Genomic DNA, 57,408 nt, shown 5'->3' with positions numbered 1-57,408 from the left:
GCGAACTCGGCGACCTGCACGGTGACGTTGGCCATCTCCACGGCGTCGATGAGGCGGTCGAGCTGCGCCGCCTGGACACCCGGGCCACCGACGGGCCGACGCAGGACCGTCTCGTCCATGATCACCCACAGCTTCGGGGCGCCCGGCTGCGTGAGCAGGCTCTGGCGTTCCATGCGCAGGGCCACGTGCCGCTCGATGTCCTCGGGTCTCGTCTGACCCACGGCCCCGGTGCGCATGATCGCGCGGGCGTAGTCCTCGGTCTGCAGCAGGCCGGGGACGAAGTGCGGTTCGTACGCCCTGATCAGCGCGGCGGCGCCCTCCAGGCTGACGTACATGCTGAACCAGTCGGGCAGGATGCCGTGGAAGCGCTGCCACCAGCCCGGCCTGTTGGCCTCCTCGGCGAGCTCGACGAAGGCCTCGGCCTCGGCCTCGGAATTCCCGTACGCCTTCAACAACAGCTGGATGTAGGGAATTTTGAGAGCGACCTCGGCCGTCTCCATCCTGCGGATGGTGGCCGGGGCGACCCGGAGCACCTTGGCGGCCTCATCGCGGCCCAGGCCTGCTCTCTCACGCAGATACTGCAGGCGCTTGCCGAGAACGACCTGGCCCACAGTCGGGGCAGACCGCGGTTCGCTCACTTGGGACCTCCCCTGTGCTGTTGCCGAGCAGTGTGCCACGCACCTGCGGCTAAGGAAATGCCACTGTGGACTTTCCAGAGTGCCCCTTGCCAAGTGTCTCATTCAGAGGGAGAGTTGCCTGGTGTAACACTTCACGCGGATGCCGCGCGCTACCACGGGGGAAGCGCGATCCGGCGCTGCCCCACCGTGAGGATCGCTCGTGGCACCAGGAAACACGCTTGTACCCCGACTCATGGATCGATGTCGGGGTGCGGACATTCGGCGGTACGGGTTCGAGTTACCCGCACGGGCCGAATATGTGTCCCGCGCACGGCGTCTGACCTGTGATCAGCTGAACCACTGGGGCATCGACGAGGACACCCGCGACATCGCGGCGCTGATCGTGTCCGAACTCGTCACGAACGCGGTACTGCACACCGCGAGCGAGCATTTCGCCTGCGAGCTGCGCGACAGTGACGGCAGACTGCGCGTCGCCGTACAGGACCAGGGGCAGCGGCCGATGGGCCCCCGACTGCGCCACGGCGCCGAGGACGAGTACGGCCGAGGGCTGCAGCTCGTGGACACGCTGAGCAGTTTCTGGGGAACGCGTGACGTCGAGGACGGGCCCGGTCGCGTGGTCTGGGCGGAGCTGCCTTGCTGAGGACCGCGATGACCAGCCTGCCGGCCGGCCGCCTCTCGCGGGTACGTCGCGCCGGCCACGGCGGCCGGGTCCGGCTGCCCGTCCCGCCCGACCTGTCCACCCCGCTGGGCTGCGACGCGGTGGGGCTGCCCGCCCGGCACGGACTCAGGCTCCTGTCGCATCTGACGCGTCCCGGCTGCGTCTTCGCCGACGCCGACCTGTGGTGGTGGATCGTCCCCTCCCAGTCGAACCTCGGACTCCCCTGGCCGTCCCCGGCCCGCTATGTCACCGGGGCGTACGTACCGGCCACGCATCCCCGCCTGATCCACTCGCCCGAGGGCACCGCCCCGTACACCCCGCCGATCCCGCTCTACCTGATGGTGTGCCGGCTCGCGGGCACCGCGCCCGTCTGGTCCTCCGCGTCGTGGCGGCGCCCCTGAGGCGGACCGGCGCCGCCGGGACCTCTCGGCGCCGCCGAGACCGGCGCGACCGAAGCACGACGGCCCCGGCATCCGCCGGTTCTCGGACACGCCGTCACCCGAACGACGGCGCGCCCTGGACAGCGCGCGCCGTGGCGGGAGTGAATTCCTCCAGTGCCTTCAGCGGCACCGCCGTGCTTGCACCGTATGGGAGGAACCTCCGCGCCATGAACAGACCGAGGCCGCGCAGACCCGTCGTCCACATCCTGACCGCCGTCGCCGTCGCGGCGAGCACGGTCCTCACGGCCGCGGCGGCGTCCCACGCCGCACCGGCCGCTCCCGCCGCCACCGCCCCCGTCGTCACCTGGGCCGCCAGCACCGACCGGCTCAGCACCGCGGGCGCCGCCCCGGAGCGCACGTACCGCCTCATCGTCCACACCAGCGCCGGCGGCAGCGGGTTGCGGATCCGGCTCTCCAATACCTTCGGCGACCAGCCGGTGACCTTCGGCCGCGCTTTCGCCGGACTGCGGTCCGCCGGGGCCGCGTTGGTGCCCGGCAGCAACCGGCCACTGGCCTTCCGCGGCGCACCGGCGGTGACCGTGGCGCCCGGCGGCTCCGTGTACAGCGATCCGCTGCCCGGCACCGTGCGGGCGCAGTCCGAGCTGGCCGTCAGCCTCTACGTGCGCAGCGCCGGCGGCGCCGCGACCGGCCACAAGATGGCTCTCCAGACCTCGTACATCGCCCCTGCCGGTAACCATGCCGCGGACGTCTCCGCGACCCCGTACACCCAGCAGATCTCTTCCTGGTTCTACCTGGACGCGGTGACGGTGGGCGCCGGGCGCGGCACCGGAGCCGTGGCCACGCTCGGTGACTCGATCACCGACGGCGCCATCTCGACCGCGAACACCAACCGCCGCTGGCCGGACTTCCTCGCCCGCAGGCTGCTCGCCGAGCCGGGCTCGCGCATCAAGGGCGTCGCCAACGAGGGGATCTCCGGCAACAAGATCCTGACCGACGGCTCCGGCGAGAGCGCACTGAAGCGGCTGGACCGGGACGTCCTGTCGCAGCGGGGCGTGCGGACCATGATCCTGCTCGAAGGGGTCAATGACATCAAGGCCACCCCCGCACCGACCGCCGCCTCCCTGATCGCGGCGTACGAGCAGCTCATCGACCGGTCGCACGCGGCGGGCATCTGTGTCGTGGGCGCGACCGTCATGCCGTACGAGGGCTGGCGGGAGTGGACCGAGAGCGGCGAGGCCGTCCGGCAGGAGGTCAACGCCTTCATCCGGCACAGCGGCGCCTTCGACCACGTCGTCGACTTCGACGAGACGGTCGTGGATCCGATGGCCCCGACGCGGATGCTGCCCGCGTACGACAGCGGCGACCATCTGCATCCCAACGACGCGGGGATGCGGCTGATGAGCGACGCGGTGGACCTGGAGAGCCTGGACTGCGCGGGACGGTAGCGGACGCGGGGCCGGGACGGGTCCGCAGGGCCTTGCCCCCGCCCCCGCCCCCTCCCGTGACCGGGGGTGAGCCCTCAGACTCCCTGGGCGCCCTGCGGTCCGGCGTTTACGGACCGGCGCTTACGGACCGGCGCTTACGGACCAGGTCCGCGCCGCGCGGCGGCAGCCGCGCAATTGCCGCGCAATGGCACGACGCGAAGGGGCGGGCCGGGAAACAGCCCGCACGCGCCCCCTCAGCCCCGCACACCCAGCCCGGGAAAGACCGCCGCCTCCAGGAACCGGACCAGATAGGCCTCGTCCGCGTACGTTCCCTCCAGCATCGGCCGCGCCCGCATGACCCCCAGCAGCTGCGCCGCGACGAACTCGCAGGCCGGATTGCCCGCCGCGACCTCGCCCCGCGCCACACCGCGCCGGATCATTTCCTCGATCGCCACGACCTCCGGCTCGACCAGCGCCTCGCGCATGGCCTCCAGCAGGTCGGGGTTGTGCAGGGCCGCGTGGCTGAGCGAGTGCAGCAGCAGGGTGTCGCGGCCGGACGCCGCGCCCGCCGCACCGGCGGCGGCGCGCAGGTCACCGGCGAGGGTCCCGGTGTCGATGTCCGTGAGCTGTACGCACCGGGTACCGCGCAGCGCGGCGGCGACGAGCTGGGGCTTGGTCTTCCACTGGCGGTAGAGGGTCGACTTGCCGCATCTGATGCGCGCCGAGACGCCCTCCATGGTGAGGGCGTCGTAGCCGCTCTCCCTGAGCAGGTCGAGGACCGCCTGGAAGAACTCCTGCTCACGCTCCGGTGTGATCTTGGAACGGCGCACGGCGACCACCGGATCCTGGTCCGGCGACGGCGAGATCGGTTGCGACGGCATGACCTGTCCTCTCCATGGATCCGGGTGGATCTGAAATCCGGTTGCGGGCGCCCTATCGATACGCCAGTGTACCGATACGGCTGCGTATCGGTACACTGGCGTATCGATAGGGCGTGGTGCAGACCAGGCCGCCGCCACAGCACATCGTGTCGTGATGCAAAGGGGCCGGGTGATGGACACCCGCACTGAGCCTGCCGAACGGGAGCCGGACACTACTGCCCGACCACCCCTCGTGCGCGAGTTCCTACTCGTCGCGGGACTCTTCATCGTCTACAAGCTCGGCCGTCAGGCCGCGAACGGCCATGTCGCCGACGCGTACCGCAACGCCGACCGCGTCTGGAATCTTGAGCGGTTCCTCCACCTGCCGGGTGAGGGTTCCGTACAGGGTGTGCTGCTGCACAGTGAGTCGCTGGTCCGCTTCGCGAACACCTATTACGCGACCGTGCATTTTCCGGCGACCGTGGTCTTCCTGGTCTGGCTGTACTGGCGCCGACCGGGCCATTACACCGGTGCCCGGCAGGCCCTGGCCGTGCTGACGGGCGCCGCCCTAGCGCTGCACCTGCTCATGCCGCTCGCCCCGCCGCGCATGCTCGGCGCGGCCGGTCTGATCGACACCGGCCAGGTCTACGGGCCGAGCGTGTACGGGGCGACACCCACCACCGACACGGTGGCGAACCAGTTCGCGGCCATGCCCTCGCTGCACTTCGGCTGGGCCGTGATGGTCGCGGTGGGCCTCATCGCCGCCACCCGCTCGCGCTGGCGGTGGCTGTGGCTGCTGCATCCCCTGCTGACGCTCCTGGTGATCGTCGGCACGGCCAACCACTACTGGATCGACGCGATCGTGGCCGTGGCGCTGCTCGGCGTCGCTCTCGCGATCACCCGGCTGCCACAGCGCGTCACCGCCCCGCGCGCCGGGTGCCCCTCCCCCGTACCGGTCGCCACCGCGTCGGCCGCCCCGCTGGCCGTCTCGGGAGGCTCCCGGTGAACGCGACCCTCGTGGCCGTCGCCCTCTCGCTCGCCTCCGCCGTCGCCTACGCGAGCGCGGCGGTGACGCAGCAGCGTCTCGCCGCGCGCAGCGAACCGTCGGCCGGTGTCCTCGCCCTGTTCGGCCGCGCCGCCTGGTGGGGCGCGATCGGTCTGAACGCGGGCGGGGCGCTGCTGCACGTGGCGGCCCTCAGCTTCGGCCCGCTCACCCTCGTGCAGCCGCTCGGCGCTCTCACCCTGGTCGCCGCCGTACCGCTGGGCGCACGCCTCGCGGGCCGGCACGTCACCCTCGTCGAATGGCGCGGCACGGCTCTCACGATCCTCGGGCTCGCCGCGCTGCTCCTCGCGGCGCGGGGCGCCGCACCGCACGAGACGCTCAGCCTGCCGGAGGCGCTGGGGGTCGCCGCCGTCACGATGACGCTGGTCGCCGTGCTGACCCGGACCGGCTCCCGCCACCCGGGACTGCGACACGCCACCGCGTCCGGGTTCACCTCCGGGGTCGCCTCCGCGCTGACCCAGACCGTGACGGTGGCGGCTGCCGCCCATGGCGCCGGACTGCTGCTGACCTGGCGTATCGCGGTCGTGGCGCTGCTCGTGGCGGGGCTCGCTGCGGGCGGGCTGCTGCTGTCGCAGACCGCCTACCGCGGCGGCCTCGGCGGGCCGCTCGCCCTGGTGACCCTCGCCAATCCGCTCGCTGCCTCGCTCATCGGTCTGACGCTGCTGGGCGAGCGCCTCCAGGGCGGTCCCGTGGGCCTGCTGCTGGCGCTCGTGGGTGCGGCGGCGGCGACGCGCGGCGTACTCCTGCTGACCCGTGCACCGGCGACGGCACCGACGCCCCCGCTCCCGCTCCCGGCACCGTCCCTGGACCTGGTGCCCACCCAGGCGCAGCCACCGGCACCGGCGCCCCGGCCCGCACGGTCGTGGGCCTCGTCTCACTCGCTGAGCCGGACAAGGGCGTGTGTGCCGCTGGTGCGCCACGGCCGCCCCGCCGCGTCGAGTTCCGCGACCGTCCTCGCCGAGAGACCGGTGACGACGTCGGACTTCAAGGTGCGCAGCGCGGCGACCGGACCGGGGAAGTAGCCGGTGACCTCGCCGAAGGGGATGGTGGCCGGCCAGTGTCGGTCACCCACCAGGCGACGGTAGTTCAGGTCGCCCTTCATGATCGTGAGCGTGGCGGACGCGAAGTCCTCCCGAAGGTCGGCGGGCATGTCGGCGTACGGGAGCGGCGCGCACGAGAACGGATGCGCCCGCAGGAGCAGACGCCCGTCGGTCACCGCCCCGCGCAGCCGCTCGGCGATTTCCGCCGCCCGGCCGCCGCCGGCCGCCATCCGTGCCAGGCAGCCGAGGACGTCGGCCGTCGTGGCGTCGGAGATGTAGTACGGGTGCGGTTTGATGTGCAGGGTCACGGACGTGGCGCGGTCGGTGGCGAGCAGATGGTCGGCGAGCACCAGGTCCGGCAGCAGTTCGGCCCCCGCGTTGTCCGCGACCAGGCACACTTTCCCGGGCCGCCCCCGGCCCAGCAGGCGCCACAGCGCGGCCGTGTCGTCCGCGACCAGCCCGGTGACCCGCTCGCCCAGACCCGCTTCACCGGCCGACAGCTGGAACCCGAGGTCGGCGCGGTTTCCCCAGAGTGACGCGTGCAGCAGCGTGATGTCCTGCTGCTCCGGGGTGAGTTCGGGGACATCGTCGAGTGCGGCCAGTTCCGCGCCGAGCTTCGCACCGGTCAGTTCGGCGTCCTTGAAGGGCGCGAACGGGTCGATTCCCTGCCACGCCCCCGGCGCGAAGTGGCCCAGTGCTCCCAGCAGCCTGCGGTAGAAGAAGCTCTCCGCCCACAGGAACGGCGCGTCCGTCCAGGGGCGCCCCAGATGTCCCTCGTCCCACTGCCGCCACGCGGCGGCCTCCGGCTCGTCCTCACCGAGGGGCTCCATCACATCCTTGGTGATCTCGTCCAGGAGACCGTCCAGGGCGCGTTGCTGCTCCGGCGGGTAGGCGGTGGCGCGGCGTACCCGCTCGATCAGCGCGGGGTGCCGTTCGACGAGGACACTCCGGGCGAACGAACCTGCGGCGCTGCTGACGACGACGGGGGCGTCCGGCTGGCTGGGCTGCGGCATACGGTGTCAACTCCTTCGAGGGGCTGCGATACGGGGATCGCGGTACGGGCGCGCGGTACAGGCATACGGGAGGGGCCTACGCATCATGCCGCGCCCCTCGCGCCACAAAGCCGTAACACCGCACCACTTGTGTACGGAGCCCGTCCCCGGACAGGGTCGTGATCATGACTCAGACCCTCACGCCGACCCGGCGGCCCGTCCGGCAGCTGATGGCCGCCTCCGTGGGCAACGCCGTCGAGTGGTACGACTGGTACGCGTACACCTTCCTCGCCACTTATATCGCGGGCCAGATCTTCCCCCACGGCGCCGGAAACTCGCTGGTCCCCCTGCTGTCCACCTTCGCCGTCTTCGCGGTGGGCTTCTTCATGCGGCCGGTCGGCGGGCTGCTGATGGGCGCTGTCGCGGACCGGCACGGCCGGCGGGCCGCGCTGACCGTCACCATCCTCCTGATGGGCGGCAGCAGCCTGCTGGTGGGCCTGACCCCGACCTACGCGTCCGTGGGCGTCCTCGCTCCGGTGGTGCTGGTGTGCGCACGGCTCCTCCAGGGACTCTCCGTGGGAGGCGAGTTCGCCGCCTCCACCACCTTCCTGGTCGAGTCGGCGGGGCCGGGAAGGCGCGGTCTGTTCTCCAGCTTCCAGTACGTCTCCACCACCGTGGGCCAGCTCGCCGCGTCCGGCATCGCCGCCCTCCTCGTCGGCAACCTCGCCGACGCGCGGATGGAGGGGTGGGGCTGGCGCGTCCCGTTCATTCTGGGCGCGGTCCTCAGCCTGGTCGGGTTCTGGATCCGGCGCGGGGCGCAGGAGACGCTCTCCGATGAACGCTCCAAGGAGCCGCGCCCCGGTCTCTTCGACGCTCTGCGTCACCACCCGCGCCAGTCCCTGCTGATCTGCGGCATCACGGCGGGCGGCACTCTCGCGTACTACACCTGGACGTCCTATCTGCCGACGTACGCCGAGCTCAACACGGGAATGTCGAAGTCCGACGCACTGCTCGCCGGCACACTCTCGCTGGCCTTCTTCGCGCTGCTCCAGCCGCTGGGCGGAATGCTCTCCGACCGCGTCGGCCGCAAGCCGCTGCTGCTCTTCTTCGGCCTGGGCTTCGCGCTGTTCAGCGTCCCGCTGCTGCGTTCCCTGAACGGCACCTTCACCTCGCTGCTGCTGGTGCAGTGCGCGGGGATGGTACTGCTCACCGGGTTCACGTCGATCTCGGCGGCGGTCAACGCCGAGCTGTTCCCGGCCCGGGTCCGCGCGGCCGGCATCGGCTTCCCGTACTCGCTCACGGTTGCCCTCTTCGGCGGTACGGCGCCCTATGTGGGCACCCTCTTCAAGGAGATGGGCCGCCCCGGGCTCTTCCCCTGGTACGTGGCCGTGCTGTGCCTGGTGTCGTCGGCGATATATTTCCGGCTGCCGGAGAACGCCCACAAGGAACTCGAACGCTGACGATCCTCCGGGCCCAACACCCCGGCGGTGTCTAGGCCTTCGGGCCCGCCGCCAGTGCCTGGCGGGCCAGCGCCACCAGCCCGTCGGCGCTGCACACCTCGGCCAGGGCGAGGCCGCGGCGCAGTTCGGCGGCGGACCCGGCGGCGATCCCGTACTCGACGCGGGCGAGTGCGTGCTCGTACGCACAGGGCGAGGCTTCGAGGAACACCACTGCCTTGGCCAGCAGTTCGACGGCCCGCTCGCCCGTCTCCAGGGCCGCCGCGCAGCGCAGTGACTCGCCGATGGCCGTGTCCGTACCGAACCGCTCGGCGTGGTCACGGACGTAGGCGGCGAGCTCGGCCGCGCGCTCCGGGTCGTCCGCGGCCACCGCACGGGCCAGGTCGCTCGCCCACGGGGCCATGACCCCGTTGTGCCGACCGCGCGTCTTCAGTATCTCGCCCGCCGCTTCCAGCTCGACGACGGCGTCCTTGGTACGGCCCTGGGCGAGCAGCAGCCGACCGCGCACGGACTGCGCGTCCGGGATCACGATCGAGGACGGGTAGGGCGGGGCGAACGCGTAACGGTCCGCGGCCTCCTGGGCCGCGTCGATCCGCCCCCGCGCGAGCAGTGTGTCGATCAGCATGCACGCGGCGTCCCAGTGCATCGGCAGGCCGTTGCCGACGCGCTCGGCGAGCCGCAGGCTCTCACGCAGATACGTCTCGGCCTCCGCGAGGTTGCCGCGCCTGCGCTGCAGATAGCCGACGAGGGCATGCGCGAAGGCCAGGTGGCCGCCGCTCCAACCGGAGATCTCGAATGCCCGCAGCGCCTCGCCGAACAGGCTCTCGGCCCGGTCGAGCCGGTCCGCGAACGCGTAGGTGAGCCCCAACAGGGCCGGGGGCTCGAAGCCCCACGCCGTGTTGGTCCAGCCCAGGCCCGGCGCGAGCTCCCCGTCGGGCAGCGCGCGGTCGCAGATCTGGATGATCTCTTCGGCGTTCTCGCCGCGGGCGGCCCTGTCGAAGGCCCTCAATATCAGCAGGGCCCGTTCGGAGTTGTCCCGGCCGGGGAGCCCGTCGGCCATCTCGGCGAGCCTGCGGGAGCGCCCCGGGCCGTCGTCCTCGCTCGCCTGCACTCCCTCCCAGAGGAAGTGCACGGCCTGCAGGCGCATCCTGGCCGGACCGGGAGCGGTCCTGGCGGCTTCGGCGGCGACCACCTGCGCCGCCTCACGGGTCTGGTTGTTGTGGGTGAGCGCCTGCGAGAGCCGGAAGACGACGTCGACGCGCTGGGCTGCGTCGAGCCCCGGCATGTCGAGCGCGGCCCGTAGGTGGCCGACCGTGGTGGCGGGTGAGGTCAGCAGGGTGGCGCAGCCCAGTTCGTACAGCACCTGGGCGTGCACATCGAGCAACGGCGGTTCCTGCAGGGCCCGCTCCAGGCAGCGCCGGGCGGCGTCCGGGGCGCCCACCGCGAGATGCTCGGCCGCTGCCTCACGCAGTTGCTCGACGAGCTCCGCGTCGTCGTCCGGATGCACTTCGAGCAGGTGCCTGGCGGCGGCTGCCGCTCCCCGCCCGGCCCGGGTGACCGCCCAGGCGGCCCGGCCGTGCATGGCGGTGCGCGTGGCGGGCGGGATGGCGCGGTAGACGGCGCCCGCGATGAGCGGGTGCGCGAACTCCATCGGATCGTCCCCGAGCAGGATGCGGGCCGCCCGCAGCCGATCGGCGCACTCGGCTGCCTCGGCCGGTCCCAACACGGCCAGGGAGATGTCGGTGCCGAGGATGGCGGCCGCCCAGGCGAACCGGGTGGTCTTATTGCCCATCTCCTCCAGCCTGGCGATCAGCCCGGTGCCGCGCGCAGAGGCGCCCAGGGCGCGCAGTGCCCCCGCCGATCCTTCGACTGGGTCCAGGTCCTCGTCGCGCACTTTGGCGAGGAGCTCCACGGTCTCGTACAGATTGCCGCCGGTGACGGCCCACACCTCGCGGCAGAACGGGTCGTCCGCGTGCGCGTCGACGGTGGCCCTGGCGAGACCGGCGGTGGCCTCGGGGGTGAGGGCCCGCAGCACCACGCACTGCCGTGCGGCCGATTCGATGGTGCGGATGTACTCCGCGGTGTCACCGACGGGTTCCTCGGTGCGGTACGCGATGACGACGAGCACGGGGAGGCCGCTGCCGCGCTGGACGAAGGAGGCCAGCCAGCCGAGGGTTTCCTGGTCGGACCAGTGCGCGTCGTCGACGATGAGGACGAGCGGGCGGTGTATGTCGGCGAGCCGCAGGACCAGGGCGTCCAGGCCGTCGCGGACGCCCTGCGGGTCGGCCTGCCCGCCCGGTGCGGTCACGCCGAGCGCGGGTCCCACGATGTCGTACCAGTCGCCGAGCAACTCCCGGGGGTCCACGACTCCCGGCATGTGCAGGGCGACCTGCATCAGCTGTCGTACGACGTGGAAAGGGACCGAGGTGACAGTCTCGCCACCCCGCGCGGACCACACCGTGCAACGCCCGGCGGCGATGCGCCGTAACTCGGACAGCAGCGCTGTCTTTCCCAGTCCCGCCTCACCGCTGTAGACCAGAACTCCACCGGCGGGTGTGTCCGCGCACAGTGCCTCAACGGCCTGTGCGCCAGCGGCGAGTTCCGTCTCCCGCTCGAAGAGCGGGACGGTGACCGGGGGCTCCGGCCGGGGCACCATCATCCCTCCCCAACAGTGGCGGACCTCGAGCGTATCCCCGCCGCGCGGCAGACGGAATCGATCCGCGCACTTTGGGCCGGGACGGGTGACGGCCGTTGACGCCTCCCGTCGCGTGCGGCGGAGCGAACGGTTCCGCCGGCCGCGGACCCGGCGCGGCCCTCCTCGGCTGTCGCACCCGTGGTCAGCCCCGGGTTCATGACCCGCCGCCGTGCCGGACGGCGACCGCGGCGGCGAACCCGGGCGGCGCGTCAACGTCATGGATGGTCCATCCCACCGGATGGGACACCGGCTTCGGGCCGGTGCCGAGATGGTCGAGCGAGGGGCTGCGGGCGAGTCCGGTGCCGATGCCCTTGAGGTACGCCTCCTTGCGCGACCAGGCCCGCGCGAAGCCGGCCGGCCGCTCGGCCTCGGGCAGGGCGGCGAGTTCAGCGATCTCGGTGGGGTGCAGCACGCCGCTGATCTCCCGGGCGTGCTCGGGCCGCGGGACGGCCTCGATGTCCACTCCCACCGGTACCGTCGCGCAGGCGAGCAGCGCCAGGTCTCCGCTGTGCGACAGCGAGAAGTGGATGCGCCCGTCCCCCGTCACGGGCCGCCCGTGCGGGCCTCCGCAGGACACGCAGGGCTCGCGGCGCAGCGGGACCTCGGCGGGGCCGACGCCGAGGCAGGAGCCGAGGAGTACCCGCAGGCCGACGTGCGCGGTGAGGTAGCACCTGCGGTCGGCCTCCCGTCGGAACGCCGCCGCGCGCCGTTTCTCCTCGGCGTCGAGCACCGCGGCGGCGAGCCGCTCGGCGGTGTCCCCGTGCCGGACCGCGTCGAGGGCCCACAGCAACGGCGTACCGGGGTCCACCGGCAGCTCAAACCGCCCCATGGGCTCGCCCAGCGCCGGGGCCACGGGCGCGTACCTCGCGGTTCGGTTCACGTCCCGAGCATAGGCAGCGGCTCCGTCAGCCGGTGGAGAGGCCCTCGGCCACGTGCGCCATGGCATCGAGCACCGGCCGGATCAGCGGATGCCGGTCGGCCCCCCGGCGCACGGCGGCGAATACCCGCCGCGTCGGCGCGGGGCCCGCGACCGGGCGTACGACGGCGTCCTTCAGCTCCATGCCGCGCAGCGCCGAGCGTGGCACGAGCGCCACCCCGGCGCCCGCTCCGGCGAGGGCGACCACGGCCCGGAAGTCGTCGGACGAGTGCGTCAACCTCGGTTGGAATCCGGCGAGTTCGCAGGCGAGGAGCATCACGTCGTGGCAGGGGTTGCCGGGATAGGGGCCGATCCAGTCGCTGTCGGCGAGCTCGGCGAGGGACACGTGCGCGCCCTGGGTCAGTGGATGCGCGGCGTGCAGTACGGCGTCGAACGGCTCGGCGTAGAGGGGCACGCGCGCGAGCCGGGGGTCGTTCTTGTGGGGCGCGCCCCGGTATTCGACGGTGAGCGCCAGGTCGGCCTCCCCGTCGAGCACCAGCGGAAGGCTCTCGTCGCCCTCGGCGTCGCGCACCCGGACCCGGATGCCCGGGTGCCGGTCGGCGAGGTGTCCGATGGCGGGGGCCAGCACCTCGGCGATGCCGGTGGCGAAGGCGGCCACCCTGACCTCGCCCGCCTCTCCCCCGGCGTGCGCGGCGAGCTCGGCCTCAGCGCGCTCCAGCTGCGCGAGCACGGCGTGCGCGTGCGCCAGCAGGATCTCGCCGGCCGCGGTCAGACCGACGCCGCGGCTGCTGCGAGTCAGCAGGCTGTGGCCGGTCTCCTGCTCCAGGGCGGCCAGCTGCTGGGAGACGGCGGAGGGCGTCAGATACAGGGCGGCGGCCGCGGCGGTCACCGTTCGGTGGTCCGCCACGGCCCGCAGGATCCGCAGTCGCCGGGGGTCGATCACCCCCGCATTCTCTCTGCCCGGCGGCGAGAACCACGAATGGGGTCCCCGGCGCGCGAGCTGCCGGGACCTACTCGGCGGCCAGCGCCTCCCGTGCGTCGATGAACGCGGCTACGGCCCGCTCCACGTCGGCGGTGGAGTGCGCGGCGGACAGCTGGACCCGGATCCGGGCCTTGCCGTGCGGAACGACCGGGTAGGAGAAGCCGACGACGTACACGCCGCGCTCCAGGAGCAGGTCGGACATCCGGGCGGCCTCGGCGGCGTCACCGATCATGACGGGGGCGATGGCGTGGTCGCCGGGGAGGATGTCGAACCCGGCGTCGCCCATCCTCGTACGGAACAGCTTGGTGTTCGCGGCGAGCCGTTCGCGCAGCTCACCGGCGGATTCCAGCAGGTCGATGACCGTGAGGGAGGCGGCGGCGATGACCGGGGCGAGGGAGTTGGAGAAGAGGTACGGGCGGGAGCGCTGGCGCAGCAGGGCGACGATCTCGGCGCGGGCGGCGACATAGCCGCCGGACGCGCCGCCGAGTGCCTTGCCGAGGGTGCCGGTGATGATGTCGACGCGGTCCATCACACCGTGCAGCTCGGGGGTGCCCCGGCCGCCGGGGCCGACGAAGCCGACGGCGTGCGAGTCGTCGACCATGACCATGGCGTCGTAACGGTCGGCCAGGTCGCAGATCTCGGCGAGCGGGGCGACGTAGCCGTCCATGGAGAAGACGCCGTCGGTGACGATGAGCTTGCGGCGGGCGCCCTGTGCCTCCTTGAGCTGCTGCTCCAGGTCGGCGAGGTCGCGGTTGGCGTACCGGAAGCGGCGGGCCTTGGAGAGGCGGATGCCGTCGATGATGCTGGCGTGGTTGAGGGCGTCGGAGATGACCGCGTCCTCGGGGCCGAGGAGGGTCTCGAAGACGCCGCCGTTGGCGTCGAAGCACGAGGAGTAGAGGATCGTGTCCTCCTGGCCGAGGAAGTCCGACAGGCGCTGCTCCAGCTCCTTGTGGATCTCCTGGGTGCCGCAGATGAAGCGCACGGACGCCATGCCGTAGCCCCAGCGGTCGAGGGCGGCCTTGGCGGAGGCGACGACCTCGGGGTGGTCGGCGAGGCCGAGGTAGTTGTTGGCGCAGAAGTTGAGGACGTCACCGGGGCGGCCACCGGCCGTGACGGCGACGGAGGCGGACTGCGGGGTGCCGATGACGCGCTCGGGCTTGAAGAGACCGGCGGCGCGGATCTCGTCGAGGTCGGTGCGCAGATCGTCGCGGACGGACGCGTACATGGGAGGGCTCCTTGCGAGGGTTCCGAGGGGGCCGGACAGTTCTGGAGGGGACGGACGGGACGGGCCTGCGAGCCGGTGACGGGTCAGGCGGTCCAGTCGAGGATGATCTTGCCGCTGCGGGCCGTCGCGGCCTCGTCGAACGCGGCGTCGAAGTCCTGGTAGCCGTAGCTGCCGGTGATCACCGGGGCGAGATCGAGGCCGCCTTCGAGCAGGACCGTCATCGCGTACCAGGTCTCGAACATCTCGCGGCCGTAGATGCCCTTGACCGTGATCATTGAGGTGACGATCTTCGACCAGTCGACGGCGAACTCCTCGGCGGGCAGCCCCAGCATGGCGATCCGGCCGCCGTGCGTCATGTTGTCGACCATGTCGCGCATGGCCTCAGGGCGGCCGGACATCTCCAGGCCGATGTCGAAGCCCTCCTTGAGGCCGAGCCGCCGTTGCGCGTCGGCGATGGTCGTCTCGGCGACGTTGACCGCGAGGGTCGCGCCGACCTTGCGGGCGAGCTCCAGGCGGGACGGGCTGATGTCGGTGATCACGACACTGCGGGCGCCGGCGTGGCGGGCGACCGCCGCCGCCATGATGCCGATCGGGCCCGCACCGGTGATCAGTACGTCCTCGCCGACCAGCGGGAACGTCAGGGCCGTGTGCACGGCGTTGCCGAACGGGTCGAAAATGGCGGCGATGTCGAGGTCGACCTTGCCCCGGTGGACCCACACGTTCGACGCGGGCAGCGACACGTACTCGGCGAAGGCGCCGTCGCGGCCGACCCCGAGCCCGACGGTGCTGCGGCACAGATGCCTGCGGCCGGCCAGACAGTTGCGGCACTTCCCGCAGACCAGGTGCCCCTCGCCGCTCACCAGGTCACCGACCGCGATGTCGCGTACGTCGGAGCCGACCGCGGCGACCTCCCCGACGAACTCGTGGCCGAGGACGCGGGGCGTGGTGACGGCCTGCTGGGCCCAGCCGTCCCACGAGCGGATATGCAGGTCGGTGCCGCAGATCCCGGTGCGCAGCACCTTGATCAGCACATCACCGGGGCCGGTCTCGGGCTCGGGCACATCCATGAGCCACAGGCCGGGCTCGGCCTTCTGCTTGACAAGGGCCTTCATCGCTGCGGCTCCAGGCGTGAGGGGACTGATCGTGAACGTCCCCCAATGTGCCGAGCCCGGCCCGCCGAGTCCATCGAGGATTTCTTAACCGGGTCAACAGCGGAGCTTCACGACCCGCCGGGAGACCTCATACGTCCTGGCCGTTCCCGGTGCCCTTGGCGGCCTTGATGCCGTCCGTGATCTTGTCCATGACGGGCAGTCCGGGCGCCTTGTCGCTGATGTCGAACCCCGAACGGACGATGACGAGCCGGCCCTTGACGCTCGGTGACGGGAAGGCGAGCGACTGCACATAGCCGTCGTCGCCCTTCTGCGTCACGACCTTCCAGCGCACCAGGAAGCCCTTCTGCCCGGCGACCTCGACGGCCTCGGCCTTCAGCTGCTCGTGCGAGGTGATCTTTCCGTAGCTCTTGCCGCCGTACGACTCCTTCGCGTTGCCCGCGATGTCCGCCTCGGCCGCCGCCTTGGCTTCGGTGGCCTTGGAGCCCAGTGCGAGCGCGGGGGCGGAGAAGACTCCCCCGCGCTGGCAGGACTCCCCGGCGTCACCGGGGCAGGGGTGCTCGCCGGTGCTCAGGGTCGCGCCGACCCGCCCGGATTTTCCGGTCCAGCCGTCGAGCACCGGAAGGCTGACGCCCGCCGCGCCGTCAGTGGCGAAGCCGTCCTCGGCGGGCGGCGCCTCAGGCGCCGCGCTCTCGCCACCCGGGCCGCCAGGCTCCTTCGGCTCCTGCCCCTCACCGTCGCCCTTGCCGTCGCCGCCACCGTCGTCCGGGGAGGGCGCGGCCGACGAACCGGCGGCGTCACGGTCGTTCCCGGAGTCGTCCGAACTCCCCAGCAGATAGGCGCCGCCGCCGACCGCGGCCAGCACCGCAACGGCCACGGCCGCCGCGACGGCCGCACGGGCCCGCCGGTTTGGTGCCTTCGGTTCCGGGGGAGGCCACGCGGCTCCGGGCCCGGGTATGTGCGGCGGGGGCGCGGGGCGTGTCTCGTCGGTCCATCGGCTGCCGTCCCACCAGCGTTGGAGGGCCGGCCCGTCACCTGTGTGCCCGGGGTCGGAGTGCCAACCGGGCGGAGTCTGATGCGTCACGGAACTCACCGTAGGAGCACTGCGTGAAGAACACATGAGAGGTACGCGCTGTCGCCGGCCTTCCCCACGCTCCTCAGTGGTGCCCGTCGCCGCTGTTGAGTGCCCGGTACTCCTCGACAGTGGGCTTGGGCACGTGCGAGCCGGGGCCGTACATGGCCCGCGCGAGCCGGGCCCGCAGCAGCTCGGAGCGCCTGAACCTGCATGTGACGCCGTTGGCGTCGACCCGCGGCCCCAGCTCGAAGGGCTCGGGTTGCTCATGCGCGGTGAGAACGTGCAACTGCGCCTGCGACAAAGGCTTGTGGACCTCGACGTACTCGCCGTGCGGCAGCCGCCTGATGATGCCGCTCTCCCTGCCGTGCAGCGCCTTGTCCCGGTCGCGGTGCTGAAGTCCCAGGCAGATCCGCCGGGTGACGACGAACGCCAGCACCGGGCCGACGAAGACCCCGATCCGCACGAACCAGGTGATCGCGTTGATGGAGAGATGGAAGCGGGTGGCCACGATGTCGTTGCCGCCGCCGATCAGCAGGACGAAGTACAGCGTCAGCCAGGCGACGCCCAGCGCTGTGCGGACCGGGGCGTTGCGCGGGCGCTGCGCGATGTGGTGTTCGCGTTTGTCCCCGGAGGCCCAGGCCTCGATGAACGGATACACCGCGATGGCCATCATGATCAGCGGGAAGAGCGAGAAGGGGATGAAGACCCCGAGTTGGAGCGTGTGCCCCCACCCGCTGATCTCCCAGGCGGGCATCACCCGGATCAGCCCTTCGGAGAACCCCAGATACCAGTCGGGCTGGGCGCCGGTGGAGACCAGGTCGGGCCGATAAGGGCCCAACAGCCAGACCGGGTTGATCTGGAACAGCCCCGCGACGATCGCGATGACGCCGAATACCAGGAAGAAGAAGCCGCCGGCCTTGGCGATGTAGATGGGCATGAACGGCGCGCCCACCACGTTCTTCTCGGTCCGTCCGGGACCGGCGAACTGGGTGTGCTTGTGGTAGAAGACCAGGATCAGATGGGCGACGACCAGCCCCAGCATGATCCCGGGCAGCAGCAGCACGTGCACCGAGAAGAGCCGCGGAATGATGTCGTCGCCGGGGAACTCCCCGCCGAAGAGGAAGAAGGAGAGATACGTCCCCACCACCGGCACCGACAGGATCGCACCCTGCGCGAACCGGAGACCGGTGCCGGACAGCAGGTCGTCGGGGAGCGAGTAGCCGGTCAGCCCCGTGATGATGCCGAGCATCAACAGGGTCCAGCCGAACAGCCAGTTGATCTCGCGCGGCTTGCGGAAGGCTCCGGTGAAGAACACCCGCATCATGTGTGCGAGCATCGCGGCGACGAAGATGAGCGCGGACCAGTGGTGGATCTGCCGGATCAGCAGCCCGCCGCGCACCTCCATGCTGATGTCCACCGTGGACTCGAAGGCCCGGGTCATGCGGATGCCGTTCAGGGGTGTGTACGCGCCGTCGTAGACGACCTCCATGCCACTCGGCTCGAAGAAGAGCGTCAGATAGACCCCGGTGAGGATCAGGATCAGAAAGCTGTAGAGGCAGATCTCGCCGAACATGAACGACCAGTGGTCGGGGAAGATCTTACGCATCTGGCTCTTCGCCAGCGTGTGGATGCCCAGGCGCCCGTCCGCCCAGTCGGCGACCCGCTCGCCCTTGCCCGGCCGCTCCGGCCGTCCGTCGTTCCGGGTGCGCTCGATGCCACTGCTCATGCGTCCCCCCTCAGGCGGATACCAGCGTGGCACGGGAGGACGACGTAGCCAACAGGCCGTGCAGACAAGTAAGTTGATGCGGCCAGGCGGACTGTCTCCCTCCGCCCCGCCACTGGTGCGACGCGAAGGAACAACTGCGTACGGCTTGGCCTGAGTTACTTCCTGGACGAACCCGCCGGGCGCGTATTTCCGTGGACGGATCCCACAGGCGCGCGGCTGAGTACGGATCCCACCCGGCAAGCTACCGGCCCTGGAGACGGGCGGCGGCCTCCCTGATGGCGGGCAGCTCGGCGGCCAGTGCCGAACCCGGGCAGTGCGTGGAGTAGCCGTCGCTGTGGCCCGACACGACCTGGAACAGCGCACTCGTACCCGCCGGGAACTTGCTCAGGCTGTGGGTGGAGATCAGCCGGACCGTGGAACGCGGATCGATGTCCGACATGCCGAGCTTCCAGGCGACGAGTACCGCGATGGAATCGGTCATGGGCTTGGGTACCGCCATGCCCGCGGTGAAGGTGCCGATCGCGGCGATGCCCGCCGTGCGCCGGTTGAAGCCCTGGGTGTGCGCGCCGACCACGGGGCGGTCGGCGCCACCCGCGCGGCCTTCGTAGATGGTGCCGCAGCGGTCGACGAGGAAGTTGTAGCCGATGTCGTCCCACTGCCGGGCGTCGGCCTGCCCCGCGTACAGATTGCGGATGACGCCCGGGGCGTCGGCGCAGTCGTAGCCGTTCGGGGAGTCGGTGTGGTGCACGAAGACCGCGTCGACGCGGTCGGCGTAGCGGGCGGGCGGCTGGGTGTACGCCGCGCCCGCCAACCAGTTCACCCGGGGCACGACAATCGGCAGCTCGCCCACCCCGGCCGCCCGGCGCACCGGCGCGGCGGCCGCGGGCATCATCGACCGGTACAGGGACTGGTCGGCCCGTACCGCCCCGCCGGGTCCACCGTGGTGGCGCACAGCAGCAGGAGCCCGACGGCCGCAGCTCCGGGCGCACAGCACAACGCCACACGGAAGACGCGCATGGACGAACTCTCCGGCCCGCCCGAGGCCCCCGCCAGGCGCGATGCGCCAAATGGCAGCTGATGTGGGGGACGTGCGTCACGCTCTTGGCCATGGCAGCCGCCGGAAAGCTCACCTCGGCGCACCCATGAGTTCCCGTTCCCCGTCGGTGAATCGGCCCGGTAGGGAGCGGGGCGCACCGCCCGGCCGGTCGCACGCCGCCGTGAAGCGGAGTCGGCCGACCGGGTCAGTAAATGCAATGCACCACCCCGACAGCAGGAGGAGACACACGATGGCAACAGCAGTGGAGTACAAGACCGGGACCTCCCTCGTCGATGAGGGGACCTTCGCTCGCTTCGTTCTCTTCATGGTCAACGACCCGCAGTTCAAGGAAGATCCGAAACACGCTCCCGGCATCCTCGACCAGGCCCTCGCGTACTACGGGGCCGTGGCCGCCAGCGACAAGCCGCTCATGCCGTCCGAAGCGGTGGACCGTGGCGTACACGCGATCCTGCTTCACACGCGGGAGGCACAAGAGCTCTTCGACCGCATCGCGGGTCGCTTCCTGCACCACAACCCGCACCCCGAGAAGGGCGGCCGACCGGCCGCATCCCTCGCGGAGACCAAGGCAGTTATCCGCGACGCTGGATACGTCGTCCAGGATAAGTTCTGGGCCGTGGTGGAGGGCGGCATCTCCCAGTGCGATAGCGACGATGGCAGGCCCTACAGCCGCGCGTAGGGGACTCAGCACGTAGCGAGTGGACCGGTCCCGCCAAGGGGCCGGTCCTTCCCGTTCCAAGAGAGGATGGCCAGCGTGACTGAGACGACGATGCCGAGTGAGGTGCTGAGCGTCGTGCGGCCTCTCGCCTGGAGGATGGTTGCCGAGAGACGCGGATCGACTGTGTGGGAAGCCGAGTCGAAGCAACACGGACGCGTCGCCGTGAAAGTGGGGGCACCCATCGATGAGAAACGGGGCTACACGGCACTCGCCCCGGCCCGCGAAGCGACTGTGCTCCATGCCCTGGGACGCCCCCACGTTGCGTATGGCACCTGGGAGCGGGGCACGTGGAGTGTTCAGCCTTGGTACGACGGAGACGATCTCTGGTCCCTGTGGTCCGGACACCGCAACGATCCTTCGGCCCCCATCGACTACCTGACGGCTGCTGAGTGCGTGGAATCCGTGGATCGGCTCCACAGCGACGGCTGGTGTCACGGAGACATCCAACCCGCCCACCTGATCGTGACCGGCGGAACCGATGGCGTACGACTGATCGACCTTGCTTTCGCTCGGGGCGGCACGCTGAACGGGCTCTACGAATTCCCCTATCCGGGATGCCTGGTCCACTACGAGGCACCCGAGATCTCCCGCGACGTGCTGGCCACCGGCACAGCCGTCCCGTCCCCCAGCGCGGATGTGTACGCCCTCGGGGCGTCTCTACTGATCGCTGCCACGGGCATGAGAGCCATGGTCTACCCCGACGACGCGGAACGACCGGTGCAGCGGCAGGCGGTCGTGGACAACAAGCGGCGGCCGTTCGATCTGCCCGACCCGTTCGGGAGCATGCTGGATCAGATGCTGAGCTACGAGCCGTGCGACAGACCGGCGCTGTCGGAGGTGGCGGCGGAGTTCCGGAAGGCTGTCGCGCCGGGGTGACGTCCAGGGGAATGACCTACGGGCGACGGATACCTCGGCTGGACACGCCACAGCCTAGAAACGCAAAAAGCCCCTGATGAACAGGGGCCTTAGCTGGTGTCCGAGGGGGGACTTGAACCCCCACGCCCGATAAAGGGCACTAGCACCTCAAGCTAGCGCGTCTGCCATTCCGCCACTCGGACCAGGTGGCCGGCCGCGGTTTCCCGTGGCGACATGGGAAACAATACCAGGGGTTCGGGGTCGGTTTCACCTGCGTATCCCGTGGTCAGTGGCTTACGGTCAACGGCTCGCGGCGGACTTGTTCGAACTGATCCAGTCCTCCTCCTGCTGCCATGCGTACAGCGTGTGCCCGTCCGTGTACGCGTAGTAGAGATCACAGCGGTACCCGGCCTTGTCCGAGGTGCCCTTCGGGAACCAGGAGGCTTCGAGGGCCGGCTTGCCCGGCGTGGTCGCAGCCTTGACGGGCTCGCAGGTGGCCGGGAGCCCGTCGGCGGGGAGGGTGGCCTTCAGGAGGCGGTCGCCGCCCGTTGTCGTCATGACGTACGAGACGTCCTTCGCCGCGTCGGGCAGCCAGCGCGGGACCGAGGTCCGGTCCTCCTTCGCGGTGGCTCCGGTGACGTAGGACGAGGCCTCCTCGTGGCGGCCGTCGTACCAGTCGAAGGCGGCGGGGCCGGCGACGATGCCCATGAAGCCGAGCCCGACCGCGGCGGCGACGGTGGTGAGGACGATCGTTCTGGTGAACATGAGGGCTCCTGAGGATGCGGCGACCTGCGGTGGTCCGGGGTACTTCCATCGTCGGGCGCGTTTTCGGCCGTCCGGGTCAGCCCGCGGGACCGTTGTATGTACGACCTCAGGGGCACGGAGGGTCGTGGGCCCTTAGGGGGTGGGGCCGACCTAGCGTTCGCCGAATGAGTCACGGATACGGATTCGGCCGCCCCCGCTACCGCAGGCCACGGGCCCTTTCGCCACTGCGTGAGCATTTGCGGGACACATTCTGGTTCGCGCCGACCGCGGGGCTCCTCACCGTGGCGCTGCTGTGGTGGGCGGCGTCCGCGCTGGACGCGTCACTCATCTCGGCGCTGCAGGAGGACGGGGCGTACGACGAGGTCGGCGAGCTGGCCGCCATCACCGAGGACGCCAAGACGATCATCACGACCGTGAGCTCGGCCATGATGACCTTCATCGGTGTCGTGTTCAGCATCTCGCTCGTCGCCGTGCAGATGGCGAGCGGACAGTTCAGCCCACGCGTGGTGCGGATCTTCGTCAGGAGCAGGATCACCAAGCTCACCTTCGCGGTGTTCCTGGCGACCTTCGTGCTGTCGCTGCTGGTGATGGCGGAGTACGAGAGCGAGACCGACCCCCGGCTGGTCGTGTCCGTGCCGTTGGTGCAGAGCCTGCTGACTATGGCGATGGTGGGGCTCAGCCTGTTGCTGTTCATCGCGTACGTGAACTCGACGCTGCGGCTGATGCGCGTCAGCCACGTCATCGACCACATCACGCACGAGTCGTTCTGGGTGCTGTCCCGGCAGCAGCAAAAGCTCGCGGAGGAAGCCGAGTTGGGGCCGGAGACCGCGCGGATCACTCATGACGGGCGCGCCGGTGTGCTGCGGGACGTGAATATCGCGCGGCTCGTACGGGCGGCCCGGCGGCGCGGGGTGGTGCTGCGGCTGATTCCGCGGATCGGGGACTTCGTGGTGCCGGGTACGCCGGTGCTCGCCGTGCACGGTGGGCAGGCGCCGCCGCGGAGCGCCCTGCGGTACACCGTGTCCGTGGGGGTGGAGCGGACCTTTCACCAGGATCTCGGGTTCGGGCTGCGTCAGCTCGCCGACATCGCGCTGCGGGCGTTGTCGCCCGCGGTGCACGATCCGACGACCGCCGTGCAGGCGCTGGACCGGATCATCCAGTTCCTGGCGGCCTCGGCGGATCTGCCGCTGGGCGCGTTGCACCACCGGGACCGGCAGGGTGAATTGCGGCTGGTGCAGGATGTTCCCGGCTGGGAGGACCTGGTCGATCTGGGGCTCACCGAGATCCGCGGGTGCGTGGCGGGCAATCCGCAGGTGTCGCGGCGCATGATGGCCGGCTTCGAGGATCTGCTGCATCTCGCGCCGACGGATCCGGTTGACCGGCGCAGGCCCTTGCTCCGGCACCGCGAGCTCCTGATCGAGTCTGTGGAGCGTACGGTGCCGGAGGCGACCGACAGGGAGTTCGCACTTCTGAGTGACCGTCAGGGAATTGGCTGAAGAACCGCGTTGGCGAAACTGAGAGTTACGGCATCGACTGGTAGTCGGGGAAGTTGCCTGGCGGCTTCTCGTCGGAGGGCCCCTGGGTGACCGACCGTACGAGCAGTTCTCCGCCCACGAACGCCCCCCGCCAGGAGGCTCCGAAGCCGCCGAAGAGTTCGTCGCGGTCGCCGCGCGAGCGGGGCCTTCCGTGGCCGACCTTGAAGGCGCGGACCTGGGGTGCGAGGCGTTCGTAGGTCAGCGGGTCGTCGGTGGACAGGGTCGCCACCAGAGCGCCGTTGGAGGCGTTCATGGCGGCGAGCAGCTCCGCCTCCGTATCGACGAGGACGATCGTGTCCACCGGACCGAACGGCTCCGCGTGATGCAGGGGCGAGGACGGTGGCGGGTTGAGAAGAGTCACGGGCTGCAGATAGGCGCTGGTGTCCTGGCCGGGCAGGAACCGGGCGTCCGCGAGTGAGCCCCGGTGCAGTGGGACCGCGCCGCGATCAATGGCCTCGGCGACCTGGTCGGCGAGTTCCTTGGCCTTCGCCGCGTTGATGAGCGGGCCGAAGTCCAGGCTGGGGAGCGGGTCTTCGGGGTGTTCGACGGCCAACGGATGGCCGGTGCGGATGGAACGTACGGCCGGGAGATACGCCTCCAGGAACTCGTCGAACAGCGTGCGCTGGACGACGAAGCGCGGATAGGCGGTACAGCGCTGCTTGCCGTAGTCGAAGAGCTTGGGGATGAGGGAGGTGAGGGTGGGCCAGTCCGAGTAGTTCCAGATGCCCCAGGTGTTGAGCCCCTCCTGTTCGAGGATGTGGCGCTTGCCGAGGTCGGCGACGGCCGTGGCGATGCGGGCGCCGGTGTCCCGGCCGCCGACGAAGGAGACGCAGCCGATCTCCGGGGAGCGGACCAGGGACGAGGACAACTCGCTGCCACTCCCGCTGACGAGTGTGACCGGGATGCCCTCACGAGCGGCGAGCGCCGAGGCCAGGGTGAGGCAGGCGACGCCGCCGTCGGTCGGTGCCTTGGCGATGACCGCGTTGCCGGCCAGTGCCTGTACGAGCATGGCGTGGACCAGGACGGACATCGGGTAGTTCCAGCTGGCGATGTTGGAGACGGGGCCGTCGAGGGGCGTCCGGCCGTTCATCATCGGTCCGATGCCGTCCACGTACCAGCGCACGCCGTCGATCGCACGGTCGACGTCGGCCTGGGCCAGCCGCCAGGGCTTGCCTATCTCCCAGACCAGGAGGAGGGCGAGCAGTTCGCGGTGCTCGGTGAGGGCGTCGAGGGTGGCGGCGACGCGGGCGCGCCGCTCGGGCAACGGGACGTGACGCCAGGCGCGGTGCTGGTCCAGCGAAGCCCGCACCGCCTGCCCCGCGGTGGCCGCGTCGAGACGCGGCGGGCCCGCGATGGGGCTGCCGTCGACGGGGCTGGTGGCGGACAGGACGCGGCCGTCGGGCTGCCATGCCGATGCCCAGAGGTTGAGTACGCGGTCGTCCCGGAAGGCCTCGGGCGCGACGGCGAGGCAGCGCTGCCACGCGTCGGACCAGGCGGTGCCGGGCTTGAGGGTGAGGATGGGTGCCATTGAGGGTCTCCGCTCGAAGGGGGCGGGGTTACGTGCATGGCTCGGGTGGGGGGTGCGGGTGCGGTGGGTGGGTGGCGCGGTGGCTGGTGCGGGTGCGTGCTGTGGGCGTGGGGTGCGGCGCGGGCTCGGACGTGCGGGGTGCGCATGGCTCGGGTGCGGGATGTGCTGTCGGTCCGGAGGTGCGGGTGTGCTGCCGGTTCGAAGGTGCAGGGTTGTGCCGCCGGTCCGGAGATGCGGGCCGCGGAACGGGGCACTGGCACGGGGCCCGGAGTTACGGGACATCGCACCGGGCCCGGGTTCGGGCCCCGTTGCCGGCCCGGACGCGCCGGCCGCCGTGATGGGCCCGGATTCTGGCCCGGTGCACCGAGGCCCCGGTACGAGCCGTCCTGCCCGACCCAAGTACGAGCCGTCCTGCCGGGCCCAAGTAGAGGCCCGCCGTACCTGGCCCGGGTACGAGCCGCCCTGCCCGACCCACGTGTGGGCCGCCCTGCCGGACCCGGGTACGGGCCGTCCTGACCGACCCACTTGCGGGCCGTCCTGCCCGGCCCACTTGCGGGCCGTCCTGCCGGGCCCAAGTAGAGGCCCGCCGCGCCTGGCCCCGGTACAGGCCGTCCTGACCGACCCACTTGCGGGCCGTCCTGCCGTTGCGCGTTCCTACTCGACGGTAGCGAGGATCCCGCCCGATGGGCACCGGCCCGGCTCTAACTATGAGTGACGTCACGTGACGCGATACGCGCCGTCTCCGACGGGGTCGAGCCGACGCGTACACCCGCTGCCTCCAGCGCCTCCTGCTTCGCCCTCGCCGTCCCGGTGGAGCCCGAGACGATCGCTCCCGCGTGGCCCATGGTCCGGCCCTCGGGGGCGGTAAAGCCCGCGATGTAGCCGACGACCGGCTTCGTGACGTGGGCTGCGATGTACGCCGCCGCACGCTCCTCCGCGTCGCCGCCGATCTCGCCGATCAGCAGGATGAGTTCGGTGTCCGGGTCCTCCTCGAACGCCGCCAGGCAGTCGATGTGGGTGGTGCCGACAACCGGGTCGCCGCCGATGCCGACCGCTGTGGAGAAGCCGATCTCCCTCAGCTCGTACATCAGTTGGTAGGTGAGCGTTCCCGACTTGGATACGAGGCCGATGCGGCCGGCCTTGGTGGCGATGTCGGCGGGGATGATGCCCGCGTTGGACTGCCCGGGGCTGATCAGTCCCGGGCAGTTGGGGCCGATGATGCGCGTGGAGCGTTCCTTCGCGTACGCCTGGAAGGCGACCGCGTCATGGACGGGTATGCCCTCGGTGATGACGACGGCCAGGCCGATGCCCGCGTCGGCCGCCTCGTTCACCGCGGCCCTGGCGAACGGCGGCGGGACGAAGACGACCGACACGTCGGCCCCGGTGGCGGCCATGCCCTCGGCCACGCTCGCGAAGACCGGGACCGTCCGGTCGTCGAAGTCAACGATCCGGCCCGCCTTGCGCGGATTGACGCCGCCCACGATCTGGGTGCCGGCGCCAAGCATGCGGCGGGTGTGCTTCATGCCCTCGGCGCCCGTCATGCCCTGGACGAGGACCTTGCTCTCCTTGGTCAGGAAGATGGCCATGACTCTCTCCTTGGCTCGTTGTCCGACAGCCCGCTATCCGGCGTTAGCGAGTTGCGCGGCCTGGTCGGCGGCGCTGTCCATCGTGGTGGCCTGGTGAATCAGCGGGTGGGCCCGGCCGTTGAGGATCGCCCGGCCCCGGGCCGCGGCGTTCCCGTCGAGGCGTACGACGAGCGGACACGTCAACTGGACAGATTCCAGGGCCTGGACGATGCCTTCGGCCACCGCGTCGCAGGCGGTGATGCCGCCGAAGACATTGACGAAGACGGACTTCACCGCCGGGTCGGAGAGGACGACGGACAGCCCGTCGGCCATCACCTCGGCGGAGGCCCCTCCCCCGATGTCGAGGAAGTTCGCGGGCCGCGCGCCGCAGCCCGCGACGACGTCGAGGGTGGACATCACGAGGCCGGCGCCGTTGCCGATGACGCCGACCTCGCCGTCGAGCTTGACGTAGTTGAGGCCCTTGGCCGCGGCTGTGGCTTCGAGGGGGTCCGCGTGCGGGTCGGCCGCGTCGCCTCCCCAACGGGCCTGCCGGAAAACCGCGTTGTCGTCGAGCGTCACTTTGCCGTCGAGGGCGAGGATGCGGCCGTCGGTGGTGCGTGCCAGCGGGTTGACCTCCACCAGCAGGGCGTCCTCCTCCGTCAGCACCTGCCAGAGCCGCTGGAGTACGGGCGCCACCTCCGGCGGGAGCTTCGCCGCCTCGGCGATCTCCGCGGCCTTGGCGGGGGTGACGCCGTCGGCGGGGTCGACGGCGATGCGGGCCACCGCGTCGGGGCGATTCGCCGCGACCTCTTCGATGTCCATGCCGCCCTCGGCGGACGCGATGGCGAGGAAGCGGCCTGCCGCCCGGTCGAGGACGTACGAGACGTAGAACTCCGCCTCGATGGAGACGGGTTGGGCCAGCATCACGCTGCGGACCGAGTGGCCCTTGATGTCCATGCCGAGGATCTGTCGGGCGGTCAGTTCCGCCGCGGCCGGGTCAGCGGCGATCTTCACTCCGCCCGCCTTGCCCCGGCCTCCGGTCTTCACCTGGGCCTTGACGACGACGCGGCCACCGAGGCGCTCAGCCGCCGCACGCGCCTCGCGCGCAGTGGCCGCCACCTCGGCCTCCGGCACCAATACGCCGTACTGCGCGAAGAGTTCCCTTGCCTGGTGTTCGTACAGGTCCATACCGGCTCCTCAATCCTCAGTCGGACCGGGCTCCCCGGGAGGCATCCCCGGCCCTCCGGCCGAAAAGACTTCCGTACGCCCCCTGGACACCACCCCACTGAATGCGGGATAACAAGCTTCATACAGTATTCGTCGACTGTATGCAATCTACCGCGCAACAGCTCCAGCACCCCTACGAAGGGAACGGACTTCGCCATGCCCGACGACAGCCAAGAACTCATTTCCGGTGGGCATTTGGTCGCCAAAGCGCTCAAAGCAGAGGGCGTCGAGGTCATCTACACGCTCTGCGGTGGCCACATCATCGACATCTACGACGGCTGCGTCGACGAGGGCATCGAAGTCGTCGACGTACGCCACGAACAGGTCGCCGCGCACGCAGCCGACGGTTACGCACGCATCACCGGCAAGCCGGGCTGCGCCGTCGTCACCGCGGGGCCCGGTACGACCGACGCCGTCACGGGCGTCGCCAATGCCTTCCGCGCCGAGTCGCCCATGTTGCTGATTGGTGGTCAGGGAGCGCTTGCCCAGCACAAGATGGGGTCACTCCAGGACCTGCCGCACGTCGACATGATGACGCCGATCACCAAGTTCGCCGCGACCGTGCCGGACACCGCGCGGGCCGCGGACATGGTGTCGATGGCGTTCCGCGAGTGCTACAACGGTGCGCCGGGCCCCTCCTTCCTGGAGATCCCGCGCGACGTCCTGGACGCCAAGGTGCCGGTGGACAGGGCGCGGGTGCCCAAGGCCGGGATGTACCGGGCCTCCACTCGCGCGGCCGGCGACCCGGAGTCGGTCGAGAAGCTGGCCGATCTGCTCGTGCACGCCGAGAAGCCGGTGATCCTGCTCGGCAGCCAGGTATGGACAACGCGGGCGACGGGCGCGGCGACCGAGCTCGTACGCGCGCTCAATGTGCCCGCGTACATGAACGGCGCGGCGCGCGGGACCCTGCCGCCCGGCGACCCGCACCACTACCAGCTGTCCCGGCGCTACGCCTTCGCCAACGCCGACCTCATCATCATCGTCGGCACGCCCTTCGACTTCCGGATGGGCTACGGCAAACGGCTCTCGCAGGCGGCCACGGTCGTGCAGATCGACCTGGACTACCGGACCGTCGGCAGGAACCGGGACATCGACCTGGGGATCGTGGGCGACGCCGGTCAGATCCTCGCGTCCGTCACCCAGTCGGCGTCCGGTCGTCTCAACGGCGGTTCGGTCAAGCGCAAGGCCTGGCTGGAGGAGCTGCGCACGGCCGAACAGACGGCTCTCGACAAGCGGCTGCCGCACCTCAAGTCCAACGCCTCGCCCATCCACCCGTACCGGCTGGTCAGCGAGATCAACGACTTCCTCACCGAGGACTCGATCTACATCGGCGACGGTGGCGACATCGTCACCTTCTCCGGCCAGGTCGTCCAGCCCAAGTCCCCCGGCCACTGGATGGATCCGGGTCCGCTCGGGACGCTCGGGGTGGGGATCCCCTTCGTGCTCGCCGCGAAGCAGGCGCGGCCCGACAAGGAGGTCGTGGCTCTCTTCGGGGACGGCGCGTTCTCGCTGACCGGCTGGGACTTCGAGACGCTGGTGCGGTACAACCTGCCGTTCGTCGGGATCGTCGGCAACAACTCCTCGATGAACCAAATCCGTTACGGCCAGAAGGCCAAGTACGGAGACGAGCGCGAGCGCGTCGGCAACACCCTGGGCGACGTCCACTACGACAAGTTCGCCCAGATGCTGGGCGGTTACGGCGAAGAGGTCCGCGACCCCGCCGACATCGCACCGGCCCTCCGGCGCGCCCGCGAGTCCGGGCTGCCCTCACTGATCAACGTGTGGGTCGATCCCGACGTGTACGCCCCCGGAACCATGAACCAGACCATGTACAAGTAGCGGAGGCCGATCATGACCAAGGCACTTGAGGGCGTGCGCGTCCTCGACATGACGCATGTACAGTCCGGTCCTTCCGCCACCCAGCTCCTCGCCTGGCTCGGCGCGGACGTGGTGAAGCTGGAGGCGCCGAGCGGCGACATCACACGCAAGCAGCTGCGCGACCTGCCGGACGTGGACTCGCTGTACTTCACCATGCTCAACTGCAATAAGCGGAGCATCACCCTCAACACCAAGTCGGAGCGCGGCAAGGAGATCCTGACGGAGCTCATCCGCCGCTCGGACGTGATGGTGGAGAACTTCGGGCCCGGCGCCGTCGACCGCATGGGGTTCACCTGGGAGCACATCCAGGAGATCAACCCGCGCATCGTCTACGCCTCAATCAAGGGCTTCGGAGAGGGCCCTTACACCAACTTCAAGGCGTACGAGGTCGTCGCCCAGGCGATGGGCGGGTCCATGGCCACCACCGGGTTCGAGGACGGGCCACCGCTGGCCACCGGCGCGCAGATCGGCGACTCCGGGACCGGGATCCACGCCGTGGCCGGGATCCTGGCCGCGCTCTTCCAGCGCGAGAGCACCGGGCGCGGGCAGCGGGTCAATGTCGCCATGCAGCACGCCGTGCTGAACCTGTGCCGGGTCAAACTGCGCGACCAGCAGCGCCTCGCACACGGTCCGCTCGCCGAGTACCCCAACGAGGACTTCGGCGACGAGGTGCCGCGCAGCGGCAACGCGAGCGGCGGCGGGCAGCCCGGCTGGGCGGTCAAGTGCTCGCCGGGCGGCCCCAACGACTATGTGTACGTGATCGTCCAGCCGGTCGGCTGGCGCCCGTTGTCCGAGCTGATCGGGCGGCCCGAGCTTGCCGACGACCCCGAGTGGGCGACGCCGGCGGACCGGCTGCCGCAGCTCGGCAAGATGTTCCAGCTGATCGAGGAGTGGTCGTCCACCCTCCCCAAGTGGGAGGTACTCGAACAGCTCAACTCCCACAACATCCCCTGCGGGCCGATCCTTTCGACGAAGGAGATCTTCGAGGACGCGTCGCTCGCGGCCAACGAGATGCTCGTCGAGGTCCCGCACCCCGAGCGCGGCACCTTCACCACGGTCGGCAATCCCATCAAGCTCTCCGACTCCCCCTTCGACGTGGTCACTTCGCCCCTGCTCGGAGAGCACAACGCCGAGGTGTATGTCGGCGAGCTGGGGCTCGGCGACGAGGAACTGCGGCTGCTCAAGACGAATGGAGTCATCTGATGGGCCTGACGGATCCTCATGACACCGCTGCTGTACGGATGGTGCTCGACGCCGTAACGGCCGAGGGGCGCGTCGTGCTGACGGCGCCCGAGGCCAAGCGGATCGCCGACGCGTACGGCATCCCTGTCCCGGCGGAGGCACTCGCCGAGAGCGCGGACGAGGCGGTCGCCCTCGCGGACCGGCTCGGCTTCCCCGTCGTGCTCAAGATCGTATCGCCGGAGATCGTGCACAAGACGGACGCGGGTGGGGTGCGGGTCGGGCTGAAGTCGCCCGGGGACGTGCGGGTCGCGTTCACCGAGATCGTCACCAACGCCCGTGCCTACGACCCCGAAGCGCGGCTGCTCGGCGTTCAGGTGCAGCAGATGGTGCCGGCCGGGCAGGAGATCATCATCGGCGCCGTCACCGATCCGGCCTTCGGGAAGATCGTGGCGTTCGGGCTCGGCGGAGTACTGGTGGAGGTACTGAAGGACATCACCTTCCGGCTGGCGCCCGCCTCCGAGGACGACGCGCTCTCGATGCTCGATTCGATCCGGGCGGCCGAGGTCCTGCGCGGTGTACGCGGCGGGGCCGCCGTCGACCGTACGGCGCTGGCCCGGCTCATCGTTCGGGTCTCCCAACTGGCGGCTGATTTCCCCGAGATCGCGGAGGTCGACCTGAATCCGGTCTTCGCCACCGCGAGCGGTGTGATGGCGGCCGACGTACGCATCCTGCTCGGTGGCCCCTCTCCCACGCCTCGGCGCAAGTACAGCCGTGAGGAGATCCTCACCTCGATGGGCCGGCTGATGCGGCCGAGCTCGATAGCCGTCATCGGCGCCTCCAACGAGCAGGGCAAAATCGGCAATTCGGTGATGCGCAACCTGATCGACGGCGGCTTCGCAGGCGAGATCCATCCGGTCAATCCCCGGGCCGATGACATCTTGGGCCGCAAGGCGTACAAGAGTGTGACGGATGTACCCGGTGAGGTGGATGTGGCGGTCTTCGCGATCCCCGCCAAGTTCGTGGCCGCGGCTCTGGAGGAGGTGGGGCGCAAGGGCATCCCGAACGCCGTCCTCATCCCCTCGGGCTTCGCCGAGACCGGCGAGCACGCGCTCCAGGACGAGATCGTCGCGATCGCCGAGCGCCACGGTGTACGTCTCCTGGGGCCGAACATCTACGGCTACTACTCCACTTGGCACGATCTGTGTGCCACCTTCTGCACGCCGTACGACGTCAGGGGCGGGGTGGCCCTGACGTCCCAGTCGGGCGGCATCGGCATGGCCATCCTCGGCTTCGCCCGTACGACGAAGACCGGTGTCTCGGCGATCGTCGGTCTCGGCAACAAGTCGGACCTCGACGAGGACGACCTGCTGACGTGGTTCGGTGAGGATCCCAACACCACATGCATCGCCATGCACTTGGAGGACCTCAAGGACGGCCGGGCCTTCGTCGAGGCGGCGCGGGCGACCGTACGCAAGAAGCCGATCGTCGTGCTCAAGGCGGGCCGTACCAGCGCGGGAGCCAAGGCGGCCGGGTCACACACCGGGGCCCTCGCCGGTGACGACGCGGTGTACGAGGACATCCTGCGGCAGGCCGGGGTCATCAGGGCTCCCGGGCTGAACGAGATGCTCGAGTACGCGCGGGCTCTGCCGGTGCTGCCGACACCGAAGGGCGACAACGTCGTCATCATCACCGGGGCGGGCGGCTCCGGGGTGCTCCTCTCGGACGCGATCATCGACAACGGGCTCTCGCTGATGGAGATTCCGGATGATCTCGACGCGGCGTTCAAGGCGTTCATCCCCCCGTTCGGAGCGGCCGGCAATCCGATCGACATCACGGGTGGCGAGCCCCCTTCGACGTACGAGGCGACGATCCGCCTCGGCATGGAGGATCCGCGCATCCACGCGCTGGTGCTCGGCTACTGGCACACGATCGTCACGCCGCCGATGGTCTTCGCGGAGCTGACCGCCCGGGTGGTCGAGGAGTTCCGGGCGCGCGGCATCGAGAAGCCGGTGGTCGCGTCGCTGGCCGGCGACGTGGAGGTCGAGGAGGCGTGCGCGTACCTCTTCGAGCGGGGCGTCGTCGCGTACCCGTACACCACGGAGAAGCCGGTGGACGCCCTCGGCGCGAAGTACAAGTGGGCCCGCGCGGCCGGGTTGTTGGGTGATGGCGCATGAGGTGACCGAGGAGGGGGCGGCCCTTCGCCGCCCCCGACCCCGTGGACACGAAAGGTATTGGACAGGGGGCGCTGGCCAGCTCTTTCGACGTAAGGGGTGCGACTCGCATGACAACCACCGACTTCTCGAAGCCCGTCGCCTTCAGGGAGGTGGCGGACCGCAACGGACGCGTGTACCGGCTCGGCGAGACCGACCGGGACATCATGGGGCGGCCACGCTGGTACATGGTGCTGCTCCCCTGGATCGGCATGATGGGCATCAGTTCATCGGAGTACGCCTTCACGTCGGCGGAGGAAACGCTGCACGACGCGCACATGTGGGCCAACGGGCACATCTTCTGGCTGATGGGTGTCTGGATCTTCTTCCAGGCGGCCGTGGCCTTCCCCGCGGGAAAGCTGCGCGAGAGCGGGAAACTACCGGCGAAGAGCGCCATGATGCTCGGCGCACTCGGCACCCTGCTCGGCTATCTCTCACTGGCGTTCGCGCCGCACGTGTTCGTCGCCTACATCGGCTTCGGCATGTTCAGCGGTATCGGGGCCGGCCTCGTCTACGCGACCTGCGTGAACATGGTGGGCAAGTGGTATCCGGAGCGCAAGGGCGGCAAGACCGGCCTGGTCAACGGCGGTTTCGCCTATGGCTCGGTGCCCTTCGTCTTCCTCTTCACCCAGTACATGGACCTGACCAACTACAAGAACGTGCTGGTCTTCGCGGGTGTCATCTGCTGCGTCGCCGTCGCGGTCTCCGGCTGGTTCTTCAAGGACCCGCCGAAGAACTGGTGGCCCGCGGACGTGGACCCGCTGACGACCTCGAAGGACCCGCGGATCGTTCGGTCGCTGGCGAAGAACCCGCCCGCGGTCCGGCAGTACACCCCGCGGGAGGCGGCCCGCACTCCGGTGCTGTGGATGATGTGGTTCTGTCTGCTGTGCACGGCGGGCATCAACATATTCGGTATCGCCATGCAGGTGCCGTTCGGCAAGGAGATGGGCTTCGCCGGCGGCATCGTGGCAACCGCCATGTCGCTCAAGGCGATTGTGAACGGAACCGGCCGGGGCGTCATCGGCTGGATATCCGACCGGTACGGACGCAGGAACACCCTGGTCTTCGTCTGCGTCGTGCTCGGATCCGCGCAGTTCGGTGTCTTCTACTCCGGAGACATCGGCTCGATGCCGTTCTTCCTGTTCTGCTCGATGGTCTCCGGGTTCGGCGGCGGCGCGATCTTCCCGCTGTTCGCGGCGATGACCGCGGACTACTTCGGGGAGAACAACAACGCGTCCAACTACGGCATGGTCTACAGCTCCAAGCTGATCTCGGGGCTGGTCGGTTCCGGCGTGGGGGCGATCGTGGTGAGCTCGTGGGGTTACGGAGGCGCCTTCGCGCTGTCGGGGTTCATCGGATTCGGATCGGCGATCCTCGCCTGCTTCCTCAAGGCACCCGGCAGGCCGCGGGCGAAGGACATCGTGCCCAATCCTCATCCCATCGGCAGGGACGCCGCATGAGGTGAGAACGGTCGGCAGACACACTGACGGAGGCCCGCACCGACCGGAGTCGGCGCGGGCCTCCGTCATGCGCCCGTCAGGTGCTAGCAGTCCTTCTCGCGCAGCGAGTGCAGGTGCGCGCTGGACTTGCGGGCGAAGGCGAACGACTCGACCGGGTTGTCGTGTTCCACCTGCCAGTGGTGGTCACGACGCCCGCCGCGCGTCTTGGAGACCGTCGAGATGAACCGCTTGTAGTCGATGTCGCCGTCGCCGACATCCACCATCCGGTAGCCGTCCCTGGCGGCCTCGTCGTGCTCGCCGTCCTTGACGTGGAAGAGCGGGTAGCGGTCGGGCTGCTTCAATACGTAACGCAGCGGGTCGAAGGGTGCCGGAGTGCCGTCGACACGCTTGCCGAAGCGGAACTGGGCGGCGTACGCCCAGTAGATGTCCATCTCCAGGAAGACCAGGTCGGGGTCGGTCTCGGCGAGCAGGACGTCGTAGAGGCGGACCTTGGGCTTGTCGGTGGCGAAGGAGAACTCCTCCGCGTGGTTGTGCTGGTAGAACTTCATGCCGCGCTTGCGCGCCTCGGCGCCGTAGTGGTTGAAGTCCTCCGCGCAGCGCTTCCAGCCGTCGACGGTCGCGCCGTAGCGCCAGGGGCCCGAGGCCGTGCCGATGTGCTTGAGGCCGAGGGCCTGGGCGTCGTCGAGGACCTTGTCGAGGTTCTGCGCGAAGCTGTAGGCGCCGGGGTTGTTGTCGTCGTAGTAGTTGACGTGGCTGCCGATGCCCCGCAGGCCGTGGTCGCGGGTGAGCTGCCGGAGCTGGGCGAGGGTGATGTCGCCCACCGAGCCCTGGGTGTACCCGGCGTACTCGACCTCGTCGTAGCCGTAGCGCTGCAGCTCGGCGAAGACCTTGGCGAAGCCAAGGCTGGAGACCTTGTCGCGCAGGGAGTACAGCTGGACGCCGAGGCGGCCGGGGGGCAGGACGGGCGTGCCCCGGCCCTTGCCGTGCGCGGCGGCGGTGGGTGTGGCGGCGGTGGCCGGGGCCGCGGCGCCGAGGAGGGCGGCGACGGACGCGCCGGCGGCGACGCCGAGCATGCCGCGTCTGGAGAGCTTGCGGTCGAGTTCGGGGTCGACGGGGGTGTTCTTGCGGCTCAGGGGGCTCATGGGCGGAACTCCTTTGTCAGTGCAGTCCGGCAAGCTGGAGGAGCAGGGATTTCACGTCGGTGGCCGCGACACGGCCGGTGACGGCGTGGGGGGTGGAGCACAGGATGAGCGGACCTTCCGCGTCGCTCGCGGGAAGGCGGCCGTGGCTGCCGCGAATGGGTGAAGGGTCGAGCGGCACGACCGCCATGCGGTAGCGCATGCCGAGCTTCTTGCGGGCGAGCGCTGCTCCGGCCTTGAGGCGTACGTACGGGTCGAGGGGGTCCATGAACAGCTCGACGGGGTCGTAGCCGGGCTTGCGGTGGATCTCCACGAGCTGGGCGAAGTCGGGTGCCTTGGCGTCGTCGAGCCAGTAGTAGTAGGTGAACCAGGAATCCGGTTCGGCGACGGCGACCAGTTCGCCCGAGCGCGGATGGTCGAGCCCGTTGGCCTTCTTGCCCTCGTCGTCGAGGAGTTCGGCGATGCCCGGCAGGCCGTCGAGGGCCGCCCGGGTCGCTTCGAGGTCCTCGGGACGGCGGACGTAGACGTGCGCGAGCTGGTGGTCGGCCACCGCGAACGCCCGTGAGGTCATCGGGTCGAGGTACTCCATGCCGTCCTGGGTGTGCACCTCGACGAGGCCGGCCCGGCGCAGCGTCCGGTTGATGTCGACGGCGCGTGACACCCGGGTGATGCCGTACTCGGAGAGCGCGACGACGGTACGGCCCTCGGCCTGCGCGTCGTCGAGGAGCGGCGCGAGTACGTCGTCGAGCTCGGCGGCGGCCCGGTAGGAGCGGGGGTCGTCGGGGCCGAAGCGCTGGAGGTCGTAGTCGAGGTGGGGGACGTAGCAGAGGGCCAGGTCGGGGTGGCGGGTGCGCATGATGTGGCGGGTCGCGTTCACGATCCACCGCGAGGACACGATGTCGGCGCCGGGGCCCCAGAAGTGAAAGAGGGGGAACGTACCGAAGACCTCGGTGAGCTCGTCGTGCAGGGCCGGGGGGCGGGTGTAGCAGTCGGGTTCCTTGCGGCCGTCCGCGTAGTAGACGGGGCGGGGCGTGACCGTGAAGTCGGTGTCGGCGCCCATCGCGTACCACCAGCAGATGTTGGCGACGGTGTAGCCGGGATGTGCGCGGCGAGCGGCGTCCCAGATCTTGTCCCCGGCGACCAGACCGTTGTGCTGGCGCCACAGGAGGACCTCGCCGATGTCCCGGAAGTACCAGCCGTTGCCGACGATTCCGTGTTCGGCGGGGGTGGTGCCGGTGAGGAAGGTCGACTGGGCCGCGCAGGTCACGGCGGGCAGGACGGTGCCCAGCGGGGCCTGAGAGCCGGACCGGGCGAGCTGCTGGAGACGCGGCATGTGCGCGAGCAGTTGGGGGGTGAGGCCGACGACGTCCAGGACGAGGAGGGGTGTGGGAGAGGGGGCAGGGGTGTCCGTCACGGCAGTTCCTTGAGGCCGAGGTCGACCAGGAGGTCGCGGGCGAGGGTGAGTTCGGCGGCGATCCCGTCGGCGAGCTGGGTCCGGTTCCTGGGGCGCAGGTCGGCCGGAAGCGCCTGCCAGGTGTACGTCTCGACTTCGAGATGGCGGGTGAGCGGCGCGGGGCCGCCGACCAGCTGGGTCAGGGCGTCCTGGAGCACGGGGAGCGTGGAGGTGAGCGGTGCGGCGGGCGGGGCGTGCAGGGGGACGTGGAAGTGTGCGCGCCAGGGGGCGCCGTCCGGGAGTGCGCCGCCCGCGACAGCCTCCGCCAGGTCGTCGGTGCCCCGCAGGCCCGCGCTGGTGGGGGTGCGGGTCTGGTGGAGGAAGCGGGGTTCGGCGAAGGCGGCGAGTGCCTCCCGCACTTCGGGGAGGTGGGGGTGTTCGGCGTGCAGGGCCGCGGACAGCTGTGCCTTGGGGATGGTGACGCCTGCCTCGGTGAGTGCGCCGATGGCGGTGGCCGGGTCCTCGAAGGAGGTGGCGAGGTGGCAGGTGTCGACGCAGATGCCGATGCGGTGGCCGGCCAGGGCGGTGAGCGGGGCGATGGCGTCCGCGGTGGTCTCGACGGTGCAGCCCGGCTCGGGTTCGAGTCCGATGCGTATCGATTTCCCGGTCAGTTCCTCCAGGGCGTCGAGTCGCTCGGAGAGCGTGGTGAGGGCAGTGCGGGCGGCCTCGGCCGCCGCGTCGTCGAAGGCGGTGCGCCAGGCGAGCGGGAGGGTGGAGATGGAGCCCTCGGTGACGTCGTCCGGCAGGAGCGCGCCGAGCAGGCGGGCCAGGTCGGTGGTGTGGGCGAGGCGCGCGGGGTCGGTCCAGTCCGGCTTGTACACCCGGTACTTGACCTCCTCCGCACCGAATCCCTCGTACGGGAAGCCGTTGAGGGTGACCACTTCGAGGCCGCGCCGGTCCAGCTCGGCGCGCAGCCCGCGCAGCGCCGCCGGGTCGGTGATCAGGGCGTGCGCCGCGTCCTTGGCGAGCCACAGGCCGATGCCGAGCCGGTCCCGGCCCAGGCGTCGCCGGACGGGCTCGCAGTGGTCGCGGAGCTGGGCGAGTACGCCGTCGAGTGTCTCGGCCGGGTGGACGTTGGTGCAGTACGCGAGGTGGACGGTGGAGCCGTCGGGGTGGCGGAAGCGCATGGTGGCTCTCCTCTCCCCTTATTCCCCGCCGCGCAGGATGGAGTTGCCCTCGTGCAGGGCGTCGGGGGCGGGGACGTCGAGCTGGAGGCGGCCACTGAGCCCGTAGAAGGCGACCGGGTTGCGCCACAGCACCTTGTCGACGTCGTCGTCGCTGAACCCGGCGGCGAGGAGCGCGTCGCCCACCCTGCGGGTCTTGAGCGGGTCGCTCTTGCCCCAGTCCGCGGCGGAGTTGACGAGGACCTTGTCCGTGCCGTGGTCCTTGATGACGGCGACCATCCGGTCCTCGTCCATCTTGGTGTCGGGGTAGATGGAGAAGCCGAGCCAGCAGCCGCTGTCAGTGGCGGCCTTTACGGTTGTTTCATTGAGGTGGTCGAGCAGGACGTGCTCCGGGGGGAGGTGTGATTCGCGGATGACGTCGATGGTGCGGCGCAGACCGACGAGCTTGTCGCGGTGCGGGGTGTGCACGAGCGCGGGCAGACCGTGGTCGGCGGCGAGCTGGAGCTGGGTGGCGAGGGCGGTGTCCTCGGCGGGGGTCATCGAGTCGTAGCCGATCTCGCCGACGGCGACGACGGAGTCCTTGACGAGATAGCGGGGCAGCGCGTCGAGCACGGGGGTGCAGCGGGGGTCGTTCGCCTCTTTGGGGTTGAGGGCGAGCGTGCAGTGGTGGGCGATGCCGTATTGGGCGGCGCGGAAGGGTTCCCAGCCGAGTAGCGCGTCGAAGTAGTCGAAGAAGCTGGCGGGCGAGGTGCGGGGCTGGCCCATCCAGAAGGACGGCTCGACGACGGCGCGTACCCCGGCGGCGTACATCGCCTCGTAGTCGTCCGTGGTGCGGGACGTCATGTGGACATGGGGGTCGAAGATGCGCATCAGGACTCCTCTGTGGGGGCGGCCATGGCCGTGAGGGACAGGACGCGGTGCAGATCGTCCGGGACCGGGCGGCCGGCGGCGGTGCGCTCGGCGGCGTAGTCGCGGAGCATCCTGGCCAGTTCGGAGTCGGCCTGGGCGCGCAGCGCGAGGCCGTCGACGGCGGTGACCGGGACGCCGGTGAAGAGGCATTTGAGCACGGCGTGCCGCCAGGCGTGCTGGTCCAGATGCTCGAAGGCGTAATGGCCCACCGCGGCGGCGACCAGGCGGGTGTCGTTGGTGCGCAACGCGTCCTCGACCAGGGGCAGGGCGTCGGAGCCGAGGCCGCCCAGGTGGGGCAGCGCGAGCAGGACGGCGCGTCGCTCTGCGGCCGTGCCGTGGGCGTACAGCCGGTCGGTGACGGTGTGGTCGGCCCCCACCGCGTGCAGGAGCAGCACGCGGGCCGCGTCCGTGAGGTCGGGGGCGGCGCCGCCGTCGGGGCCCGGGGCGGGACGGCAGTGGCGGCCCGCCTCGGCGAAGCGGATCTCCCAGGTCGGGAGGGACCGCTGGGCACGGTCGCCGGCCGGGCCGGCTGACGCGGCCTCCGCCTCCGCCTCGGCCAATGCCTCGTGCAGCCAGGCGCGGCCGGCGCCGCCAAGGCGGGCTTCGAGCGCCGCTTGCAGAGCGGGGGTGGTCGTGGTCGCACTGTGGATCGGATCGGTCAACACGGCGCGCCTCCTGCGGCTGCGGCGGGGTGCGGGTGCGCTTCACGTTGCGCTGTGGACGCGGTGGTGGCCTCGGGCTCGGCCTCGGCAGGGGCTGCGGTGCGGGCCTCCGTATCGGCTTGGCGCAGGAAGCGCAGCGACCGTTCGGCCTGGTCGGGGCCCGCGTGGGAGTGCCGGGGCAGTTCGACGACCGTCAGCCCCTGATAGCCGGTGGCGGCCAGGGCCCGCAGGACCGGCGGGAAGTCGATCTCGCCGTCGCCGAAGGGCAGATGCTCGTGAACCCCGCGACGCATGTCCTCGATCTGCACGTGCCGCAGCCAGGGCGCGGCCTCGCGTACGCAGTCGGCGGGCGAGGCGGACTCCAGGCACTGACAGTGGCCGATGTCGAGGGTGAGGCCGAGCAGTTGCGGGTCGGGATCGCCGAGCGTGCGGCGCAGGTGGTGGAAGTCGGCGAGGGTGGCGAGGAGGTGACCGGGTTCGGGCTCGACGGCGAGCGGTACGCCGGCCTTGGCGGCGGCGTCGAGTACCGGCGCCATCGACTCCGCGAGCCGCTCCCAGGCCGTCTCCGGCGAGGTTCTCTCGGGGATGATCCCGCTGAAGCAGTGCACGGCGTGGGCGCCGAGATCGGCGGCGACCCGCACGGCGGTGATGAGCAACTCCGTTCGGGCGGCCCGGCCTGCAGGATCCGGATCAAGCAGCGACGGGCCGTGTTTGCGGCGCGGGTCCAGGACGTACCGTGCGCCGGTCTCGACGGTGACACCGAGGCCGAGCTGCGCCAGCCGGCGCGCCACCCGGGCGGTACGGGCGGCGAGTTCGGGGGCGACCGGATCGAGGTGCATGTGGTCGAGGGTCAGCCCGACCCCGTCGTAGCCGAGATCGGCGAGGAGGGAGAGGGCGCCGTCGAGACGGAGATCGGTAAGCCCGTTGGTGCCGTAGCCGAAGCGGATCGGGGCGCCGCTCAAATCGGGGGTGGCGCCATGGGCCGGGGCCCGGCCCGGTACCGGGGTGCGGTCCGGTCCCGGGGTGCGGTCAGGGTCCGGGGTGCGGCCAGGGTGCTCGGTGCGGACCGGGTCCGAAGCGCGGCCCAGGTTCGAGACGCCGTCCGGGTCCGACGCGCGGCCAGGGTGCTGGGTGCGGCCCGGGTCTGAAGCGTGGCCCGGTTGGGGTGGGCGACTCGCTCCCGGGGTGCGGATCGGGCCCAGGGCGCGACTTGCGCTGGTGGGAGGACTCGGGTCCTGGGCAGGGGCAGTGTTCTGGGTGTGGTCGGCACCCGGAACAAGGCCGGTGCCCGGGACGCGGTCCGGATCCTGAGGGCGGTCCGCCCCCGGAACGCCGCCGATGGCCGGCCCATTGCCCGGGTCCGAGACGCCGTCCGGGTCCGATGCGCGGCCAGGGTCCTGGGCGCGGCCCAGGTCCGAAGCGCGGCCCGGATCCTGGCCGCGGCCCGGGTCCGAGACGCGGCCCGTGCCCCGAACGCTGCCGGTGACCGGGGCACGGGCCGCGGCCGGAGATGGGTCTGTGACCGCGGCGCGGCCCTTGTCCGGGGTGTGCTCGGTCACCGGGACGGGGTCTGGGTCCAGGGTGTCGCTCATGTGGGGCTGACCTTCCGCGAGAGCTTCCGGGCGATGGGCCCGAGTCCCATCAGCGCGACTCCGGTGCCGACCGCTCCGCCGCGCGCCGCCAGCGCGGCCTGTAGCGGGATCATGGCCCGGATCCCACCGCCGACGGCACGCTGGGTGAGAGGCGGGGACGGGTTGAGCGCGGCGCGCAGGAGTGGGGTTGCCGCCGTGCGGAAGTAGGCGACGGCCGCGACTGCGGCGGGGGTTGCCAACTGTGTCGTGACACGTATCACCCCGCGCAAGCCCGAACCGGAGCCCGTGTCGGAGCCCGTGTCGGAGCCCGCGCCCACCGAGATGATCGGCCGGTGCGGCTGCCCCGGAGGTGTGCGGCCGGCCACGCCCGCCAGCAGCGCGGCCGTGGCCAGGGCCGCGAGCGGTACGGCCGTCGACCCGCCGTGCGCCTCGCGGCGCGACACCGCCGTCACCGCGTAGGTGTGCGCGCCGAGCATCGCGGCGGCGGTGAGCGCGTCCCGCACACCGGAGCCGCCGCCCCCCGGCGAGTGACGCCATGCCCACGGAAGTCCGCCCCCGGGCATGGCTCGCCACACCCCCCGAGGCCCGGCACCACGAAGCCCGGCACCTCGGAGCCCGATGCCCGGCACCCCAATGCCCCGGCCCCCAACGGCCCCCACTGGCAGGGACGGTGACCCAACCGTCGTCGTGGACCGCGCCACCCCCGCGCCCGCCCCCGTCGCCGTCGCCGTCGCGCCCAGCAGCAGGTCCAGCGCCCTGGCCATGGCCATGGCCGCCGAGGCTGCCGGGGTGTGCTTCAGGCGCAGGTCGTACGCCCAGATCGTGGCGGCCAGGGCGCCCGCGACCCCCAGCGCCGGGCGGCCCGCCACGGCCGCGAGTGTGAGGCCCGCTGCCGTCAGGGCCGTCGCCGCGGCCAGGGCCGCACCCGGGGTGATGCGTCCCGAGGGGAGCGGGCGGTGCGGGCGGTCCACCGCGTCCTCGTCCCGGTCCGCCCAGTCGTTGAGGGCCATGCCCGCCTCGTACAGACACAGCGACGCGCCGACGGCCAGCGCGGTGCCCCGGTGGGGGCGTACCCCCAGGGAGGCCGCGCCTGCCAGGGCGTCGCCCGGCACGGTGAACAGTGCCGAGACGCGCAGGAGTTCCGCCCACGCGCCCAGGTTGCCCCCCGTGGAGGCGGGCGTCATCGGGCCTCCCGCAGGCGGTCGGCGAAGGACAGCAGGGCGACGTACTGCTCGGCCAGCGCCGCCGGTCCGCCGTCCGGGTCCTTGAAGTAGAAGCCGAGCTCGGGCAGCGGCCCCGAGATTCCCACCTGGTGCGCGCGGGCGACCAGTCGTGCGAGGTCGAGCACCAGTGGCGCCGCCAGCGCCGAGTCACAGCCCTGCCAGGTCGTCTGGAGGATCATCCGGGAGCCGAGGAACCCGTCGAACGCGATGTGGTCCCAGGCCGTCTTCCAGTCGCCGAGCGCCGGGACGTCGTCGATGTGCACGTCGCCCTCCGGCAGCGCGCCGAGCGTCTCGGCGAGTACGCGGTTCTTGCCCGCGTTCTTCGCCGCCGCCGCGGCCGGGTCGGCCAGCGCCGCCCCGTCCCCGCCGCCGAGGAGGTTCGTGCCGGACCACGCCCGTACGTTCAGGGCGCGTTGCACGAACATCGGGGCGAGTACGGAACGGAGCAGCGTCTGGCCCGTCTTGCCGTCGCGGCCCGCGTGGGGAAGTCCGCTCGCTGCCACGGCATCCTGGAGGGCCGTGGTGCGTAGCCCGGTGGAGGGGGTGAAGTTGACGTACGGGCAGCCGGCCCGCAGCGCCGCCGCCGCGTACAGGGAGCTCGCGGGGAGGGACGAGGACTGGTCGTCGGGGGCCGGTTCGGTGGAGGCGACGTTGACGACGACGACCCGTTCGAGGCCTTGGCGCCGTGCGAAGTCGCGGAGGTCGTCGGCGAAAGCCGCGATGAGTTCCTCGTCGCTGCGGCTCTCCCCGGCGAGTGGCCCCCCGGTCCGTATCTCCTGGTCGGCCTCGGCCAGTTCGGCCCGTACCGCCGATGCCAGACCGTGCGGCAGGACGCCGCCGGCCTCCAGCGCCTCGGCCCGCTTGGGCAGCGGGCAGCTCATGGTGTCGTGCCCGCCGAAGACGAGCGACGACAGGGGTGCCAGCCCGCTCTCGGCGAAGGGCGGTGTCTCGGTGACCATGCCGTCGGCCGGATGGAGCCCCGCGGCGAGGGCGGCGCAGCCCGCGACGGCGGTCGTGGCGACGGAGCCGCGTGCTCCGACGAACCACACTCCGGTTCGTGCCGTGGATGTGGATGTCTCGTCGGGGTCGGTGATCACGGGCTGCCTCCCTGCCAAGGATTTTTGAGATGCCGGGGAAAGACTGAAGAGAAGCACTGCGGACGGAAGTTGGGGGCCGGGCGGGGACGGCGGGCGGGGCTCGGCGCGCTCCCGCCCGCCGCCGGTCCTGCGGGGTCTAGGGGGTGTCCGCCTTCGCGGGCAGTTCCTTGACCTTGATATTGCGGAAGGAGACCTTGTCGTCCGCACCGTGGTTCTGGAGGCCGATGTGCCCCTGGGCCAGGCTGCGGGCGGGGTCGGTATTGGTGAAGTCGTTGATCTTCACCCCGTTGAGGAAGACGCGGAGCCGCTCTCCCTCGACTCGGATCTCGTAGCTGTTCCATTCGCCGGGCGGGTTGAGCGCGGCGTCACGTGCGGCGATGTTCGCGGCCTTGAAGCCGTATACGGAGCCGGTGGTCCGGTCCGGTGCGTCGCTCGCGTCGATCTGGATCTCGTAGCCCTTGTTGACGGCCGACCACGGGTCGTCGGAGGCCGGGAAGCCCACGAAGATCCCGGAGTTGCTGTCGCCGGTCATCTTCCAGTCGGCCTTCAGGGAGTACGACTTGAGCTCCTTGGACTGGTTCCACAGGAGGCCCATGCCGCCGGTGGAGTTCAGCGTGCGGTCCTTGATCTCGAAGGATCCGGGGCCCGCCTGCTTCCAGCCCTCGTGGGTCTCGCCGTTGAAGAGCGGCCGGTAGTCCTTGGAGGGGCGGCAGTCGGCCTTGGCCATCCCGGCGGCGTACAGCATTCCGCCCAACAGGTGCTTGCGGAAGGCCGGTTCGGCGTACGACTCCTTGGTGTGGCCGCCGCCGGTGTAGAAGGAGCGCCCGCCCTCGTACGGCTGGCACCAGGCGATCGGGTGATCGCCCTTCATGTTGCCGCCGGTGTAGGTGGTCTCGTCCAGGGTGGCCAGGACGCGGGCCTGCTCACGCGGGTTGGTGCGGTAGTTGTACCACTCGTCGGTGCGCTGGAAGCTGTTCTCCAGGTGCGCGGTGGCGGGGTGGTCGTGGTCCTCGACACGTACGGTGGCCGGCTGGATCTGCGGGTGCGAGTCGAAGTAGGCGCCGACGAGGCCGCCGTAGAACTTCCAGTCGTACTCGGTGTCGGCCGCGGCGTGAACGCCCATGTAGCCGCCGCCGTCCGCGACGTACTGCTCGAAGACCGTCTGCTGGTTGGCGTTCAGCACGTCACCGGTCGTGGAGAGGAAGACCACCGCGTCGTAACGTGCCAGGTTCTGCGGGGTCAACTGCTGGGGCTCCTCGGTGGCGTCGACGGCCAGGCCGCGCTGCGCGCCGAGTTCCTTGAGTGCCTTGACGCCCTCGGGGATGGAGTCGTGACGGAAGCCTGCGGTCTTGGAGAAGACCAGGAGCCGCTTCTTGGGTGTGGCGTCGCTCTTGGCGGTGGAGAAGATGAAGTCGTCCACGTCGTAGAGGGCGCCGTCACCGCCCTTGAAGACCAGGTAGAGCGTGGTGGTCTTGGCCGGGGGCTTCTTGATGGTGGTGGTGACGTCCTGGAAGGTGTCCCAGCCGCCGGTCACCGGGACGACGGTGGAGCCGATGAGCTTGCCGTCGGGTGAGCCGGTACGTACTTCCAGGGTGCCGCCGGTCCCGCCCGAGGAGACGCGGGCGGTCAGCGAGGTGGCGTCGCCGACCAGGTAGGGCGAGAAGGCGATCCAGTCGCCGTCGCCGATGTCACCGACGGTCTTGCCGCCGTGCGCGGTCGCCTTGTCGAAGACGTTGACGCCGCTCGACTTGGAGAAGTGCTCGGCCTGGCGCTGCTTGGGCTGGAGCACCTTCTGGTCGTGGGTGGTCAGTGCCTCCTGGCCGCCGCCCCCGCCGTCGGTGTACTCCGCGTCGAAGACGGCGAAGATATTGGCGTTGGGATCGTGGCTGCTGTCGGCCGGGGTCTTGAGGATGCCCGAGCAGCCGGTGGCCGAGGTGATCGGGTGGCCGTGGCTGTCGTGGCCCAGGACATATGTGACCTTGATACTGGCGCAGTCGATCGCGCCGTCCTCCGCGTCGGTGACCTTCACCTTGAAGGGCACGTCGTCGCCGAAGTTGAAGAGCTGTCCGTCGCCCGGCAGTTCCAGCGTCACCTTGGGTGCGGTGTTGCCGACGACGACCCGCACGCTCGCGGAGCCGGTCCTGCCGGTGGAGTCCTTGGCGGTGACCGTCGCGGTGTAGGTGCCGTTCTTCTTGTACGTGTACGTGGGGTTGGCAGCCGTCGATGTTCCGCCGTCGCCGAACGCCCACGCGTACCTGAGCGCGTCGCCGTCGGAGTCGCTGGTTCCTGCGGAGGAGAACTTCACCCGCAGCGGGGCCTGTCCCGATGTCTTGTCGGCCGCGGCCTCGGCGACCGGTGAGTGGCCGCCGGTGGCGTTCTCGATGCGGTAGAGACCGGAGTGCTCGTCCCCGCCGAACCAGGCCGTGCCGTAGTCGAGGATGTACAGCGCGCCGTCCGGGCCGAAGGCCGAGTCCATCACCTGGGTGCCGGTCCATGGGACGGGGTTGATGGACTGGACGTTGCCGTCGGCGTCCTGCTCGATGCGCTTGATCCAGCGCCGGCCGAACTCGGTGGCGAAGAAGTCACCGTCGTATGCCTCGGGGAACTTGACCGGTGAGTCGAGGTTCGCGTCGTAGCGGTAGACGGGGCCGCCCATCGGGGACTCCGAGCCGGTGCCGAAGTCGGGCAGGGATGCGCCGTCGTACGGAATCCAGGCCTCCTGCGCGGGCGGCAGGTCGGTCAGTCCCGTGTTGTACGGCGAGGTGTTCTTGAGATTGGCGCAGTCGAACTTCGCGCCGGATTCCTTCGTGGCGAAGTCGTAGTCGACATAGGCGTCGTTCTTGCCGGTGCAGAAGGGCCAGCCGAAGTTGCCGGGCTTGGTCACCCGGGCGAACTCGACCTGTCCCGCCGGACCGCGCTTGGGGTCGGCGGCGCCCGCGTCGGGGCCGTAGTCACCGACGTACAGGACACCGGTGGGCTTGTCGATGCTGAAACGGAAGGGGTTGCGGAAGCCCATCGCGTAGATCTCGGGGCGCGTCTTGTCGGTGCCCGGGGCGAAGAGGTTGCCGTCGGGGACCGCGTACGAGCCGTCCGCGTTCACCTTGATGCGGAGGATCTTGCCGCGGAGGTCATTGGTGTTGCCCGAGGTGCGCCGCGCGTCGTAGGCGGGGTTGCGCCCGGGGCGCTCGTCGATGGGGGTAAAACCGTCGGAGGCGAAGGGGTTGGAGTCGTCGCCGGTCGAAAGGTAGAGGTTGCCCTGCGCGTCGAAGTCGATGTCGCCGCCGACGTGGCAGCAGATGCCCCGGGTGGCGGGCACGTCGATGACCTTCTTCTCGCTGGCGTTGTCGAGGCTGCCGTCGGCCTTCAGGACGAAGCGGGAGAGCCGGTTCACGCCGTCGAACTTCTCGAAGTCGGCCGGGGTGCCCTCGTTGGGGGCGTCGCCGGCGGGAGTGCTGAGGGGAGGTGCGTAATAGAGATAGATCTGCCGGTTCTCGCTGAACTTCGGGTCGATGCCGATGCCCTGGAGTCCCTCTTCGTCGTGCGAGTAGACCGGGATCGACCCGATGACACGGGTGTTGCCCGCGGCGTCGGTGCTCCGCAGTTCACCGTCGCGCGAGGTGTGCAGCACAGTGCGGTCGGGGAGCACCGCGAGCGACATCGGCTCGCCCGTCTCGGGCTCGCCCTTGGCGAGGGTGACCTGCTGGAAGTCCTCGGCAGCGACCGCCGAGTCGGCGGCGCCGCCCGAAGCGGGCTTCTCGGCGGCGATGGTCTGGGGGGCCGTGAAGGCCAGTGATGCGCCGGCGAGCAGGCTGCCAGTGAGAAGAGCGAGTGCTTTTCGGGCTCTGAGCCGTTGTCTGTGCACGAGTGTCCTCCGGAAGTGAGCCGGTTGAACGGGCGGGTGCTGCCGTGCCGCGCGGGGACTGCCGCGCTCGCCTTACGGACGGTGCCTGTCGGGCGCCGTGCCGGGGCGTGAAGCTTTCGGATCGTGGTAACCGGAGTGCGCCGTCACCCCGGAACCGCTCATGTCCTGTACATCTCAGGGACGGTAGCCTGGTTCGTCCGGCACGGAAAGCCCTTGTGCAGGAAGGAAGTTCCACTTCTTCCCGCCAAAGGACAAAGCGCCGCCCGCCATTCCAGCATCAGGCCAGCTCAAGCCCGGTCGCACCGACGCCGCGACGTGAGGCGGCTCTTGAGAATGAGGTCGCGCGACACGGTCGGACACGCCTCTCCATGACGACCCGTCCGACCTGCGGCCCACGTTTACTGTGAATGATTTGCAAACGCGACGTGATGATTGACTTCCGGCCAACTCTGCTGGCCGATGCGCCGACGCCGCCGCCGAATTCGTTCGACTGGATCGCCGACGGCTGGACCTTTCACGGCGAGAAGCTCAGCCCCATGGTGATGAAGGACAGCCCACGGCTGGAAATCGGGCACACCTACATCATGGCCGTCTACTGGCAGCCCGCCTCGTCGGCCGAGGGTGACGAAATGCCCGCCCAGTGGCGCGGTCTCGGTGAAAGCTCCACACTCCCCTATGACGACGGGGTGATCGGAAAGGGAGAGACGGAAGGCCGGTTCAAGGTGTCGGCGGGCAAGGAGGAGTCCGACACGGGGCCGGACGGGGCGTCCCTCGAACAGACCCTCAACGGAAAAAGCACTGAGGCCCTTATATTCGCGTTGCAGAACGCAAAGCCGAAGGCTGATAAGAGCTCCGCACGCTGAGTTGGCGCATTCCTGATCAGGTGTCCGGCACGTCCTCGTAAAAGGGCCGTACCGGACACCTTCGGTGCGCTACGGCAATCTCAGCGCGGAGGCCTCAATCGCTGCTGAACGCGGCGTCGAACGAACTGAACGGTGGGTCGAAACTGAACCGCTTCAGGTGCGAAAGCGCTTCCGGTGCACCCTGCAACCGGTCCATGCCGGCGTCCTCCCACTCAACGGAAACCGGCCCCTCGTAGTTAATGGAGTTCAGCATCCGGAACACGTCCTCCCACGGAACGTCGCCGTGCCCGGCCGACACGAAGTCCCAGCCGCGCCGCGGGTCGCCCCAGGGCAGATGGGACCCGAGCCGCCCATTGCGCCCGTCGAGACGCTTGCGTGATTCCTTGCAGTCCACGTGGAAGATGCGGTCCCGGAAGTCGTAGAGAAAACCGACCGGGTCCAGGTCCTGCCAGACGAAGTGGCTGGGATCGAAGTTCAGCCCGAAGGCGGGCCGGTGGCCGACCGCCTCCAGTGCGCGCTGCGTGGTCCAGTAGTCGTACGCGATCTCACTGGGGTGCACCTCGTGGGCGAATCGCACCCCCTCGGCGTCGAAGACGTCGAGGATCGGGTTCCAGCGCTCCGCGAAGTCCTCGTAGCCGCGCTCGATCATGTGCGGCGGGACCGGCGGGAACATCGCCACCAGGTGCCAGATCGACGAGCCGGTGAACCCGATGACGGTCCGCACCCCGAAGGCAGCCGCCGCGCGGGCGGTGTCCTTCATCTCCTCGGCCGCACGCTGCCGTACGCCCTCGGGCTCACCGTCGCCCCAGATCCGGGCGGGCAGGATGGCCTGGTGCCGCTCGTCGATCGGGTTGTCGCAGACGGCCTGGCCCACCAGGTGGTTGGAGATGGCGAAGCACTTCAGGCCGTACTTGTCGAGCAGTTGGTGGCGGGAGTCGAGATAGCCGGGGTCACTGTTGGCCTTGTCGACCTCGAAGTGGTCGCCCCAGCAGGCGAGTTCGAGACCGTCGTAGCCGAAGTCGCGGGCGAGCCGGCAGACCTCCTCCAGCGGCAGATCGGCCCACTGACCGGTGAAGAGGGTGAAGGGACGTGCCATACCTGACGACCTCCTACGGGTGTACGGGGAGTACGGGCAGTACGGGTGTGAACACGGCGTTCTTCTCGGCGCTCTCCTCCACCGCCGCCAGCACCCGCTGCACCTGGAGCCCGTCCGCGAAGGACGGCGACGGGTCGGTGCCGTGGGCGATGGCGTGGATCAGGTCGCGCGCCTGGTGCACGAAGGTGTGCTCGTAGCCCAGGGTGTGGCCGGGCGGCCACCACGCCTCCAGATACGGGTGCTCGGGCTCGGTCACCAGGATCCGGCGGAACCCGGCGGTGGCCGCGGGCTCGGTGTGGTCGTGGAACGACAGCTCGTTGAGGCGCTCCAGGTTGAAGGCCAACGAGCCGCGCTCGCCGTTGAGTTCAATGCTGAGCGCGTTCTTACGACCGGCCGCGGTCCGGGTCGCCTCGAAGGACGCGAGCGCCCCGGACACCAGCCTGCCGGTGAACAGCGTCGCGTCGTCGACGGTCACCTCACCACGCTCGGCCGCCCGCCCGGAGCCGGACAGCCCCGCGGAGGCAGCGGTGAGGAGCGGACGCGACCGTACGAACGTCTCGGTCAGCCCCGACACCCCGGCCAGCGGCTCTCCCGCCAGGTACTGCGCGAGGTCGACGATGTGCGCCCCGAGGTCACCGAGCGCCCCGGACCCGGCGTGCTCACGCTCCAGGCGCCAGGTGAGCGGGAAGTCCGGGTCGACGAGCCAGTCCTGGAGGTAGGTGACACGGACGTGCCGCAGCGCCCCCAGCCGGCCCTCCTCGATCAGGCGGCGGGCGTACGCGATGGCGGGCACCCGGCGGTAGTTGAACCCCACCATCGCCACCTGCCCACGTGCGCGGGCCCGTTCGGCCGCCGCCGCCATGGCCTCCGCCTCCGCGACGGAGTTGGCGAGGGGCTTCTCGCAGAGCACGTGCTTGCCCGCCTCCAGCGCCGCGACGGCGATCTCGGCGTGGCTGTCGCCCGGCGTGCAGATGTCGACGATCTGCACGTCGTCGCGGGCGATGAGCTCGCGCCAGTCCGTCTCCGCCGCGGCCCAGCCGTGCCGGTCGGCCGCGGCCCGCACCGCCTGCGGGTCACGGCCGCAGACGGCCGCCATGGCGGGCCGCACCGGCAGGTCGAAGACCCGGCCCGCGGTGCGCCACCCCTGCGAGTGGGCGGCGCCCATGAACGAGTATCCGACCATGCCGACGCCGAGCGTCGGCGGTGCGCCGGCCTCCTGCTCCGTCCGGGTCTCTGCACTGCGGGCCATAGATCCTCCTTGTCGGACTCGACCTCGTCGAGTGCTCGGTGGGGGGCTGGGTGTGGCGGTGCGAGGAAACGGCCCTGCTAGCTGAAGCCGGTGGGCATGTACTCGTCGACGTTGTCCTTGGTGACGACGGCCGAGTAGAGCGTCAGGGAGACCGGGATCTCGAACTCCGACAGGCCCCCGACGCCCTTGCCCTGGCCGAGTGCGCGCGCCAGGTCGATCGCGGAGGCGGCCATGGTGGGCGGGTAGAGGACGGTGGCCTTCAGCACGCCCTTGCCGGACTTGATCGCCTTGAAGGCGGACAGCGCGCCCGCGCCACCGACCATCAGGAACTCGTCGCGGCCGGCCTGCTCGATGGCCCGCAGCGCGCCGACTCCCTGGTCGTCGTCGTGGTTCCACAGCGCGTCGAAGCTCTTCTGCGCCTGGAGCAGCGAGGACATCTTCGACTGGCCGGACTCGACGGTGAAGTCGGCTGCCTGGCGGGCCACCATCTTGATGTTCGGGTAGTTCTTGAGGGCGTCCGCGAAGCCCTGGCTGCGCTGCTTGGTCAGTTCCAGGTTGTCCAGGCCGGCGAGCTCGACGACCTTGGCGTCGGCCTTGTTCTTGAGCTGCTCGCCGATGTAGTTACCGGCGCTGAGGCCCATGCCGTAGTTGTCGCCGCCGATCCAGCAGCGGTAGGCCTGCGGGGAGGAGAAGACGCGGTCGAGGTTGACCACCGGGATGCCGGCCCGCATCGCCTTCAGGCCGGCCTGCGTCATGGCCTTGCCGTCGGCGGGCAGGATGACCAGTACGTCGACCTTCTTGTTGATCAGGGTGTCGATCTGGCCTATCTGTGCCGCGGTGTCGTTGGAGCCCTCGGTGATGTCCAGCGTCACGTCCTTGTACTTCTTGGCGCGCTCGCGGGCGTTGACGTTGATGGCGTTGAGCCAGCCGTGGTCGGCCTGCGGTCCGGCGAAGCCGATGGTGACCTGCTTGCCGGGCTTGTCGTCGGAGACGGGCTGCTCGTTCGCCGCGGGCTTGTCCTTCTCGGCCGGCTCGTTGCTGGTGCAGGCGGTGAGGAGGGCGCCGGCGGAGACGGCCGCGGTGCCGAAGAGCAGTCCTCTGCGACTGGTCCGGGAGATTTCTGGCATGACAGTGACCCCTTTGTCTGTGTCGTCGGGCTTTTCTGAGCAGGCGGGTTCGTCCGAGTACGCAGCTAGTGCTCGGAGGATGCGGTGCGCCGCTGGACCAGGACCGCGGCGACGATGATCGCGCCCTTGGCGATCTGCTGCGTGGCGCTCTGCAGGTTGTTGAGAATGAAGATGTTGGTGATCGTGGTGAAGATGAGGACACCGAGCACCGAGCCGACGATGGTGCCCCGGCCGCCGCTGAGCAGGGTGCCGCCGATGATGGCGGCGGCGATGGCGTCGAGTTCGTAGAGATTGCCATTGGTGTTCTGACCGGAGCCCGACAGGACGATCAGCATGAAGGCAGCGATACCGCAGCACAGGCCGGAGAGCAGGTAGAGGTAGAGCCGCTGCCTGCGTACGTCGATGCCCGCGAGCCGGGTCGCCTCGGGGTTGCCGCCGACCGCGACCGTGCGACGGCCGAACGTGGTGCGGTTGAGCAGCAGCCAGCCGATGGCCGCGACCACCACGAAGATGATGGCGAGGGGCGGGACGCCCAGGATGTACGCGTCCCGGCCGCCGAGGTCGAGGACGGACGAGCAGCACTCGGGGTCCAGGGACTGCGTCCTGCCCTCGGTGATCTGCAGGGCGAGGCCGCGGCCGGCCGCGAGCATCGCCAGCGTCGCGATGAACGGCACCATGCCGCCGTACGCGATCAGCACGCCGTTGACCAGCCCACAGGCCAGACCGACGACCACCGCGGTGAACAGGATGCCGGCGAAACCGTACTGCTGGGTGGCCACCGTCGTGGCCCATACGGAGGCCAGCGCCACGATCGCGCCGACCGACAGGTCGATGCCACCGCTGGTGATGACGAACGTCATGCCCACGGTCACCACGCCGATGGTGGACGCCTGGATGAGGACCAGCTGGAGGTTGCTGGTGGCCAGGAACTCGTCCGGCTTGGTGATGCCGCCGATCAGGATGAGTACGGCGAGGACGCCGACCAGCGACAGGGTCCGGATGTCGGCGCGCAGCCCGAGTTTCAGTTTCGGGGGCCGTACCCCCTCCCGCTGTTTGCCGGGGGGACGCGCAGCCGTGGGCTCCGGCCCACTGTGCTGCGCCGGGGTTGAGGACTGCGTCATGGCGTCGGGCTCCCTTCCATCACAAGGTCGAGTACACGGTGCTCGTCCAACTCCTGGGCCGGCGCCCTGTGCACGACGCGCCCCTCCCTGAGCACGAGCACCCGGTCGGCGAGGCCCAGGACTTCCGGGACTTCGCTGGATACCAGCAGTACGGCGAGGCCTTCGTCGGCCAGCCGGCGGATCACGGCGTACAACTCGGCGCGCGCCCCGACATCGACGCCGCGGGTCGGTTCGTCGAGCAGCAGGACACGGCAGCCGCGCAGCAACCACCGGGCGAGTACGGCCTTTTGCTGGTTGCCCCCGGAGAGGGTGCGGACGCGGGCTTCGGGGTTGTCGGGGCGCAGGGAGAGCTCGCGGGTCGCCCTCTGGGCTGCGGCGCGTTCTTTGCCCCGGTCGAGCCAGCCGCCGCGCGAGAAGCGCGACAGGGTCGACACCGACACATTGCGGGTGACGGATTCGAGCATCAGCAGGGCCTGGGCCTTGCGCTCCTCCGGGGCCAGGCCGACCCCGGCCCGGACCGCGGCCCGGACGCTGCCGGTGCGCAGCGGGCTACCGTCGACGATCACCTGGCCGGTGGTCGCCTTGCGTGCGCCGTAGATGGTCTCCAGGATCTCGGAGCGCCCCGACCCCACCAGACCGGCGAGGCCGACGATCTCCCCGGCGCGGATCTCCAGGTTCAGCGGCGCGAACTCGCCCTCCCTGGACAGGCCTTCGACACGCAGTACGGGATCGCTCAGCGCGGCTGTGGCATCGGGGCGTTGGGGAAATACATGCTCGACGTCGCGCCCGGTCATCAGCGCCACGATCTCGCGGGTGGGGGTCTCCTCGGCCGGCAGCCCGACCGCGACGGTCCGGCCGTCCTTGATGACGGTCACCCGGTCACCGATGCGGCGGATCTCCTCCAGCCGGTGGGAGATGTAGACGACGGCGACCCCGTCCGCGGTGAGTGTCGCCACGACGCGGAAGAGGTTGTCGACCTCGTCGGGGTCGAGTGCGGCCGACGGCTCGTCCATCACGATCAGGCGTACGTCGTGGGAGAGCGCCCGCGCCATCGACACGATCTGCTGCTGGGCGGCGGAGAGCGACCCGACCAGGCCGGCCGCGTCGATCTCGGGGTGGCCGAGGCGCTTCAGCAGGGCGGTGGCCGAGGCTCTGGCGGCCCGGCCCTTCACGACGAAGCCGGCGACGGTGGGCTCGTGTCCGAGGAAGATGTTCTCGGCCACCGACAGCCCCTCCACCAGGTCGAGTTCCTGGTAGATGGTGGCGATGCCCAGTCGCATGGCGGCGATCGGTGACTTGAGGGTCACCACCTTGTCCTGCCAGGTGATTTCGCCGTCGTCGGGCTGGTGGACCCCGGCGAGCACCTTGATGAGGGTGGACTTGCCGGCGCCGTTCTGGCCGAGCAGGCAGTGGACTTCGCCCGCCCTGACCATCAGGTCGACGCCGTCGAGTGCGCGCACTCCCGGGAACGACTTGGTGATGGCGGACATCGTGAGAAGTGACGGTGGTGAAGGTGGAGCTGCTTGCGTCGGTGCCATGACGGTTCCCCTCGGCGGGTGCGGCCGGGCGGTGCCGGCCGCACCCCGTCGCTTGTCTGCGACGGGCAGGTGGGGCCGGCTGTGGGCGGGCAGGGCAAAGCAGGGTGCGGTGGAGCCGGGCGGTGCGCGCCTTACGGCGTTACGTCGTCGGCCTGTTGGGGTCAGGCCGGCGAGAACAGGTGGTCGCTGATGAGTCGGGCCGCGCCGATCGCTCCGGCGGCGGGCCCCAACTCACCCAGGACGATGGGCAGATTGCCGGTCGCGAGCGGAAGCGACCGGCGGTAGACCTGGGTTCGGACGCTGGCCAGGAGCGTGTGGCCGAGGCCGGTCACTCCCCCGCCGATCACCACGAGCCCGGGGTTGAAGAAGCTGACGAGTCCGGCGATGACCTGGCCGACGCGGTTGCCGCCTTCCCGGATGAGGTCGAGGGAGGTGGCGTCGCCGGCCGCCGCGGCGGCGGCGACGTCGGCGGCCGTGAGGCGGCCGGACGCGTCGAGTCGGGCGGCCAGTTCGAAGGAGCGGCCCGCGTGGGCCGCTTCCTCGGCGTCGCGGGCGAGCGCCGCTCCGCTGAAGTGGGCTTCCAGGCAGCCCCGGTTGCCGCAGGCGCAGGCCCGGCCGTCCGGTTCGACCTGGATGTGGCCGATGTCGCCGGCGCTGCCCGTCGTGCCGCGGTAGACCTCGCCGCCGACGACGATGCCGCAGCCGATACCGGTGCCGATCTTGATGCAGAGGAAGTCGGCCACGGAGCGGGCGACGCCCGCGTGCTGCTCCCCCATGGCCATCAGGTTCACATCGTTGTCGACCATGACGGGGCAGCCCAGGTCCTGGCTGAGTGCCTCGCGTACGGGGAAGCCGTCCCAGCCCGGCATGATCGGGGGTGCGACCGGTACGCCCTCGGGGAAGCGGACCGGGCCGGGCACCCCGATGCCTGCCCCGTCGAAGCCTTCCGCGAGGCCGGAGGCCTTGAGCTTGGCCGCCATCGCGAGCACCTGCTCGAATACGGCGACCGGGCCCTCGCGTACGTCCATGGGGTGGTTGAGGTGGCCGAGCACTTCCAACTCGGCGTTGGTGACGGCGACATCGATGGAGGTGGCCCCGATGTCGACGCCCAGGAAGCGCAGGGCGGGGGCGAGTCTGATGTTGTGCGACCGGCGTCCGCCGCGTGAGGCGGCGAGACCGTCGGCCACCACCAGTCCCGTCTCCAGCAGCCGGTCGACCTCGACGGCCAGTTTCGAGCGCGAGAGATCGACCTGATCGCCCAGCTGCGCACGGGAGTTGGGGCCGCCGTCACGCAGGAGGCGGAGCAGGCGCGCCTGATGCGCGTTCGCGGGTCGTGCCGTCATGCGCCTCACGTGCCCCTCCCTGCCTCATCGGCTGTTCTCCGTGGTGCTTTGGAGGGGAACGTAGCAGCGGCTGCCGGGAGTGGGAAGAAGTTGCGCAGGAATCTGCCCCACCTTTCTCCACACCCAGGACAAAGCCGGGTTCCGGAGGGCCTCAGAGGGTCGCTTTCACGCCTCGCGCTCGTGGTAGGTGGTGCGGGTGTGCTCGGTGTGGGCGCGCATGACCTCGGTGGCGCGCTGCTCGTCACGGGCAGAGATCGCGGCGATCAGCTCGCGGTGCTCGATCCAGGACTGCTTGCCACGCTGGCGGGCCACGGGCGTGTAGTACCAACGGACCCGGCGGTCCACCCGGCCGGCCAGCTCGGCGAGGACAAGATTGCCCGCCAACTCCATGATTTTGGCGTGGAACTGGGCGTTGACGGCTACGGTCAGGTCCACGTCGTCGGCCGTGACGGCCTGCTCGCCCCGGGTGCACAGCTCTTCGAGGGCCGCGATCTGGGCGGATCCGGCGTTGGCGGCCGCCAGCCGGGCCGCCTCGGCCTCAAGGAGTGTGCGTACGGAGAGGAGCTGGTCGGCCTCTTCCTCGGTGGGCTCGTGCACGAACGCGCCCTGCGCGGGCCGCAGGTCGACCCATCCCTCGGTGTTGAGCCGCTGCAGCGCCTCGCGCACGGGCTGGCGGGACACCCCGAGGTGCCCGGCGAGCTCACTCTCCACCAGGTGCTGGCCGGGCCGCAGTGAACGGGTCGTGATGAGTTCGAGCAAGGCTTCGTAGACCCGCTCGCGCAGCGGCCCCGGCCTCTCCAGCTTGGGCACGGCTCCCTGCGGCAGTCCTGCGGACAACATCGCGGTCCCCCTCCTGTTGTCGGAGAAGCCAATCAGAGATTGGCTATCGTCTACAGTCTACCGAGCGCAATCGAAGCCATGCGGAGATCCTCGTCACGCTCGCGCCGCGATGCGGGGGCGAAGCTGTTCAGTTGTCGCTCGGGACGCTCCTCACGGGCAGCTGATGACCTGGCCCGCGTACGACAGGTTCCCGCCGAAGCCGAACAGCAGGACCGGGGCGCCGGAGACGATCTCGCCGCGCTCCACCAGCTTGGACAGCGCGATCGGGATGCTCGCGGCGGAGGTGTTGCCGGACTCCACGACATCGCGGGCGATGACCGCGTTGATCGCGCCGATCTTCTGCGCGACGGGCTCGATGATCCGCAGGTTCGCCTGGTGCAGGACCACCGCGGCCAGCTCCTCGGGCGTGACACCGGCCCGCTCGCACACCTTGCGCGCGATGGGCGGCAGCTGGGTGGTGGCCCAGCGGTAGACGGACTGGCCCTCCTGGGCGAAGCGCGGGGGCGTGCCCTCGATCCGTACGGCGTGCCCGAGCTCCGGCACCGAACCCCACAGCACCGGGCCGATCCCGGGCTTCTCGTCGTCGGCGCAGGCCTCGACGACCGCCGCGCCGGCGCCGTCGCCGACCAGGACACAGGTGGTGCGGTCGGTCCAGTCGGCGATCTCGGCCATCTTGTCCGCGCCGATCACCAGGGCTCTGGTGGCCGCTCCGGCCCGTACCGCGTGGTCGGCGGTGGCGAGTGCGTGGGTGAAGCCCGAGCAGACGACGTTGAGGTCCATCGTGGCCGGCGAGCCCATCCCGAGGCGGGCGGCGACGCGCGCCGCCATGTTCGGCGACCGGTTGATCGCGGTGGACGTGGCGACCAGCACGAGATCGATGTCGGCCGGCGCCAGTCCCGCCGAGGCGAGCGCCTTGGCGGCGGCGTGCGCGGCCAGCTCGTCGACGGGTTCCTCGGGCCCCGCCACATGGC

The 57,408-nt window shown here is 70.5% G+C and carries 45 protein-coding genes, 1 tRNA gene and 1 pseudogene (2 of these 47 only partly in view); 14 read left to right on the top strand and 33 right to left on the bottom strand.

The features are described 5' to 3' along the window. On the bottom strand, positions 1–638 hold the 5' portion of the coding sequence (locus tag ACLLJJ_RS37710) for a helix-turn-helix domain-containing protein (RefSeq protein ID WP_434599211.1). It extends 223 nt beyond the left edge of the window; 638 of the gene's 861 nt are visible here — the first part of the coding sequence; the start codon lies at positions 636–638; its stop codon lies beyond the left edge, outside the window. Between the two features lie 199 nt (positions 639–837). Here ACLLJJ_RS37710 and ACLLJJ_RS37705 point away from each other — a divergent pair, with 199 nt between their 5' ends. From ACLLJJ_RS37705 to ACLLJJ_RS37695, 3 genes are all read left to right on the top strand, one after another. Beyond that, complete coding sequence (locus ACLLJJ_RS37705; RefSeq protein WP_434599210.1) at positions 838–1,278, top strand: ATP-binding protein; 441 nt, start codon at positions 838–840, stop codon at positions 1,276–1,278. After that, positions 1,272–1,697, top strand: coding sequence for a hypothetical protein (locus tag ACLLJJ_RS37700; RefSeq protein ID WP_434599209.1), 426 nt, complete (start codon positions 1,272–1,274; stop codon positions 1,695–1,697). The genes ACLLJJ_RS37705 and ACLLJJ_RS37700 overlap by 7 nt, the downstream gene beginning before the upstream one ends. A 206-nt stretch (positions 1,698–1,903) precedes the next feature. Then, positions 1,904–3,142, top strand: coding sequence for an SGNH/GDSL hydrolase family protein (locus tag ACLLJJ_RS37695; RefSeq protein WP_434599208.1), 1,239 nt, complete (start codon positions 1,904–1,906; stop codon positions 3,140–3,142). Positions 3,143–3,375: 233 nt separating this feature from the next. Here ACLLJJ_RS37695 and ACLLJJ_RS37690 read toward each other — a convergent pair whose 3' ends face one another. Then, a complete protein-coding gene (locus tag ACLLJJ_RS37690; protein WP_434599207.1) occupies positions 3,376–4,002 on the bottom strand; it encodes a TetR/AcrR family transcriptional regulator in 627 nt (208 codons plus the stop codon). A 172-nt stretch (positions 4,003–4,174) separates the two neighbouring features. On the opposite strand from ACLLJJ_RS37690, the gene ACLLJJ_RS37685 reads away from it, so the two are divergent. Beyond that, a complete protein-coding gene (locus tag ACLLJJ_RS37685; protein WP_434599205.1) occupies positions 4,175–4,987 on the top strand; it encodes a phosphatase PAP2 family protein in 813 nt (270 codons plus the stop codon). Beyond that, positions 4,984–6,066 (top strand): DMT family transporter, encoded by a 1,083-nt coding sequence (locus tag ACLLJJ_RS37680; RefSeq protein ID WP_434599204.1) that lies wholly within the window; start codon positions 4,984–4,986, stop codon positions 6,064–6,066. Before ACLLJJ_RS37685 ends, ACLLJJ_RS37680 begins: the two co-directional genes overlap by 4 nt. Here the strand turns inward: ACLLJJ_RS37680 and ACLLJJ_RS37675 are convergent. Then, a pseudogene (locus tag ACLLJJ_RS37675) lies at positions 6,051–7,097 on the bottom strand (damage-control phosphatase ARMT1 family protein); the annotation flags it as partial. The gene ACLLJJ_RS37680 and the pseudogene ACLLJJ_RS37675 overlap by 16 nt on opposite strands. Before the next feature lie 164 nt (positions 7,098–7,261). Here ACLLJJ_RS37675 and ACLLJJ_RS37670 point away from each other — a divergent pair. After that, positions 7,262–8,536 (top strand): MFS transporter, encoded by a 1,275-nt coding sequence (locus ACLLJJ_RS37670; protein ID WP_434599203.1) that lies wholly within the window; start codon positions 7,262–7,264, stop codon positions 8,534–8,536. Between the two features lie 31 nt (positions 8,537–8,567). On the opposite strand, the gene ACLLJJ_RS37665 is transcribed toward ACLLJJ_RS37670, so the two are convergent. The 8 genes from ACLLJJ_RS37665 to ACLLJJ_RS37630 all read right to left on the bottom strand — a co-directional run bounded on the left by ACLLJJ_RS37665 (position 8,568) and on the right by ACLLJJ_RS37630 (position 19,174). Then, on the bottom strand, positions 8,568–11,189 hold the full coding sequence (locus tag ACLLJJ_RS37665; protein ID WP_434599202.1) for an ATP-binding protein: 2,622 nt from the start codon (positions 11,187–11,189) through the stop codon (positions 8,568–8,570). A 193-nt stretch (positions 11,190–11,382) separates the two neighbouring features. After that, positions 11,383–12,108, bottom strand: a complete 726-nt coding sequence (locus tag ACLLJJ_RS37660) for a 4'-phosphopantetheinyl transferase family protein (RefSeq protein ID WP_434599201.1) — start codon at positions 12,106–12,108, stop codon at positions 11,383–11,385. A 25-nt stretch (positions 12,109–12,133) separates the two neighbouring features. Continuing rightward, positions 12,134–13,048, bottom strand: coding sequence for a LysR substrate-binding domain-containing protein (locus tag ACLLJJ_RS37655; protein ID WP_434599200.1), 915 nt, complete (start codon positions 13,046–13,048; stop codon positions 12,134–12,136). 67 nt (positions 13,049–13,115) lie between these two features. Further along, the gene (locus tag ACLLJJ_RS37650) at positions 13,116–14,312 is read right to left on the bottom strand and encodes a glycine C-acetyltransferase (RefSeq protein WP_434599199.1); all 1,197 of its coding nucleotides are present in this window, start codon (positions 14,310–14,312) and stop codon (positions 13,116–13,118) included. Between the two features lie 83 nt (positions 14,313–14,395). After that, positions 14,396–15,424 carry an L-threonine 3-dehydrogenase gene (gene tdh, locus ACLLJJ_RS37645; protein WP_434599198.1) on the bottom strand — a complete coding sequence of 343 codons (1,029 nt, stop codon included), beginning with the start codon at positions 15,422–15,424 and terminating at the stop codon, positions 14,396–14,398. 127 nt (positions 15,425–15,551) lie between these two features. Then, the gene (locus tag ACLLJJ_RS37640; protein ID WP_434599196.1) at positions 15,552–16,505 is read right to left on the bottom strand and encodes a DUF2510 domain-containing protein; all 954 of its coding nucleotides are present in this window, start codon (positions 16,503–16,505) and stop codon (positions 15,552–15,554) included. 73 nt (positions 16,506–16,578) lie between these two features. Next, complete coding sequence (gene qcrB / locus ACLLJJ_RS37635; RefSeq protein WP_434599195.1) at positions 16,579–18,222, bottom strand: cytochrome bc1 complex cytochrome b subunit; 1,644 nt, start codon at positions 18,220–18,222, stop codon at positions 16,579–16,581. A 241-nt stretch (positions 18,223–18,463) separates the two neighbouring features. Further along, positions 18,464–19,174 (bottom strand): peptidoglycan recognition protein family protein, encoded by a 711-nt coding sequence (locus tag ACLLJJ_RS37630; RefSeq protein WP_434599194.1) that lies wholly within the window; start codon positions 19,172–19,174, stop codon positions 18,464–18,466. Between the two features lie 334 nt (positions 19,175–19,508). On the opposite strand from ACLLJJ_RS37630, the gene ACLLJJ_RS37625 reads away from it, so the two are divergent. Beyond that, positions 19,509–19,955, top strand: coding sequence for a hypothetical protein (locus ACLLJJ_RS37625; protein ID WP_434599193.1), 447 nt, complete (start codon positions 19,509–19,511; stop codon positions 19,953–19,955). A gap of 66 nt (positions 19,956–20,021) precedes the next feature. Continuing rightward, on the top strand, positions 20,022–20,870 hold the full coding sequence (locus ACLLJJ_RS37620; RefSeq protein WP_434599192.1) for a protein kinase domain-containing protein: 849 nt from the start codon (positions 20,022–20,024) through the stop codon (positions 20,868–20,870). A 94-nt stretch (positions 20,871–20,964) separates the two neighbouring features. On the opposite strand, the gene ACLLJJ_RS37615 is transcribed toward ACLLJJ_RS37620, so the two are convergent. Both ACLLJJ_RS37615 and ACLLJJ_RS37610 read right to left on the bottom strand, forming a co-directional pair. Continuing rightward, a tRNA-Leu gene (locus tag ACLLJJ_RS37615) sits at positions 20,965–21,052 on the bottom strand. 97 nt (positions 21,053–21,149) lie between these two features. Next, positions 21,150–21,614: a hypothetical protein gene (locus ACLLJJ_RS37610; RefSeq protein WP_434599191.1), complete on the bottom strand. Its 465-nt coding sequence runs from the start codon at positions 21,612–21,614 to the stop codon at positions 21,150–21,152. A 164-nt stretch (positions 21,615–21,778) separates the two neighbouring features. On the opposite strand from ACLLJJ_RS37610, the gene ACLLJJ_RS37605 reads away from it, so the two are divergent. Then, a complete protein-coding gene (locus ACLLJJ_RS37605) occupies positions 21,779–23,110 on the top strand; it encodes a DUF2254 domain-containing protein (protein WP_434599190.1) in 1,332 nt (443 codons plus the stop codon). A 25-nt stretch (positions 23,111–23,135) separates the two neighbouring features. Here the strand turns inward: ACLLJJ_RS37605 and ACLLJJ_RS37600 are convergent, their stop codons facing one another. From ACLLJJ_RS37600 to sucC, 3 genes are all read right to left on the bottom strand, one after another. Continuing rightward, positions 23,136–24,677, bottom strand: coding sequence for an aldehyde dehydrogenase family protein (locus tag ACLLJJ_RS37600; protein ID WP_434599189.1), 1,542 nt, complete (start codon positions 24,675–24,677; stop codon positions 23,136–23,138). A gap of 701 nt (positions 24,678–25,378) precedes the next feature. After that, on the bottom strand, positions 25,379–26,263 hold the full coding sequence (gene sucD, locus ACLLJJ_RS37595) for a succinate--CoA ligase subunit alpha (protein ID WP_434599188.1): 885 nt from the start codon (positions 26,261–26,263) through the stop codon (positions 25,379–25,381). Between the two features lie 33 nt (positions 26,264–26,296). Beyond that, positions 26,297–27,430 (bottom strand): ADP-forming succinate--CoA ligase subunit beta, encoded by a 1,134-nt coding sequence (gene sucC, locus ACLLJJ_RS37590; RefSeq protein ID WP_434599187.1) that lies wholly within the window; start codon positions 27,428–27,430, stop codon positions 26,297–26,299. 195 nt (positions 27,431–27,625) lie between these two features. On the opposite strand from sucC, the gene ACLLJJ_RS37585 reads away from it, so the two are divergent. From ACLLJJ_RS37585 to ACLLJJ_RS37570, 4 genes are all read left to right on the top strand, one after another. After that, positions 27,626–29,308: a thiamine pyrophosphate-binding protein gene (locus ACLLJJ_RS37585; RefSeq protein ID WP_434599185.1), complete on the top strand. Its 1,683-nt coding sequence runs from the start codon at positions 27,626–27,628 to the stop codon at positions 29,306–29,308. A 12-nt stretch (positions 29,309–29,320) separates the two neighbouring features. After that, positions 29,321–30,550: a formyl-CoA transferase gene (frc, locus tag ACLLJJ_RS37580; RefSeq protein WP_434599183.1), complete on the top strand. Its 1,230-nt coding sequence runs from the start codon at positions 29,321–29,323 to the stop codon at positions 30,548–30,550. Further along, positions 30,550–32,703 (top strand): acetate--CoA ligase family protein, encoded by a 2,154-nt coding sequence (locus ACLLJJ_RS37575; protein ID WP_434599182.1) that lies wholly within the window; start codon positions 30,550–30,552, stop codon positions 32,701–32,703. Before frc ends, ACLLJJ_RS37575 begins: the two co-directional genes overlap by 1 nt. Positions 32,704–32,810: 107 nt before the next feature. Next, positions 32,811–34,199 (top strand): OFA family MFS transporter, encoded by a 1,389-nt coding sequence (locus tag ACLLJJ_RS37570; protein WP_434599181.1) that lies wholly within the window; start codon positions 32,811–32,813, stop codon positions 34,197–34,199. Between the two features lie 83 nt (positions 34,200–34,282). On the opposite strand, the gene ACLLJJ_RS37565 is transcribed toward ACLLJJ_RS37570, so the two are convergent. The 9 genes from ACLLJJ_RS37565 to ACLLJJ_RS37525 all read right to left on the bottom strand — a co-directional run bounded on the left by ACLLJJ_RS37565 (position 34,283) and on the right by ACLLJJ_RS37525 (position 47,260). After that, the gene (locus tag ACLLJJ_RS37565; protein WP_434599180.1) at positions 34,283–35,341 is read right to left on the bottom strand and encodes a sugar phosphate isomerase/epimerase family protein; all 1,059 of its coding nucleotides are present in this window, start codon (positions 35,339–35,341) and stop codon (positions 34,283–34,285) included. A 16-nt stretch (positions 35,342–35,357) separates the two neighbouring features. Then, on the bottom strand, positions 35,358–36,752 hold the full coding sequence (locus ACLLJJ_RS37560; RefSeq protein WP_434599179.1) for an alkaline phosphatase family protein: 1,395 nt from the start codon (positions 36,750–36,752) through the stop codon (positions 35,358–35,360). Next, entirely contained in the window at positions 36,749–37,918 is a 1,170-nt protein-coding gene (gene eboE, locus ACLLJJ_RS37555) for a metabolite traffic protein EboE (protein ID WP_434599178.1), read from the bottom strand. The genes ACLLJJ_RS37560 and eboE overlap by 4 nt, the downstream gene beginning before the upstream one ends. 18 nt (positions 37,919–37,936) lie before the next feature. Continuing rightward, the gene (locus tag ACLLJJ_RS37550) at positions 37,937–38,785 is read right to left on the bottom strand and encodes a TatD family hydrolase (RefSeq protein WP_434599177.1); all 849 of its coding nucleotides are present in this window, start codon (positions 38,783–38,785) and stop codon (positions 37,937–37,939) included. After that, the gene (locus ACLLJJ_RS37545; protein WP_434599176.1) at positions 38,785–39,489 is read right to left on the bottom strand and encodes an EboA domain-containing protein; all 705 of its coding nucleotides are present in this window, start codon (positions 39,487–39,489) and stop codon (positions 38,785–38,787) included. The genes ACLLJJ_RS37550 and ACLLJJ_RS37545 overlap by 1 nt, the downstream gene beginning before the upstream one ends. After that, complete coding sequence (locus ACLLJJ_RS37540; protein ID WP_434600630.1) at positions 39,483–40,433, bottom strand: sugar phosphate isomerase/epimerase family protein; 951 nt, start codon at positions 40,431–40,433, stop codon at positions 39,483–39,485. The genes ACLLJJ_RS37545 and ACLLJJ_RS37540 overlap by 7 nt, the downstream gene beginning before the upstream one ends. Positions 40,434–41,074: 641 nt before the next feature. Beyond that, on the bottom strand, positions 41,075–42,262 hold the full coding sequence (locus tag ACLLJJ_RS37535) for an SCO3242 family prenyltransferase (RefSeq protein ID WP_434599175.1): 1,188 nt from the start codon (positions 42,260–42,262) through the stop codon (positions 41,075–41,077). Beyond that, positions 42,259–43,398, bottom strand: a complete 1,140-nt coding sequence (locus tag ACLLJJ_RS37530) for an inositol-3-phosphate synthase (RefSeq protein WP_434599174.1) — start codon at positions 43,396–43,398, stop codon at positions 42,259–42,261. Before ACLLJJ_RS37530 ends, ACLLJJ_RS37535 begins: the two co-directional genes overlap by 4 nt. A gap of 136 nt (positions 43,399–43,534) precedes the next feature. Further along, positions 43,535–47,260, bottom strand: coding sequence for a ThuA domain-containing protein (locus ACLLJJ_RS37525; protein WP_434599173.1), 3,726 nt, complete (start codon positions 47,258–47,260; stop codon positions 43,535–43,537). A gap of 425 nt (positions 47,261–47,685) precedes the next feature. Here ACLLJJ_RS37525 and ACLLJJ_RS37520 point away from each other — a divergent pair, with 425 nt between their 5' ends. After that, complete coding sequence (locus ACLLJJ_RS37520) at positions 47,686–48,123, top strand: hypothetical protein (protein ID WP_434599172.1); 438 nt, start codon at positions 47,686–47,688, stop codon at positions 48,121–48,123. 94 nt (positions 48,124–48,217) lie between these two features. Here ACLLJJ_RS37520 and ACLLJJ_RS37515 read toward each other — a convergent pair whose 3' ends face one another. The 8 genes from ACLLJJ_RS37515 to ACLLJJ_RS37480 all read right to left on the bottom strand — a co-directional run. Further along, on the bottom strand, positions 48,218–49,219 hold the full coding sequence (locus ACLLJJ_RS37515) for a sugar phosphate isomerase/epimerase family protein (RefSeq protein ID WP_434599171.1): 1,002 nt from the start codon (positions 49,217–49,219) through the stop codon (positions 48,218–48,220). Positions 49,220–49,232: 13 nt separating this feature from the next. Further along, a complete protein-coding gene (locus ACLLJJ_RS37510; RefSeq protein ID WP_434599170.1) occupies positions 49,233–50,468 on the bottom strand; it encodes a Gfo/Idh/MocA family protein in 1,236 nt (411 codons plus the stop codon). 77 nt (positions 50,469–50,545) lie between these two features. Then, on the bottom strand, positions 50,546–51,595 hold the full coding sequence (locus tag ACLLJJ_RS37505) for a substrate-binding domain-containing protein (RefSeq protein ID WP_434599169.1): 1,050 nt from the start codon (positions 51,593–51,595) through the stop codon (positions 50,546–50,548). A gap of 65 nt (positions 51,596–51,660) precedes the next feature. Continuing rightward, positions 51,661–52,716 carry an ABC transporter permease gene (locus tag ACLLJJ_RS37500; protein WP_434599167.1) on the bottom strand — a complete coding sequence of 352 codons (1,056 nt, stop codon included), beginning with the start codon at positions 52,714–52,716 and terminating at the stop codon, positions 51,661–51,663. Next, complete coding sequence (locus ACLLJJ_RS37495) at positions 52,713–54,206, bottom strand: sugar ABC transporter ATP-binding protein (RefSeq protein ID WP_434599166.1); 1,494 nt, start codon at positions 54,204–54,206, stop codon at positions 52,713–52,715. The genes ACLLJJ_RS37500 and ACLLJJ_RS37495 overlap by 4 nt, the downstream gene beginning before the upstream one ends. Before the next feature lie 209 nt (positions 54,207–54,415). Then, complete coding sequence (locus ACLLJJ_RS37490; protein ID WP_434599165.1) at positions 54,416–55,597, bottom strand: ROK family protein; 1,182 nt, start codon at positions 55,595–55,597, stop codon at positions 54,416–54,418. A gap of 165 nt (positions 55,598–55,762) precedes the next feature. Next, a complete protein-coding gene (locus ACLLJJ_RS37485; RefSeq protein WP_434599164.1) occupies positions 55,763–56,437 on the bottom strand; it encodes a GntR family transcriptional regulator in 675 nt (224 codons plus the stop codon). A gap of 150 nt (positions 56,438–56,587) precedes the next feature. Next, positions 56,588–57,408: the 3' portion of a beta-ketoacyl-ACP synthase III gene (locus ACLLJJ_RS37480; RefSeq protein WP_434599162.1), read on the bottom strand. 127 nt of this gene lie beyond the right edge of the window; 821 of the gene's 948 nt are visible here — the last part of the coding sequence; the start codon falls outside the window, past its right edge; the stop codon is at positions 56,588–56,590.

Origin of the sequence: Streptomyces sp. A5-4, assembly GCF_051131715.1 — a bacterium.
GTDB lineage: Bacteria > Actinomycetota > Actinomycetes > Streptomycetales > Streptomycetaceae > Streptomyces.
Note: the sequence above shows the minus strand (reverse complement) of the source record. Positions and strands in the feature narration are given on the sequence as shown.

Coding starts and splice junctions, on each gene's coding strand:
- ACLLJJ_RS37550 (WP_434599177.1), bottom strand. CDS start 38,785: ATGCGCATCTTCGACCCCCATGTCCACATGACGTCCCGCACCACGGAC.
- ACLLJJ_RS37495 (WP_434599166.1), bottom strand. CDS start 54,206: ATGTCCGCCATCACCAAGTCGTTCCCGGGAGTGCGCGCACTCGACGGC.
- ACLLJJ_RS37505 (WP_434599169.1), bottom strand. CDS start 51,595: ATGCCAGAAATCTCCCGGACCAGTCGCAGAGGACTGCTCTTCGGCACC.
- ACLLJJ_RS37610 (WP_434599191.1), bottom strand. CDS start 21,614: ATGTTCACCAGAACGATCGTCCTCACCACCGTCGCCGCCGCGGTCGGG.
- qcrB (WP_434599195.1), bottom strand. CDS start 18,222: ATGAGCAGTGGCATCGAGCGCACCCGGAACGACGGACGGCCGGAGCGG.
- ACLLJJ_RS37490 (WP_434599165.1), bottom strand. CDS start 55,597: ATGACGGCACGACCCGCGAACGCGCATCAGGCGCGCCTGCTCCGCCTC.
- frc (WP_434599183.1), top strand. CDS start 29,321: ATGACCAAGGCACTTGAGGGCGTGCGCGTCCTCGACATGACGCATGTA.
- ACLLJJ_RS37625 (WP_434599193.1), top strand. CDS start 19,509: ATGGCAACAGCAGTGGAGTACAAGACCGGGACCTCCCTCGTCGATGAG.
- ACLLJJ_RS37695 (WP_434599208.1), top strand. CDS start 1,904: ATGAACAGACCGAGGCCGCGCAGACCCGTCGTCCACATCCTGACCGCC.
- ACLLJJ_RS37515 (WP_434599171.1), bottom strand. CDS start 49,219: ATGGCACGTCCCTTCACCCTCTTCACCGGTCAGTGGGCCGATCTGCCG.
- ACLLJJ_RS37535 (WP_434599175.1), bottom strand. CDS start 42,262: ATGACGCCCGCCTCCACGGGGGGCAACCTGGGCGCGTGGGCGGAACTC.
- ACLLJJ_RS37605 (WP_434599190.1), top strand. CDS start 21,779: ATGAGTCACGGATACGGATTCGGCCGCCCCCGCTACCGCAGGCCACGG.
- tdh (WP_434599198.1), bottom strand. CDS start 15,424: ATGAAGGCCCTTGTCAAGCAGAAGGCCGAGCCCGGCCTGTGGCTCATG.
- sucD (WP_434599188.1), bottom strand. CDS start 26,263: ATGGCCATCTTCCTGACCAAGGAGAGCAAGGTCCTCGTCCAGGGCATG.
- ACLLJJ_RS37510 (WP_434599170.1), bottom strand. CDS start 50,468: ATGGCCCGCAGTGCAGAGACCCGGACGGAGCAGGAGGCCGGCGCACCG.
- ACLLJJ_RS37500 (WP_434599167.1), bottom strand. CDS start 52,716: ATGACGCAGTCCTCAACCCCGGCGCAGCACAGTGGGCCGGAGCCCACG.
- ACLLJJ_RS37650 (WP_434599199.1), bottom strand. CDS start 14,312: ATGTACGCGTCCGTCCGCGACGATCTGCGCACCGACCTCGACGAGATC.
- ACLLJJ_RS37690 (WP_434599207.1), bottom strand. CDS start 4,002: ATGCCGTCGCAACCGATCTCGCCGTCGCCGGACCAGGATCCGGTGGTC.
- ACLLJJ_RS37670 (WP_434599203.1), top strand. CDS start 7,262: ATGACTCAGACCCTCACGCCGACCCGGCGGCCCGTCCGGCAGCTGATG.
- eboE (WP_434599178.1), bottom strand. CDS start 37,918: ATGCGCTTCCGCCACCCCGACGGCTCCACCGTCCACCTCGCGTACTGC.
- ACLLJJ_RS37485 (WP_434599164.1), bottom strand. CDS start 56,437: ATGTTGTCCGCAGGACTGCCGCAGGGAGCCGTGCCCAAGCTGGAGAGG.
- ACLLJJ_RS37665 (WP_434599202.1), bottom strand. CDS start 11,189: ATGGTGCCCCGGCCGGAGCCCCCGGTCACCGTCCCGCTCTTCGAGCGG.
- ACLLJJ_RS37620 (WP_434599192.1), top strand. CDS start 20,022: ATGGCCAGCGTGACTGAGACGACGATGCCGAGTGAGGTGCTGAGCGTC.
- ACLLJJ_RS37570 (WP_434599181.1), top strand. CDS start 32,811: ATGACAACCACCGACTTCTCGAAGCCCGTCGCCTTCAGGGAGGTGGCG.
- sucC (WP_434599187.1), bottom strand. CDS start 27,430: ATGGACCTGTACGAACACCAGGCAAGGGAACTCTTCGCGCAGTACGGC.
- ACLLJJ_RS37565 (WP_434599180.1), bottom strand. CDS start 35,341: ATGAGCCCCCTGAGCCGCAAGAACACCCCCGTCGACCCCGAACTCGAC.
- ACLLJJ_RS37600 (WP_434599189.1), bottom strand. CDS start 24,677: ATGGCACCCATCCTCACCCTCAAGCCCGGCACCGCCTGGTCCGACGCG.
- ACLLJJ_RS37685 (WP_434599205.1), top strand. CDS start 4,175: ATGGACACCCGCACTGAGCCTGCCGAACGGGAGCCGGACACTACTGCC.
- ACLLJJ_RS37585 (WP_434599185.1), top strand. CDS start 27,626: ATGCCCGACGACAGCCAAGAACTCATTTCCGGTGGGCATTTGGTCGCC.
- ACLLJJ_RS37575 (WP_434599182.1), top strand. CDS start 30,550: ATGGGCCTGACGGATCCTCATGACACCGCTGCTGTACGGATGGTGCTC.